This is a genomic window from Streptomyces sp. NPDC001204, from assembly GCF_053598035.1.
The window spans coordinates 158,100-214,084 of record NZ_JBSFJL010000012.1; the positions used below are offsets into that span (position 1 = coordinate 158,100).

The window sequence follows — 55,985 nt, forward strand, 5'->3', positions numbered from 1 at the left end:
GCCTCCTGGCTGACCCCGCACAGCGGCAGCATCCAGCACCAGGAACAGTGGTACTGGATGGTCAACGCCGGGATGCTGATGGTGTGCGCGGCCGTCATCGCCGTCTGCGTGGCCCGCACACACGCCCGGCGACCGTGGGACGGAATGCTGGTCGCCCTCGCGCCGGCCTTCGCGTTGACCGCCACCATCAACTGGGACCTGCTGGCGGTCGCCCTGACGGCCGCCGCGATGCTGATGTGGTCCCGCGGGCGCTCGGTCGCGTTCGGCGTCCTGCTGGGCCTCGCCACGGCCGCCAAGCTGTATCCCGTCTTCCTGCTCGGCCCGCTGTTCGTACTGTGCTGGCGGGCGGGCAAGTGGCGGGACTTCGGCAAGGCCCTGGCGGGCGCCGTCGTCGCCTGGCTGGTGGTGAACCTGCCGGTGATGGCCTTCGCCTCGGAGGGCTGGTGGCAGTTCTACAAGTTCAGCCATGACCGGGGCGTCGACTTCGGCTCCTTCTGGCTCATCTGGGCCCAGAACTCGACCAGCCCGCCGAGCACCGACTTCGTCAACACCACGGCCACGCTGCTCGTGGTGCTGTGCGCCCTCGGTATCGCGGCGCTGACGCTGTACGCCCCGCGCCGTCCGCGCTTCGCCCAGCTCGCCTTCCTGATCGTGGCGGCCTTCATCGTCACCAACAAGGTCTACTCGCCGCAGTACGTCCTGTGGCTGGTCCCGCTGGCCGCGCTGGCCCGCCCCAAGTGGCGGGACTTCCTGATCTGGCAGGCCTGCGAGGTGGCGTACTTCCTCGGCATCTGGATGTACCTGGCGTACACGACCAGCGGAGACGCCCACAAGGGTCTGCCGACCGACGGCTACCACTGGGCGATCGCCGTGCACTTGCTGGGCACGCTGTACCTGTGCGCGGTCGTCGTGCGCGACATCCTCATGCCGGAACGGGACGTGGTGCGCCGCGCCGGCGACGACGACCCCTCGGGCGGTGTCCTCGATGGTGCCGAGGACGTCTTCGTCCTCGGCACCCGGGCTCGTCCGCAGCACCGGGAGGCGGACTTCGGCGGACCGCAGGTGGAGTGGGGCGGACAGGGCACGTCGGCACCCCAGAGCGGTTCGCTCTGAGCGAACAGGGATTTCAGGAGGTCATGCGAAAGGCCGTACCCGGCACCGCCGGGTACGGCCTTTCGTGTGAGAACGGCTGCTCGGGGGACCGCTCAGTGGTCCATGAGCCGGTCGAACTGCGTGGTGGTGTGGCGCAGATGGGCCACCAACTCGTCACCGACCTTGGGCTCTTGTGCGTCCGAGGGAACGAACAGGATCGACACCTGCATATGCGGCGGCTCCGCGAACCAGCGCTGCTTGCCGCTCCAGACGAACGGGGAGAGGTTGCGGTTCACCGTGGCCAGGCCGGCGCGGGCGACGCCCTTGGCGCGCGGCATGACGCCGTGCAGCGCCTTGGGTGCCTCCAGACCCACTCCGTGCGACGTACCGCCCGCCACGACCACCAGGAAGCCGTCCGAGGCCGCCTTCTGCTGGCGGTAGCCGAAACGGTCGCCCTTGGTGACCCGCGTGACGTCCAGGACCGCGCCTCGGTACTCGGTGGCCTCGTGGTCCCCCAGCCAGAGCCGCGTGCCGATACGGGCACGGAACTGCGTCTGCGGGAACTGCTGCTGCAACCGGGCGAGTTCCTCCGCCTTGAGGTGGCTGACGAACATCGTGTGCAGCGGCAGGCGGGCCGCGCGCAGCCGGTCCATCCAGCCGATGACCTCTTCCACGGCGTCCGAACCGTCCGTGCGGTCCAGCGGCAGATGGATGGCGAAGCCCTCCAGCCGGACGTTCTCGATGGCGGCGTGCAGCTGCGGCAGGTCCTGCTCGCTGATGCCGTGCCGCTTCATCGAGGACATCACCTCGATGACGACACGGGCCCCGACGAGGCCGTACACCCCGTCGACCGATGACACCGAGCGGATCACACGGTCGGGCAGCGGCACCGGCTCCTCGCCGCGGCGGTAGGGGGTCAGCACCAGCAGGTCACCGCTGAAGAAGTCCTTGATGCGGGCGGCCTCGTACGTCGTGCCGACGGCGAGGATGTCGGAGCCCAGCCGGGTGGCCTCCTCGGCCAGCCGCTCGTGCCCGAATCCGTAGCCGTTGCCCTTGCAGACCGGGACCAGCCCGGGGAACTGCTCCTGCACGTGCTTGTGGTGCGCCCGCCAGCGCGCGGTGTCGACGTAGAGCGTGAGCGCCATGGCCGGACCTGGAACCTTTCTCGGGGGTGCGGTGTATCAGAAGTATGGAAGGTGTCGACGGGGTCGAAGCGAAGAGCGTCAGGTCAGCGGCGCGACATGTAGATGTCGAGCGCCTTGTGGAGCAGCTTGTTCAGCGGGAAGTCCCACTCCCCGAGGTACTCGGCGGCCTGGCCGCCGGTGCCGACCTTGAACTGGATCAGTCCGAAGAGGTGGTCGGTCTCGTCCAGCGAGTCGGAGATGCCGCGCAGGTCGTAGACGGTGGCGCCGAGCGCGTAGGCGTCGCGCAGCATCCGCCACTGCATCGCGTTCGAGGGCCGGACCTCACGGCCGATGTTGTCGGAGGCACCGTAGGAGTACCAGACGTGCCCGCCCACGATCAGCATCGTCGCCGCTGCCAGGTTCACGCCGTTGTGCTGGGCGAAGTACAGCCGCATGCGGTTGGGGTCCTCGGTGTTGAGGGCCGTCCACATGCGCTGGAAGTACGACAGCGGGCGGGGCCGGAAGTGGTCGCGCACCGCGGTGATCTCGTACAGCCGCTGCCATTCCTCGAGGTCCTGGTAGCCGCCCTGGACGACCTCGACCCCGGCCTTCTCCGCCTTCTTGATGTTGCGGCGCCACAGCTGGTTGAAGTTCTTGTGCACCTCTTCCAGGGACCGGTTCGCGAGCGGCACCTGAAAGATGTAACGGGGCTGCACGTCACCGAAGCCGGCGCCGCCGTCCTCGCCCTGCTGCCAGCCCATACGGCGCAGCTTGTCGGCGACCTCGAAGGCGCGGGGCTCGATGAAGTCGGCCTCCAGGTCGCGCAGGCGCTTGACGTCCGAGTCCTGGATGCCCTTCTTGATGGACTCGGAGTTCCAGCGGCGGATGATCACCGGCGGGCCCATCTTCACCGAGAAGGCGCCCTGTTGCTTCAGATGCGCCAGCATCGGCTGGATCCAGTCGTCGAGATTCGGCGCGAACCAGTTGATGACCGGGCCCTCGGGCAGGTAGGCGAGATACCGCTTGATCTTGGGCAGTTGGCGGTACAGGACGAGCCCCGCGCCGACCAGTTCGCCGGTGCGGTCGTCGAACCAGCCCAGGTTCTCCGAGCGCCACTCCGCCTTGACCTCTGCCCAGGCCGGGACCTGCATGTGACTCGCCGCGGGCAGGTTCTGGATGTAGGCCAGATGCTGCTCTCGACTGATGGTCCTCAGGGTCAGGCTCATTCGGGGCGCTCCTCGGGCTGGCGTGTCCCCATGGGTACAGGGGCTCCGGCTCTCGCGCCGAAGCCTACTGCGCCCCAGGAGCGCGCAGACTGGCCGCACGCAACCTTCGCCCCGGCCTGTTCACCGCCGTGGCGCCGGGCGTGCGGTCATACGGGCGGCGTCCGCGGTGTCCGGCGGACGCCGTCCACAAGGAGCGGCCGGGCGTGCCCGTCGTCAGCTGAACAGGCCGCCGAAGAGGCCGCCGTGCGCCAGGCCGAGATAGAAGCCGACCGCGGAGGCGCCGAGGCCGAGGACCAGCCCGAAGCGCTCTCGCGTCGTCACGGAGATCCACTGTCCGTACGCCCCGGTGAGGATCCCCACCAGACCGGCCCAGGAGCTCAGCAGGTGCAGGCTGTGGGAGAGGAGCCCGGTGATGAACGCCAGCACGCCCAGCACCAGGGTCACCACGAGCAGGGTGTCCTGGACCGGGTGGGACTTGCCGTCGGTGGCGAAGAGGCCACCACCCGCGGCGGTGTTCGGTCGCATCGTCTGTGCCATGGGGCACCTCCAGCGAAAAGCGGCGCATCTTAGCGCCGTGCACACCCGAGGTGTCCAGGTTGACGGGTCCGGAGCCCCGATTTCAACCGGAAGCGGGTGTGCGGGTAGTCTGTACGTTCTGCACGGTGTCTGCCCAGGCTGAGCCACGGCCAACCTGGAGAGTCCGTCAGCGGCCCTCGTTGTCAGTGGCGGCTGATGTACTGCAAGCACTGTTGCGCACGCATAACAACCCTCCTGCCACGGAACGACCGTGGCCGTTGAGTCCAGAGGAGGTGGGTTCCACATGCGTCACTACGAGGTGATGGTCATCCTCGACCCCGATCTCGAGGAGCGTTCTGTCTCCCCGCTGATCGAGAACTTCCTTTCTGTCGTCCGTGACGGTGGCGGAAAGGTCGAGAAGGTCGACACCTGGGGCCGTCGTCGTCTCTCGTACGAGATCAAGAAGAAGCCCGAGGGCATCTACTCGGTCATCGACCTGCAGGCCGAGCCTGCGGTCGTCAAGGAGCTCGACCGCCAGATGAACCTGAACGAGTCGGTCCTCCGGACCAAGGTCCTCCGCCCCGAGACCCACTGAGCCCTTCGCTCAGCTGATCTCGGGATTCGAGTAGCAAGCAGCCAGAGCAAACCCGCCGAGAGGTTCCCCCATGGCAGGCGAGACCGTCATCACGGTCGTCGGCAATCTTGTCGACGACCCCGAGCTGCGCTTCACCCCGTCCGGTGCGGCGGTCGCGAAGTTCCGCGTCGCGTCCACTCCCCGCACCTTCGACCGCCAGACGAACGAGTGGAAGGACGGCGAGAGCCTCTTCCTCACCTGCTCGGTCTGGCGTCAGGCGGCGGAGAACGTCGCCGAGTCGCTCCAGCGAGGCATGCGCGTCATCGTGCAGGGCCGGCTGAAGCAGCGGTCCTACGAGGACCGTGAGGGCGTCAAGCGCACGGTCTACGAGCTGGACGTCGACGAAGTCGGTGCCAGCCTGCGCAACGCCACGGCCAAGGTCACCAAGACCTCGGGCCGCGGTGGTCAGGGTGGTTACAGCGGCGGCGGTGGCGGCCAGGGTGGCGGCGGCTGGGGCGGTGGCCCCGGTGGCGGCCAGCAGGGCGGCGGTGCTCCCGCCGACGACCCGTGGGCGACCGGTGCTCCCGCCGGTGGCAACCAGGGTGGCGGCGGCTGGGGCGGCGGCTCCGGCGGCGGTGGCGGCTACTCGGACGAGCCCCCCTTCTAGGCGGGCCGTACCCACACTTCTTGATCACACAGGAGAAACACCATGGCGAAGCCGCCTGTGCGCAAGCCTAAGAAGAAGGTCTGCGCTTTCTGCAAGGACAAGGTCACGTACGTGGACTACAAGGACACGAACATGCTGCGGAAGTTCATTTCCGACCGCGGCAAGATCCGTGCCCGTCGCGTGACCGGCAACTGCACGCAGCACCAGCGTGACGTCGCCACGGCTGTCAAGAACAGCCGTGAGATGGCGCTGCTGCCCTACACCTCCACCGCGCGCTAAGGGAAGGGTGAGCCACACATGAAGATCATCCTCACCCACGAGGTCTCCGGCCTCGGTGCCGCGGGCGACGTCGTGGACGTCAAGGACGGCTACGCTCGCAACTACCTGATCCCGCGGAAGTTCGCGATCCGCTGGACCAAGGGCGGCGAGAAGGACGTCGAGCAGATCCGTCGTGCTCGCAAGATCCACGAGATCCAGACCATCGAGCAGGCCAACCAGATCAAGGCCCAGCTCGAGGGCGTGAAGGTCCGCCTGGCCGTCCGCTCCGGCGACTCCGGCCGCCTGTTCGGTTCCGTCACCCCGGCCGACGTCGCCTCGGCGATCAAGGCTGCCGGCGGTCCCGAGGTCGACAAGCGCCGCATCGAGCTGGGCGCGCCGATCAAGACCCTGGGCGGTCACGAGACGTCCGTGCGTCTGCACCCCGAGGTTGCCGCCAAGGTCAGCATCGAGGTCGTCGCCGCGTAAGGCACTCTGCTCGGCTTGAGTAGTCGGGAAGGGGCCGCATCCGTCGAGGATGCGGCCCCTTCCGCGTGACATGGGTCATGGCGCTGAGGTCAGGGGCGCGGGAAACGGCGTTTCATGTGAAACGTGGCAGCCCGCGGTGTTTCACGTGAAACGGTCAGCGTGTCGCTCCCGTGACGATCCAGCGGCCCGAGCGGGAACGCAGCCACAGCGTCAGCATCCGCACGGTCATCATCAACGTCATGGCCGCCCAGAGCGCGGTGAGCCCGCCGCCCAGAAGGGGAACGAGCAACGCCACAGGCGTGAAGACCGCCAAGGTCACCAGCATGGCGCCGGCAAGATACGGTCCGTCCCCCGCGCCCATCAGCACACCATCCAGGACGAAGACCACGCCGCAGATCGGCTGGGAGAACGCCACCAGGAGCAGTGCGGCCAGTGCCGTGTCCTTGACGAGGGCGTCACTGGTGAACAGCGACAGGAAGAGCGGTCGGCTCAGGATCACCAGGAGCCCGAGGGCGAATCCGGCGGCTATCCCCCACTGCACCATGCGCCGACAGGCCTCGCGAGCGCCCTCCGGATCGTCGGCGCCGAGATAACGGCCGATGATGGCCTGTCCGGCGATCGCGATGGCGTCGAGGGCGAACGCGAGCAGGCTCCACAGGGACAGGACGATCTGGTGAGCGGCGATGTCCGCGTCACCGAGGCGGGCCGCCACGGCCGTGGCGATCATCAGGATCGCCCGTAGGGAGAGCGTACGGACGAGCAGCGGGGCACCGGCCTGTGCGGATGCCCTGATGCCGGCCCGATCGGGCCGCAGGGAGGCGTGGTGCCGGCGGGCCCCACGGACGACCACACCGAGGTAGACCGCCGCCATGCCGCACTGGGCGATGACGGTGCCCCAGGCCGAGCCCGCGATGCCGAGTCCGGCGCCATAGACGAGCCCGACATTGAGGGCGGCGTTGGCGACGAACCCGGCGACGGCGACATACAGCGGCGTCCGGGTGTCCTGGAGCCCGCGAAGGACTCCGGTCGCGGCGAGCACGATGAGCATGGCCGGAATGCCGAGTGAGGAGATGCGCAGATAGGTCGTCGCATACGGTGCCGCCGTGTGCGATGCGCCGAAAAGGTCCACCAGGGCGGGTGCGGTGGGCAGGACGACCGCGATGACGGCGGCCCCGAGCAGCAGTGCCAGCCAGATGCCGTCCATACCCTGGCGGATGGCTGCTGGGATATCGTCCGCGCCGACGCGGCGGGCGACGGCCGCCGTGGTGGCGTAGGCGAGGAAGACGAAGACGCTGACGGCGGTGGTCAGAAGGGCCGAAGCGATACCGAGTCCGGCGAGCTGCGCTGTGCCGAGATGGCCGACGATCGCGCTGTCGGCCATCACGAACAGGGGCTCGGCGACGAGTGCGCCGAAGGCCGGTACGGCCAGCGCGACGATCTCTCGGTCGTGCCGGCGCCGGGTGGCCGGGCGGCGTGCGGGGGCCTGTGTCATGAGCACCAATGTAATCGTCCACAGGTAAGAGATGCAAAGCCCCTGCAGTCCTTACTTGAGGTTTGGCGGCGTTCGCTTGTGCGTACCGTTCGAGGCGATCTTGGTCCGACCGGGAAAGTTTTTCTTCTGCACAGCCGGTGGACGGGAAAGCGGCAGGTCAGCGGGGTCCTGTGGGTGGTGCCGAGGGCTTTTTCACAGGGCTGTCCACCGGCTCGTGCACAGGTTTCGCCGAGTTCTCCACAGCATCGGGGCGCTCGTCCACATGGCCTGTGGATAACCAGATTGGCTGACGCTGTTCTGGGCCCTACCGTGGTCCGGCGCCCGCTCCGTCCGCCGGCTTCCAAAGCGTCATAAACCTGACGCGCCTGAAGCGGAGTTGGGCCTCTCATTTGTCAGTGCCGTCCCGTACAACAGAGGGGCACGGCGAGGTCCGCTCGGCGGACGGGAGGAGGCTGCTCGGTGAGCATTTCCGAGCCCTTGGACGACCCGTGGGCCGACAGCGGTCCAAGTGATCGTCTGCCCGCCTCCCGCCGCCGCCCCGACGGGGAGCGTGGCCGGGACGAGCAGCACGACCGCGGCCGGGAGAACCGCGCGTGGGACGAGGGAGGCTCCGCCTTCGAACGCGTTCCTCCACAGGACCTCGACGCCGAACAGTCGGTCCTCGGCGGCATGCTCCTGTCGAAGGACGCCATCGCCGACGTGGTGGAGATCCTCAAGGGCCATGACTTCTACAAGCCGGCCCACGAGACGATCTACCAGGCGATCCTCGACGTCTATGCCAAGGGCGAGCCGGCCGACCCCATCACCATCGCCGCCGAGCTCACCAGACGTGGCGAGATCAACAAGGTCGGTGGTGCCTCGTATCTGCACTCGCTCGTGCAGACCGTGCCGACGGCGGCGAACGCCGCGTACTACGCCGAGATCGTCCACGAGCGGGCGATCCTGCGCCGCCTGGTCGAGGCGGGTACGCGTATCACCCAGATGGGATACGCGGCCGACGACGACGTCGACGAGATCGTCAACCGCGCCCAGGCCGAGGTCTACGCGGTCACCGAGCAGCGCACCAGTGAGGACTACCTACCGCTGGGCGACATCATGGAGGGCGCGCTCGACGAGATCGAGGCGATCGGTTCGCGCAGCGGGGAGATGACCGGTGTGCCCACCGGGTTCACGGACTTCGACTCGCTGACGAACGGTCTGCACCCGGGCCAGATGATCGTCATCGCCGCGCGCCCCGCGATGGGCAAGTCGACGCTCGCGCTGGACTTCGCGCGGGCGGCGTCGATCAAGAACAACCTGCCCAGCGTCATCTTCTCGCTGGAAATGGGGCGCAACGAGATCGCGATGCGTCTGCTGTCCGCCGAGGCCCGGGTCGCCCTGCACCACATGCGTTCGGGCACGATGACCGACGAGGACTGGACGCGGCTGGCCCGCCGGATGCCGGACGTCTCGGCCGCCCCGCTCTACATCGACGACTCCCCGAACCTGTCGATGATGGAGATCCGTGCCAAGTGCCGGCGCCTGAAGCAGCGCAACGACCTCAAGCTGGTCGTGATCGACTATCTCCAGCTGATGCAGTCCGGCGGTTCCAAGCGAGCCGAGAGCCGGCAGCAGGAGGTCTCGGACATGTCCCGAAACCTCAAGCTGCTGGCCAAGGAACTGGAGATCCCGGTCATCGCGCTCTCCCAGCTCAACCGTGGCCCCGAGCAGCGCACCGACAAGAAACCGATGGTCTCCGACCTGCGTGAGTCGGGATCCATCGAGCAGGACGCCGACATGGTCATCCTGCTGCACCGCGAGGACGCCTACGAGAAGGAGTCGCCGCGCGCCGGCGAGGCCGACCTGATCGTCGCCAAGCACCGAAACGGTCCGACCGCGACGATCACGGTCGCCTTCCAGGGCCACTACTCACGGTTCGTGGACATGGCACAGACCTGATCCGGCGACCCCCGAGTAGGGTCTCGCGGCTGATGTCGTAATCTCACGGGCCGCGTCGTACCGATGTCGTACACGACATCACCGTGAGACTAGCGCGTGGGTGCTGCTGCTCGGCGCCTCGTCTCGTACCTGGTCAGGACCACGCCACCGGGAAACGTCCGCGTCTCCACCAGGTTCAGGTTCACCCAGCTGTCCAGCGCGGTGAAGAACGGCGTGCCGCCGCCCACCAGGACCGGATGGGCGGCGATCACGTACTCGTCGATCAGTCCGGCGCGCATGGCCGCCCCGGCGAGCGTTGCGCCGCCGATGTTCATTGGGCCGCCGTCCTCGGCCTTGAGCCGGGTGATCTCGGCGATCGCGTCGCCGGTGACCAGGCGGGTGTTCCAGTCGACCTTGTCGATCGTCGAGGAGAACACCACCTTCGGCGTGTCCCGCCAGTTCCGCGCGAACTCGATCTCCGCCGGGGTGGCGTTGGGCCGCTGGTCGCCGGTCGGCCAGTAGGAGCTCATCGTCTCCCACAGCTTGCGCCCGTACAGCGACAGGCCACTCGCCTGCTCGTGGTCGAGCCACTGCTGGAACAGCTCGTCGCTCGGCGGTCCGCTCCAGCCGATGTCGTCGCCGGCCGCGGCGATGTAGCCGTCCAGGGTCAGGTTCATGGCGTAGATCAGTTTCCGCATGGCCCAGCCTTCCGTCCGTGGGTGTCCGGCGTATAGACCAGCGCGGCGCGGGAAACTCATCGGTGCGCGATCTGGGCTCGCCGGTAGCCCTCGTGCTCGGGGCTCAGCCTGGTGTACTCGGCCGACTCGGACAAGCCATCTGATCTCGACCTCGCCCTCGCGAGGAAATGCCACGGATTTGAGACTGATCAAGGGTGACAAGGCCGTGAGACAGCCAAGAACGCCCAGGTCACGCAAGATCGACATGTCACGAGCGGCGAGACCCTGCACGACCGCGGACCGCCCGAGCACGGTTCTCCGCGGTCCTTCGGAGAAATCTGCTCGACGGGTGCCGGACACTCCGGGTGGACTGGAGGCATGACGACATCTCAGGATGACCTGCTTGCCGGTACTCGCCGGGCGCTGCTGCACCGGATCGCCGTGGCCCAGACCGAGGGGCGGGCGCCGTCGCTCGTGGCCGCGGTCGTGCGGGACGGGCGGACGGTCTGGCACGGTGCGCGGACGTCGGTGGACGGACACGCACCGGACCAGAACACGCAGTACCGCATCGGCTCCATCACCAAGACCTTCACCGCCGTGCTCGTTCTGCGGCTGCGCGACGAAGGCGTGCTCGACCTCGGGGACCCGCTGGAGAAGCATCTGCCGGGCACCGGCGTGGGGGAGGCGACCGTAGCCGATCTGCTGGCGCACACAGGTGGGCTGGCCGCCGAGTCGCCGGCGCCCTGGTGGGAGAGATCGCCGGGGTCGCTGCGTCCCGAACTGGCCGATGTACTGGGCGAGGAACCGCTGCGGCATCCGGTCGGCCGACGGTTCCACTACTCGAATCCCGGCTACACCCTGCTGGGCGCGCTCGTCGCGGAGTTGCGGGGCGCTCCCTGGGAGGAGGTTCTGCGGCGGGAAGTGCTCGAACCCCTGGGTCTGCACCGCACGAATGCCCGCCCCGAGGCACCGCACGCGCGGGGCTGGGCGGTGCATCCCTGGGCCGATGCGCTTCTGCCGGAGCCCGCCGAGGACCTCGGGCGGATGGCTCCGGCCGGGCAACTGTGGTCCACGGCGGGTGATTTGGCCCGCTTCGCCGCCTTCCTGGTCCAGGGGGACGACGGGGTGCTGAGCGCCGAGTCGCTGCGGGAGATGAGGACTCCGGCGGCTCCGCCCGAGGCGGCGGATGTGGCCTCCGGGTACGCGTACGGCCTGGGGCTCGAGGTGCGGCGGTGGGGCGAGCGCCTCCTCGTCGGGCACAGCGGGTCACTTCCGGGCTTCCTGGCCTCGCTCACCATCGGTGTGGAGGACGACGTGGCAGCGGTGGTGCTGGCGAACTGCACGTCCGGGCCGGCGGTCGCCGCGGTGGGGGCCGACCTCGTGCGGATCGTCGCCGACGCCGAGCCGCGGATCCCGGAGCCCTGGCGGCCGTTGCGGAAGGTCGAGCCGTCGGTGCTGGAACTGACGGGGCAGTGGTACTGGGGGACCTACGGGTTCGGCCTGCGGCTGACGGCCGACGGACTCGCCTCGTTGGAGCCGCTGTCCGGCAACGGCCGGCGTTCGCGGTTCCGGTCGAACGGTGACGGGACCTGGACGGGACTGGAGGGCTACTACGCCGGAGAGGTGCTGCGGGTGGTGCGACGGCCGGACGGGTCCGTGGACCATCTGGACCTCGGGTCGTTCGTGTTCACGCGTCAGCCGTACGACGTAGACGCTTCCGTGCCCGGTGGCGTGGACCCGGAGGGGTGGCGCGGCATCGGGTAGCGCCCTGGAAGCTCTGAAGGGCGGGCGTTTCACGTGAAACGCCCGCCCTTCGGTGTGTTCGAGGTGCTCACAGTTGGAGCTTGAAGCCCAGGTGCGAGGCTTCGAAACCCAGCCGCTCGTAGAAGCGGTGGGCGTCGGTGCGTGTCCTGTCCGAGGTCAGCTGGACCAACTGGCAGCCTTCGCGCCGTGATGTGTCTACGGCCCATTCGATGAGCCGCGTGCCCAGACCGCTGCCGCGCTCGTCCGCGTGGATGCGGACGCCTTCGATGATCGACCGGGTGGAGCCGCGCCGGGACAGGCCCGGAATGATCGTGAGCTGGAGCGTGCCGACGACGCGGTCGTCGCGAACGGCGACCACCAGGTGCTGGTGCGGATCGGCGCGGAGCCGCTCCAGCGCGGTCAGATAGGGCGCGAGGTCGTCCGGGGACTCACGCTGCGCCCCGAGCGGGTCGTCCGCGAGCATGGCCACGATGGCGGGGACGTCGGCGGCGACAGCGGCTCGTATGGCGAGATCTTCCATGTCCCGCACCCTATGGGCTGGTCCGGCCCGCACCGGGACCATGCCGGGGCGGGTCTATGCCGGGGCGGTCGCGTGCAAGGACTCGACGGCCCGGACCAGCGGTGCCAGATCGGGGTTCTTCGCGGCTTCGTCGAGTGCCTCGCGCAGGGCGCCGTCGTTGGTCGGCCGGGCCTGGGTCAGGAGCTTGAGACCGGTTTCGGTGACGTTGGTGTAGATGCCGCGGCGGTCCGTGGGGCACAGATAGCGCTCGAGCAGACCGCGGTCCTCGAGCCGGGTGACCAGCCGGGTGGTGGCGCTCTGGCTGAGGACGACCGCGTCCGCGACCTGCTTCATCTGCAGATGGCCGCCCTCACCGTCGTGCTGCCGGCTGAGCACGTCGAGCAGCGAGTACTCGCGCACGCTGAGATCGTGCCCGGCCTGAAGGGCGCGCTCGACGTGCGTCTCGATCCTGCCGTGCAGCAGGGCGAGCGCGGACCAGCCCTGGGCTAGGGCGGTCAGCGCGGGGTCCCTCGCTGTCATGGGCGTTTCCTCCGTCCCGGAGCGGCTGAATCCAGGATAGGGCAGCACAACGATAGACAGCCGTTGAAGATATAGCGCGTACGCAACTATTGCGCCCTTCCGGCTTGGCGGAAGTCGGGGCTCCGGGAAGACGTGAGCCCGGAGCGGCTGTCTCAGCCCGCCGCCACGGTGAGCGGTGCGAACCGACGGGTCCAGTCCCCGGGCGGCTCCGCGACGCCGTACATCATGACGTCATTGCGCATCACCGGCGCCAGCCCGCGTTCCGTCACCCAGGCCAGCAGCTCTTCGTGGCGTACGTCGATGTCCGTGCGCAGCCGGCGGTCGGTCCGGGCGGCGAGGGAGGCGATCAGAGCCTTGGCCGTCTCCGTGTCCCGGGCGATCAGGGGACCCACGACATGGGTGTCCATGTTGGGCCAGGCCGCCGCGTACCCGATGATCCGGCCGTGCTCCTCGGCGACGCGCAACTGGTCGGCGAACGCGGGCAGTCGCGTGATGGCCGGGGTTCGATCAATGCCGAACACCTCTTCGTCGAGCCGCAGGATGCCCGGGAGGTCCGCCGCGACGGCCGCGCGCGTGGCGACAGGAGTCCGCGACGCGTCCGCTGTGAAGTGCCCGACCACCATCTCCGCCCTGCCGGTGACCTTGAAGCCCAGCTCCTCGTAGAGCGGGCGGCCGAGCGGGGTCGCATGGAGGGTCAGAGGGGTGCTGCCCATCGTCGAGACCACGTGGCGCATCAGGCGCCGTCCGATGCCCTGGCGGGCATGTCGTTCAGCGACCAGGACCATGCCGATGGCGCCGAGATCCGGGCGGCCCTGCGGTCCGTACTCGCTCACGACACACGCGGCGACGAGTCCTCCGTCCGGGTCGTCGATGCCGTAGCCCGTCCCGGCCGTCAGAAGAAAGCTCCACTTGTGCTCCTCCCGCGGCCACCCCCGGTCCTCGGACAAGTCGGCGCAGGCGGTGAGATCGCGAAGCGTCAGGCGGCGGATGGGGGAATGGCGGATGGGGGAATGAGCGGGAGAAGGAGTCGACACGCAGGTCAGGCTGTCCGAAGGACCCCCTCGGCGTCCACCCGTTTCGGACCGGACGTACGTGCTTTTGGCCACGCCTGGGTGACCCGTTCCTCAGCCCAGGTCGGGAGCGTGCATGGCCCGCACGCCCTCGATGTTTCCGTCCAGGTAGTGGCGCAGGGACAGCGGAACCAGATGGACGGAGGCGATGCCGACCCGTGTGAACGGCACCCGTACGATCTCGTACTCGCCGGCGGGCTGGTCCACTTCGGGACCATGCCGCTGGGAGGGGTTCATGGACTCCAGCCGGCAGACGAAGAAGTGCTGCACCTTCACACCGGTCGCGCCGCCGTCCTCGCCGATGTGCTCCACGGTGTCCACGAAGCAGGGCACCACGTCGGTGATCTTGGCGCCGAGTTCCTCGTGCACCTCGCGGTGCAGGGCGTCGACGACGGTCGCGTCCCCGGGCTCGACCCCGCCGCCGGGAGTGACCCAGTAGGGATCGACACCGGGCTTGGTGCGCTTGATCAGGATCAGGTCGTCACCATCGAGGAGAACGGCACGGGCGGTGCGCTTGACCACGGGTCGGACGGTCATGGGAGAAATGTGGCCCGGCTGGTTCCACGTGAAACATCGCACGCCGCCCCGGTCTCATGCCGCGCCCTTCTCCTGCGCCGTGTTTCCTTGTCCTCCCTTCTTCTCCGCTCAGCACCAGGCGGTGGCCGCCCGCAACAGCCACTCATGGGCCCGCGCGATGTGCGGCATCGCCAGCGTCCCGGTACGGACCGCGAGGAAGTAGGTGCGCAACGGTGGCACCGCCGGCTCGTGCAGGGGCACGATCTCCCCCCGTCCCAGGGCGGCCGTGCACAGATACCGGGGCAGCACCGCGAGCCCCGCGCCCGCCACCACGCAGGCGAGGACCGCACGCAGATCGGGGACGATCACCGTGCCGGAGGCCGCGGGCCGGGCCTCGAAGACCGACCCCCAGTAGCGGGAGGCGAAGGGCAGCGACTCGTGGACCTCGATCACGGGGACGGTGTCCAGGGCGGGCACGGCCGTGCGGCGCGGTGTCGCCTGATCGATCCGCTCGGCCCAGCGCGGAGCGGCGACCAGGACGTGCTCCTCGTCGCACAGCGGAGCCGCCGTGAGCAGTCCGCCGCGGGGCCGGGCCGTGCTGATGGCCAGATCGTGATGTCCGGCGGACAAGCCGTCCAGGGCCTCCTCGGCGGTCCCGAAGGAGGTGCGCAGCGCGAAGCCCTGCCCGTCGTCGCCGGTCAGCCCGGTCAGCGCGGGCAGGGCCCGCTCAGCGATGAACTCCGGCGGCCCGGCCAGATGCAGCGTGCGCAGGGAGGACTCGTCGTCGAGGCCGGTCTCGGTGATCTCCACGAGCGCGTCCAGATGCGGCGCGGCCTTGTGCGCGAGCTCGTCGCCGATGGTCGTGGGCGTCACACCGCGGGCCTGGCGCAGGAACAGGGGACGTCCCAGCTGCCGTTCCAGCGTGCGGATCTGGGAGGTGACGGCCGGCTGGGAGAGACCGAGGAGCGCCGCGGCGCGGGTGAAGGAGCCCGCTCGGTGCACGGTCACGAACGTGCGCAGCAATGCCAGATCCATGGCACGCCCACCCCTCTTGGTGCCCTTTGTGTGACCCCCTGGCCCCGCCCAACTATAAATATGTCGATAGGTCTCTGTCGCTACCGTGATTGGACACTGACACAGAGTCAACTAGCCTTGTTCGCGCGGTTCTTCGCGCGCGGAACCGAGGGCGGTCCGAGCCATGAGGGGGGAGGCTCGGACCGCCCGCTGTGCACGGCCGGAAGCGGACGGAGACCGCCGGGACTCACCGGAGACCCGTCAGGGACCTGCCGGGACCTGCCGGCGTCCGGGAAGCGGTCAGTGAGCCGGCTCGGCCGACTCGTCCAGCGCCCGCAGCACATCCGCCACCAGGTCCTCGGGGTCCTCCGCACCGACGGACATCCGGATGAAGCCCTCCGGCACCGCGTCGCCGCCCCAGCGTCCTCGCCGCTCGGCCGTGGAGCGCACCCCGCCGAAGCTCGTCGCGGGGTCCACCAGCCGCAGCGCGTCGAGAAAGCGCTCGGCACGCGCACGCGTGGGCAGCGTGAAGGACACCACGCACCCGTAGCGCCGCATCTGGCGTGAGGCGATCTTGTGCGAGGGGTCGTCGGGCAGCCCGGGGTAGCGCAGCCCGGTCACCTCGGGCCGACCGCGCAGCGCCTCGGCGAGAGCGAGGGCGGAGGCGTTCTGCCGGTCGACGCGCAGTTGCAGGGTGGCGATCGAACGATGGGCGAGCCAGGCCTCCATCGGTCCCGGGATGGCACCGACGATCTTGCGCCAGCGGCGTACGGCCGCCATGGCCTCACCGTCGCGGCCGACGACGTATCCCAGCAGGATGTCGCCGTGGCCGCTGAGCTGCTTGGTGCCGCTGGCCACGGAGAAGTCCGCGCCCAGCGCCAACGGCCGCTGCCCGAGCGGGGTCGCCAGGGTGTTGTCCACGGCGACCAGGGCGCCACGCGCGTGTGCCGCCTCGACCAGCCGCCGGATGTCGCACACGTCCAGCCCCGGGTTCGACGGTGACTCGATCCACAGCAGCCGTGCCCCGTCCAGCACGTCGAGCTGGGCGTCCCCGCCGGTCGGCGCCGTGCGTACCTCGATCCCGTACTCCTGAAGCTGCTCACGCACCAGGGGCAGCGCCTGGTAGCCGTCGCTGGGCAGCACCACCGCGTCCCCCGCGCGCAGCTGGGAGAAGAGCACCGACGAGATGGCGGCCATGCCGGAGGCGAACACGAGCGTCTCGACGCCGTCCTGCCCGGGTGCCTCCAGCTCGCCGATGGCGCGCTCCAGCAGCGTCCAGGTCGGGTTCTCGTCGCGGCCGTAGGTGTAGGGGCCCGTGGGGTCGCCCGGCAGATGGAAGTGGGCGGCGAACACCGGTCCCGGAAGTGTCGGTTCGTGCTTGACCGGCTCGGGCAGCCCGGCCCGCACCGCACGCGTGCCGTCACCGGTGCCGGTGGGGAAACGGGACTGCTCCCGGGTGCCGTTCGGGTCGTCCGCAGCGGAGTCGTTCATACCGCTCTGCCTTCCTTCGCTTGCTGTCGTCCTGCGGCGACCGCTGCGCGGCCCGCCGCCCACTTCCCTCTCGGGCCGCTCCCTCGGCCCCTCGGTTCAGTCCTCGTCAGGCAGAACCAGGTTCAGCGCCCAGGAGACGACCGAGACGATCAGGCCGCCCAGGACGGCCGTCCAGAAGCCCTCGACGTGGAAGCTCAGGTTGAGCTTGCCGCACACCCACGACGTCAGCAGCAGCATCAGAGCGTTGACCACCAGAGTGATCAGGCCCAGCGTCAGAATGAACAACGGGAAGGTCAGTACCTTCACGATCGGCTTGACCAGGAAGTTCACCAGCCCGAAGATCAGAGCGACGACGATCAGCGTGCCGGCCTTCTTGGCGGTGCTGTCGCCGGTCAGAGTGATCTTGTCGAGCAGCCACACGGCGACCGCCAGGGCGCCCGCGTTGGCGATCGTCTTGACTACGAAATTCTTCATGTGTCTGATCGTGGCAGACCAGATCGACTACGAGTACGGGCGAGGGCGATGAAGGCATTCCGGCTGGACGAACTGGAGGCGGAACGAGCCGCCAACGAGGGCGCCTACCTTCAGTTCCTGCGCGAGCGGAACATGTCGGTCGGTCTGTACGCGCTCAACGCGGGCGAGCACGACCCGCAGAAGCCGCACAGCCAGGACGAGGTGTACTTCGTCGTGAGCGGCCGCGCCTCGATCACCGTCGGTCTGGAGACGACCGAGGTGGCCCGCGGCAGCGTGGTGTACGTGCCGGCCGGAGTCGCCCACAAGTTCCACCACATCAGCGAGGATCTGAGGGTCCTGGTGGTGTTCTCTCCCCCGGAAGCCTGAGGCGGCGTCTCGGGGTTCCCTAGGGGACCGGTCAGGGCAGGACAAGGGGTGCGAGGGCTCCGCGCGGCGCCCTCCCGGCTCTAGCATCGAGTGGAGAACATCGACAGGGCCCGCACCGGGGAGTGCGGGATTCCGACAGGGCCCGGCACCGCGCCGGCGGAGAGATGAGGACGAGGGCAATGCGAGAGATCTTCGCGAGTCTGCCGTGGTGGGTGAAGTGGATCGCGGTGCCCGTCATCGCTCTGGTCGTCTTCGGCGGCGTGATAGCGAGCGTGATCGGCTTCGTGGTCTGGCTGCTGTTCAAGGTGCTGATCTTCGTCGCGCTGGTCGGCGGACTGATCTACATCGTGCGGAAGTTCATGGCGGGGTCCTCCTCACGCAGCGACTGGTGAGTGCCAGGGGGTACCGGTGAACCGGTAACGGGTGTCGCCGGTTCCCTCGCGGGAGGGAAGTTTCCCGGACAAGCCGTCCGTGTGCGGTGACAGGCGGATAAGGTCCGGAGATCGACGCCGGGGGCCGGCCCCCGCGGGCGGCGTACACCCCCATTCGTGTTCCCCGCACGGCTGCCCCCTCGCGCTACGGGAGTGACCCCTTGGCCACGGTTGACACCGCACCCGCAGAACGGCTCGCGCCGCCCGCACCCCGGGGGCCGTCCCGCTCGACGGCCCTCCCGGCGCAGCCGCGTTCGTCGGCCCCGTTGGAACGGCCGAGGGCCACGGTCCCGGAGCAGCCGAGGCCCCAGCAGCCTCCGACTCTCATCGGATCCGTGCAGCGCGCGATGCGCCTGCTGGAGACCGTCGCGCGGCACGAGTACGGAGCGCCCGCCAAGCAGCTCGCCCGTGAGACGGGTCTGGCCCTGCCCACCGCCTACCATCTGCTGCGCACCCTCGTCCACGAGGGCTATCTGCGCCGCGACCGGGGTCTGTTCTTCCTGGGTGAGGCCGCCGAGCGGCTGAGTAGCAGCGGAGCGGCGCAGAAACGTCGCACCACGATCGTCGAGGCGCTCGCCCAGTGGCGGGATGCCATCGGTGCGCCGCTGTACTACGCGATGTACCGCGAGGGCGAGATCGAGCTCATGTGCGTCTCCGCCACCGCGGCCATCCCGGCGGTCGAGGAATGGGCCGGCTTCCGCGAGACCGGGCACGCGCACGCGATCGGCCAGTGCCTCCTGTCCCAGCTGGACGACAGGGGTCGCCGCGACCACCTCGACCGCTACCCCGTGCAGTCCCTCACCCCGTACACGGTCCGTGACGAGCACACGGTGCTGCGGCGCCTGGAACGGGCCCGGCCGATGGAGCCGGTGACCGAGCGGCAGGAGTACGCGCTGGGGGCGGTGTGCGCGGCGATTCCCATCACGGTGGGCACCACGGCGGCCGCGATGGCCCTCTCCCTGCCGGCCCATCAGGCGGACCGGCTGCTGCCCGCCGCACGACGGCTGCAACACGAGGTGGGACGGCGTCTGGGCTCCCTGGCGCTCTCTATCAGTATCTGAAAACTCACTCCTTGTGATCTGATGTGTACGTTCAGCAAGATGCACCATTGTTACGGGATGGATTCCCGGCCAGTCGACGGCAAACAACGGGGTAGCGATGCGCGAGTCCGTACAGGCAGAGGTCATGATGAGCTTTCTCGTGTCCGAGGAGCTCTCCTTCCGCATTCCGGTGGAGTTGCGGTACGAGACCTGTGATCCCTATGCCGTGCGGCTTACCTTCCATCTGCCGGGAGACGCCCCGGTGACCTGGGCGTTCGGGCGGGAGCTGCTGATCGACGGGGTGGGGACGCCGTGCGGGGACGGTGACGTGCGCATCTCACCGGCCGGCCGCGACTCGCTGAGCGAGGTCCTGATCCGGCTTCAGGTCGGCGGCGACCGGGCGCTGTTCCGCTCCTCGACGGCGCCGCTGGTGGCGTTCCTGGACCGTACGGACAAGCTGGTGCCCCTGGGCCAGGAGGGTGCGCTGGCAGACTTCGACGCCCACCTCGACGAAGCCCTGGACCGCATCCTGGCGGAGGAACAGAGCGCGGGCTGAGGGGTACGGCAGCGGACGAGGGCGGTGGTGTAACGCTTCGCCACGGCCTCAGGAAGTGCAGGAACGCTTCGTCGGCCGCCCAGCAGCCCCCGCGTGCGCAGTCAGCGCCTGCGGCGCCTGCCCCTTCCACCGCGCGCCGGAGCGGGCAGGGTGGCCTGTGCCGCGGTCTGCGTCCGTCCCGTGCGGTCGGCCGAGACCACGAGTGCCGCCAGCGCCGTGGTGACCGGAACGGAGGCGACCAGACCGATCGAGCCCACCAGCGTGCGCACGATCTCCTCCGCGACGAGCTCACTGGTGGCGACGGTCGTCACGCTGCTCTGCGCGATGGAGAACAGCAGCAGCAGCGGGAGCGCGGCACCCGCGTACGCGAGGACGAGGGTGTTGACGACGGAGGCGATGTGGTCGCGTCCGATACGGATACCCGCGCGGTACAGCCCGCGCCAGCCCATCGCGGGGTTTGCCTCGTGCAGCTCCCAGACCGCCGAGGTCTGTGTCACCGTCACATCGTCCAGGACGCCGAGCGAGCCGATGATGACACCGGCGAGCAGCAGGCCGCTCATGTCTATCGACGGATACAGACCGTGGATCAGACCGGTGCTGTCGTCGGTGTTGCCGGTCAGCGCGGCCCAGCCGATGAACAGCGAGCCCAGGAAGCCGATCAGCATCAGAGAGATCAGCGTGCCGAGCACCGCGACCGAGGTACGCGCGGACAGGCCGTGACACATGTACAGCGCGATCAGCATGATGGCGCTGGCCCCCACCACCGCCACGACCAGCGGGTTCGAGCCCTGCAGGATCGCGGGCAGGATGAAGAGGTTCAGCACCAGGAAGCTGATGGCCAGCGCGACCAGCGCCATCACGCCCCGCATCCGCCCGACGACCACGACGGCGAGTGCGAAGAGACCGGCCAGCAGCGCCATCGGAAAGCGCCGGTCGACGTCGGTGACCGAATACTGCAAGTCCTTGGGTGCCGAGGGCTCGTAGGCGACCACGACCTTCTCGCCCTGGTGCAACTGCCGGGACTGGTCGGGCTGCACGATCTCGGTGAAGGTACGGCCCTTGTCCTTGCCGCCGTCCACCCGGATCGTGGCCTTCTTGCAGTTCCCGGACTGCTGCTGCTGTGCGGAGGAACCCTCGGCGGTGGAGGTGTCGCCGGTCGGTGTGCCCCCGGAGGCGTTGACCGCCTGGCAGCTGACTGGGAGCACCTCGACGACGGTGGCCTGCTGCGTCTGCCGGTCGAAGCCCACACCGGTGCGCTCGTGCGACGGGGCGCCGCCGGGCCACAGCACGGCGAGTCCGGCCACCACCAGTGCGGCGAACGGGATGAGGATCGCCGCGATCACCTTGCGGAGGTGCTTCGACACGGGTGCGGCCGGTCCGTGGCTGTGGCTGTGCCCGTGCCCGCCACCGCTTCCCGGGCCGTGCCCGGTGCCGTTCCCCGGGCTGTGCCCGGTACTGCTCCCCGGGCCGTGCCCGCCATCCGTCGCGGGGCCGTGTCCGTGGCCCGTGGCGGTGGCTTCCTGGCCATGCCGGAAGTCCTGTCCGCGCCGGGGTTCGGGCGGCGGATGGGGGAACTGCTCTGTCGTGGTCACCGCCCGATCATCGCAAGAACGGCACAGGCCCACTGTTCACCGCGCCACAAAGGACGCTAGCGTGGAGGCACCTTTGCACACGCGGGAGCTCGGAGCACCGGGCTGAGAGGGCGCTGACCTCCGTCTTTGCGATGTTTCACGTGGAACGTGCGATGTTTCACAGGAAACGCCGGCAGGCGGAATCCGCTGCGTCGACCGCCGAACCTGTTACCGGGTAATGCCGGCGTAGGGAGTAGGTCTCATGACCAACAAGGACGTACGCACGCCTGCCTCCAATCAGATCTCCAGCGACGCGGAGCGGACAGCTTCCGACGCTTCCGACGGGGAGGCCGGGAAGTCCATCGGCTGGCACAAGGGCTACGTGGAGGGCTCACGCCCCGATCTGCGAGTGCCGGTCCGTCAGGTGCACCTCACCAACAGGCAGTCCGTCACGCTGTACGACACCTCCGGCCCGTACACCGATCCACTCGTCGGTACCGATGTCCGGAGGGGCCTGCCGCCGTTGCGCGAGAACTGGATCGTGGCCCGCGGCGACACCGAGGAGTACGCGGGCCGTCCCGTCCGTCCCGAGGACGACGGGATCAAGCACACCTCGCCACGCGGCGGTCTGCGCAACCTCGACGCGGTGTTCCCGGGACGGCCGCGCCAGCCGCGCCGCGGCCGCGACGGAGGAGCGGTGACACAGCTCGCCTACGCGCGCCGCGGGGAGATCACGCCGGAGATGGAGTTCGTGGCCATCCGGGAGAACGTTGCTCCCGAGATCGTCCGCGAGGAGATCGCGGCGGGCCGCGCGGTGCTGCCGGCCAACGTCAACCATCCGGAGATCGAGCCGATGATCATCGGCAAGCGGTTCCTGGTGAAGGTCAACGCCAATATCGGAAACTCCGCGGTGTCCTCCTCCATCGAGGAGGAGGTGGAGAAGATGACCTGGGCGACCCGCTGGGGCGCCGACACGGTCATGGACCTCTCCACCGGCCGCAACATCTACACCACCCGTGAGTGGGTGCTGCGCAACTCCCCCGTGCCCATCGGCACGGTCCCGCTCTACCAGGCTCTGGAGAAGGTGGACGGCAAGGCCGAGGAGCTGACCTGGGAGATCTACAAGGACACCGTCATCGAGCAGGCCGAGCAGGGTGTGGACTACATGACCGTCCACGCCGGGGTACGCCTCGCCTACGTGCCGCTGACCGCGAACCGAAAGACCGGCATCGTCTCGCGCGGCGGCTCGATCATGGCCGCCTGGTGCCTGGCGCACCACAAGGAGTCGTTCCTCTATGAGAACTTCGAGGAGCTCTGCGAGATCCTCGCGGCCTACGACGTCACGTACTCGTTGGGCGACGGACTCCGGCCCGGCTCGATCGCGGACGCCAACGACGAGGCACAGTTCGCGGAACTGCGCACGCTCGGGGAACTCGGCCGGATCGCCAGGCGTTCGGACGTACAGACCATGATCGAGGGCCCGGGCCATGTCCCGATGCACAAGATCAAGGAGAACATCGACCTTCAGCAGGAGATCTGCGACGAGGCTCCGTTCTATACGCTCGGCCCGCTGACGACGGACGTCGCCCCGGCGTACGACCACATCACCTCCGGAATCGGCGCCGCGATGATCGCCTGGTGGGGCACGGCCATGCTCTGCTACGTCACGCCCAAGGAGCACCTGGGGCTGCCCAACCGTGACGACGTCAAGACCGGCGTCATCACCTACAAGATCGCCGCCCACGCGGCCGACCTCGCCAAGGGGCACCCGGGCGCGCAGGAGTGGGACGACGCACTGTCCGACGCCCGCTTCGAGTTCCGGTGGGAGGACCAGTTCAACCTCTCCCTCGACCCGGACACGGCACGGGAGTTCCACGACGAGACCCTGCCGGCGGAACCCGCCAAGACGGCCCACTTCTGCTCGATGTGCGGCCCGAAGTTCTGCTCGATGAAGATTAGCCAAAGCATCACAGAGCGGTTCGGTGGTGCAGCGGCTGAGGGTGCCACGGCGGAAGAGATCGCCGAGGGCATGCTGCAGAAGTCGAAGGAGTTCGCGGCGAGCGGGAACCGTGTGTATCTGCCACTGGCAGAATAGTTCGTAGCCCTACAGGATGGCCCACGCCTCATGGAGGAGCCGTGGGCCGTCCTGCTGCATGTAGCGCGCGATTCCTCGTAGTCGACTCGAGGGTTCAGTACTTCGGCTCCGTCTAGTCGCCGGCTCTGAGGTAAAGCCGTGCCAGATCGGGCAGTCGCCGATGCATCTCATCCGCGTCGTCGAAGTCGAAGTCTTCCCCCATGTCCACAGCGTCGCTGTCCTGCTCGTCAGCTGGCCGGTACTCAGCCCAAGCCTGGTAGAAGGCGTCCGGGTTGCCTGTAAGGCGTTCAAAGGCGCTACTGGCCGCGTAGTTCACGTCCTCGTAGAACAGCGTCTCATCGCCGTGGGCGTTCGCGGCTTCGATGACAGCGGGCCGATGCTCGGCAGAGCTGCATCGTCCCCACGGAGCCCGACGAACTGCGCGCATTCCATGCGGTTGAGGCTTACTCCGGACTGAAGTCGTCCTCGATGAAGATCTCGCAGGACATCCGCCGTGAACACGGTGCAAGCCGGGCCGAGATCGCCGAGGGGATGGCGCAGAAGTCGAAGGAGTTCGCGCAGGCGGGGAACCGGGTGTACCTGCCGATCGCCGACTGATGCGTGGCGGGGCGGTGCTCTTGGCGAGCAGGCAAGGGCACCGCCCTCTTTGCCGCTGTTCGGTCGGCCCAACGGCGCGGTCCTCTGTCAGAGACCGCGGTTACGGTCTCTCTCTGGCTTACCTACGAGAACTGTTCGAGCCGGGCACGCGTGTGGCGACGCGCTTCGAACCGGAGATGACCGTCACCGAAGTTCGAGAGATCGCGAAGCTGCGTCTTCCCAGCGGCCGGCTGGCAGTGGCAGACCCTCTTACCGGCGGGCGAACGGCCGGCCGCGAGTTGTCCGAAAGGAGATCCCGCCCGGTACGTACCCTGTGCAGGTTGCGGTCGTCGCCTACGAAGGGCAGTACGAGGACCAACGGTTCGCCGTGGAGGAAGGGGTGGCCATCCGACTCCTGCTGAGCGCCGAAACGCCGGTCTCCTGGGAACTGGGGCTCGCCGAAGTCGACGACGCCAGGTTGCCGCGCGACGGCGAGATCTTCGGCTTCGACATCGACGGCGCTGCTGGATCCTTCGCCGACGCCTCAGCCTGGGAGGCGCTCGCGGACAAGTACCGGCGCTGTCACGTGGACCGGGAGTACGGCGCCGCGGAGAGCATCAGCGACGGGTACATCCGCACGACGGACGAGGCAACCGGCAGCGACCTCGTCTCCTTCTGCACCAGCGGAGACGGCACGATTCCCGTGTGGCTGGGGCATTCGAACACCGGAAATCTCGTGTGTGTCGTAGTCGTGGTCGACTATCTGCCCGAACTCCGTCTGCTCTGAATGGCCTGCGTGGGCTCGCCGCGTGCGGGCGTCCCCGGCGCCCCGGCCCGGCGGGCGCGGGACGGGGTGGCGGGGTGCGCGCCGGGCCCTGAGGGCGAGGGTGCGGTCCTGGCCCTGAGGGCGAGGATGCGGTCCTGGCCGGGGTGAGGGCGCGGGGCGCTGGTTACTCCGGTTGGTTTTCCGGGCCTCCGAAGTCCGGGCTGCTGAAGTCGGGACTGGAGAAGCGCGGGCGGCGGCTCGGGGCTCCGTCGTCCGGGCTGCTGAAACCTGGTCGTCCATAGCCGAGTTGCGGCATCCGACCGGTCGGTGCCGCCGGGTCCGTATGCCCCGGTGCGGGGGAGCGGGGCTCGGCGAGCGCGTCGCGCAGGAACGGCAGGATGCCCCGTTCGAGCAGGGCCTCCTGCCAGGCTTCCCTGGCCTGGGCGACCTCCTCGCCCAGCTCGGCGTAGGCGCCGCTGTCGAGCGAGGGACGGTTGCGCAGCGCGGTGAGCAGCAGTCCGGCGGCGGCGGCGAGGATCGCGGCCGCGGTCAGGGCGCCGAACACCCAGCCCGCGGTGATCATGGACTGGGCGAACGCCTGGGTCGGGTCCAGCATCCTCAGGATGTAGCCGACGAGCAGGAAGAGGGCCGCGGCGGTCCCGGCGAGGACGGGGGCGAGCACCGCGACGACGGCGCCCGCGCCCGCGCCGTGAGTCTCGGCGACCTCGCCCATGGTGGCGGCTGGTCGGAGGGGCCCGCCCGGCTCGGCCGAGTCGGCTTCGATGAAGGAGGACGGGACGGCCGGCGCCGGCCGGCGCAGTTCCTCGCGGACCTTGACGTAGTGGTGGTACTCGGTCGCCGCGGCCGCCGTTATGACGGCGGTGGCGCTCAGCGCCATGGTGCGCAGTTGTTCCGAGTTGAGCCGCTGTCCGGCAGCGGCCAGTTCCGGGTGGTGTGGGGCGGAGCGCAGCGCCTCATCGAGGATCCGCTCGTATTCCTGGCGGTCCTCGCTCAGCAGGTGCTGCGGAACGCTGTTCATGTGCATCCCCCGATGCTCCGTAGGGCTTGGGGCTCGCATGGCGGCGAGCCGTCGGGCAGAAACGGAGGGGAGCCTGCTACGGATAAGCCGATGGTAGAGCCGTGACGGCGCGCGGTGACAGGGGGTTTCCACAAATTGGGTGCCGACCTGCGCGGTCGTCTCCACAGGCGGGCTGCCCGGTGAACGGTCAGTTGCCGAGGGGCAGTTGCTGGACCAGCAGTTTTCCGGCCATGGTCACGCCGCCGTCCATCGCGATGGCGAGTCCGTCGGCGTAGACGTGCGGCCCCTCCACGACCGGTCCCGCGGACTCCTCGCCGTCCTCGGAGCCGACTTCGCCCAGCAGATAGGGAATGGGGCTGTGGCCGTGAACGATGCGGGTGCCGCCGTACGTATCGAGCAGGGAGCGCACGGCGTCGGCGCCGCCTTCGTCGCGGAAGGAGAAGCGCTTGGTGAACTTGCGGAACAGATCCCAGACTTCGTTCGCGTCGTTGCGGGTGAGCGTCTCGCGGACGGTGTCGTTGACCTCTTCGATCGAGGCACCGTAGTCGAGGTAGGAGGTGGTGTCGGAGTGCACGAGCAGGTAGCCGTCGACCGCCTCGACGGCGTCGAGCCGGGCCATCCACTGCAGGTGGTGGTCCTGGAGGCGGTCCATGTCGGACTTCTGGCCGCCGTTGAGCAGCCAGGCCGCCTGGAAGGTCGCGGTGCCCGCGCCGGAGTTGACGGGGGTGTCGCCGAACCGCTTGGCGCCGAGCAGCAACAGCTCGTGGTTGCCCATGAGGGCCTTGCAGTAGCCGCCGGCCGCGGCCGCCTCCGCGGACAGCCGCATCACGAGGTCGATGACGCCGATGCCGTCCGGGCCGCGATCGGTGAAGTCGCCGAGGAACCACAGCCGCGCGGTGCCCGCGCACCACTGGCCGGCGGAGTCGACGAGCCCCTTCTCCTGGAGCGCGGCGACCAGCTGATCCAGGTAGCCGTGCACGTCACCGACGACGTAGAGGGGACCCGGACGGGTGGCGGACTGCCGGGTCGGCGCGGAGACCGGGTCGACCGCCGCCTGAAGCGTGTCACCGCGCTTGATGACCGGCAGGTCGCGCTCGGTGGGCGTGTACGCGGCCGGGTAGCCCTCCCTGGGAGCCGCGGGAGCCGCGGGAGCCGCGGGAGCCGCGGGAGCCGCTGGGACCGCGGGGGCCTCCTCGGGCGGCCGGACCGTTTCGGCGGGCTGCGTGCCGTGGGCGTACGGACCGGTCTCGTTCACGTACGCGGGAACCCGGAAGTCGCGCAGCGTAGCCGTCCGCTCCACCTCGGGTCCCTGACCGGCCCCCTGAGTCATCGACCCCTCCACCATCGCGCCGCCTGTGCACCGCTTCGGACTGCCTGGTCGCAGCGGCCCGCGGTGTCGTGGGCCCATCATAGGAACGCGGATCGCGCCATGTGATGACCCAGGGGTGGTGAATCGGGGCTGGACTCCGTTTCACCGTGGCTTTCGCCCCGATTGGGCAGTCTTCGGCAATCCCGCGGCCACCCGTGCCCCGGGTCATCCCGCGGCCACCCGTGCCCTAACGGTCCTCCGACGCGCGGGGCGGGCTGATCGTCCTGCGCCGGGTGCGCCGCTGGGACGAGGTCCGCACGATCAGCTCGGTCGGTATGACCTGCTCGACCGGTTGGTCCGACTCGACCCCTTCGATGGCGTCGATGAGGAGCTGGACGACCGCGGTGCCGATCCGGCGCGGCTTCAGGGAGAGCGTGGTGATGGGCGGCTCGGTGCTGGCGTACACCGTGGACTCGCTGCAGCACACCAGCAGCAGGTCGTCGGGGACGCGCAGGCCGTAGCGGCGGGCGGCGGCGAGCAGATCGGTGCCGTTGGGGTCGAACAGTCCGTAGACGGCGTCGGGCCGGTCGGGGCGGGCCAGCAGCCGGTCGGCGGCGACGGCGCCCGCGCACGGGTCGTGGGCGGGATAGGCCTCGTACACCGGGTCCTGGCCGACGCGCTTGCACCACTGGAGGTAGGCGGTCGTCGACAGGTGCGTGTAGGTGTCCGTCGTGGTGCCGGTGAGCAGGCCGATACGGCGGGCGCCGGCCTCGGCGAGGTGGTCGAGGATGCCGAGGACGGCGGCTTCGTGGTCGTTGTCGACCCAGGCGGTGACCGGGAGCGCGCCGGCCGGGCGGCCGTCGCTGACCACCGGTAAGCCCTGCCGCACCAGCTCGCCGACGACCGGGTCCTGGTCGGAGGGGTCGATGACGACCGTGCCGTCCAGGGCGACGTTCGACCACACGTCGTGGCGCGAGGTCGCGGGCAGGATGACCAGGGCGTAGCCGCGGGCGAGCGCGGCCGAGGTGGCGGCGCGGGCCATCTCGGCGAAGTACGCGAACTCGGTGAAGGTGAAAGGTTCATCCCCGTACGTCGTCACGGTCAGGCCGATGAGGCCCGACTTGCCGGTACGGAGAGTGCGGGCCGCGGCCGAGGGGCGGTACCCCAGCCGGTCGGCGACCTCGCGGACATGGCGCCGGGTGGCGTCGGGGAGGCGCCCCTTGCCGTTGAGGGCGTCGGAGACGGTCGTGATGGACACTCCGGCGGCGGCGGCCACGTCTCTGATGCCCGCCCGGCCCGGCCGGCTCCCTCGGCGTGAGGTTTCCGCGCGGCTCACCTGGTGCTTCCCTGCTGCTGTCATGGCGAGCCGATAGTAGGGCTCTTGCGGTGGGGTAGTGCGGACGCATATGCACGCGTTGACAGGCACGTTTCTGCATGGTCGTGGTGGCCCAAGTGCCTTTGAAACCATGGCAGTTACCCCGTGTCATGTTAGGATGTGACGTGGTGGCACGTATGGGCCTGCCGACCCCTCGATGTCTCGAAGAGGTCTCAACTCACCTTCACGAGGGATGCGCGCCACGGCGCAAGCCACCGGCGCATAGATATATGTGGCCGCGCCCCCCATTTCATACCCATTCATATGAAGACGCCCCGGATGTCGGTGTGGCGGACGAGGTCGGCCTCGCACACGAGTGATGGCTTCCGACCCATACGCAGCGGCGCCCAATCCTCATAAGGTGTGCAGTATTGGATGCCGGTGGTGGTCACGAGGAGGACTGCGGTGAGCGAGACAAGCCCGAAGCTGCGTGCCGAGCTGGAGGGTATCCCCACCTACAAGCCGGGGAAGCCGGCCGCGGCCGGCGGTCCGGTGGCGTACAAGCTGTCCTCGAACGAGAACCCCTACCCGCCGCTGCCGGGGGTCATGGAGAGGGTGACGGCGGCCGCCTCCTCCTTTAACCGCTACCCGGACATGGCGTGCACGGCCCTGACCGACGAGCTGGCCGAGCGCTTCGCCGTGCCGGCCTCGCACGTGGCCACGGGCACCGGTTCCGTCGGCGTCGCCCAGCAACTGATCCAGGCCACCAGCGGCCCCGGCGACGAGGTCATGTACGCCTGGCGGTCCTTCGAGGCATACCCGATCATCACGCAGATCAGCGGGGCGGCCTCCGTGCGGGTCCCGCTGACGCCGGGCGATGTGCACGACCTGGACGCGATGGCGGACGCGATCACCGAACGCACGCGTCTGATCTTCGTCTGCAACCCGAACAACCCGACCGGCACGGTGGTGCGGCGGGCCGAACTGGAGCGGTTCCTCGACCGTGTGCCCTCCGATGTGCTGGTGGTCCTGGACGAGGCCTACCGCGAGTTCATCCGCGATGCCGAGGTGCCGGACGGGGTGACGCTCTACCGCGACCGGCCGAACGTCTGCGTGCTGCGCACGTTCTCGAAGGCGTACGGCCTCGCCGGACTGCGCGTCGGCTTCGCCATCGCCCACGAGCCGGTGGCGGCGGCGCTGCGCAAGACGGCCGTGCCGTTCGGGGTGAGCCAGCTGGCGCAGGAGGCGGCGATCGCCTCGCTGCGCGCCGAGGACGAGCTGCTGGGCCGGGTCGGCTCCCTGGTGTGCGAGCGCACCCGTGTGGTCGACGCGCTGCGCTCCCAGGGCTGGACGGTGCCCGAGACGCACGCCAACTTCGTGTGGCTGCGGCTGGGGGAGCGGACGGTCTCCTTCGCCGAGGCCTGCGAGCGGGCCGGCGTGGTGGTCCGGCCGTTCGCGGGCGAGGGCGTGCGGGTCACCGTTGGGGAGACCGAGGCGAACGACATCTTTCTGAAGACGGCGGAGGCGTTCCGCAAGGAGGCCTGATCCGGTGCGGCCGGATCTGGTCCGGTAGGCCTGATGCGGTCAGGTCTGGTTCGGCAGGTCTGATGCGGTCAGGTCCTGGTTCGGCAGGTCTGGTCAGGTCTGATCCGCCTGAGCCGGCAGGCCTGACCCGGTCGGGCCCGAGCCGGCCCTCGGTCGGCCGAGGGCGTCGCGGCATTCGTGAGGAGGGGGGTCCCCCCAGAGCTTGGGGGGACCCCCCTTCGCTGTTCGAAAACAGGTGCGCCATAATTGCTTGTGAATGTGAACGCGTTCACAAGCGTGTCCGATTGTTGCCTGTTGTGCAGGGCACATCGGGATGAACCGCCACCGTGATCGCGGTGACGTAAGGAGAGTGACGACGTGAACCTGGCTTTGGCGCCGGAGACACTGGCGCGCTGGCAGTTCGGCATCACGACCGTCTACCACTTCCTGTTCGTTCCCCTGACGATCTCGCTGGCCGCCCTGACGGCCGGACTGCAGACCGCCTGGGTGCGCACGGAGAAGGAGAAGTACCTCAGGGCCACCAAGTTCTGGGGCAAGCTCTTCCTGATCAACATCGCCATGGGCGTGGTCACCGGCATCGTGCAGGAATTCCAGTTCGGCATGAACTGGTCGGACTACTCACGCTTCGTCGGTGACATCTTCGGTGCCCCGCTCGCCTTCGAGGCACTGATCGCGTTCTTCTTCGAGTCCACGTTCATCGGACTGTGGATCTTCGGCTGGGACAAGCTGCCCAAGAAGATCCACCTGGCCTGCATGTGGATGGTGTCGCTCGGCACGATTCTGTCGGCGTACTTCATCCTCGCGGCCAACTCGTGGATGCAGCACCCCGTCGGCTACCGGATCAACGAGGCCAAGGGGCGCGCCGAACTCACCGACTTCTGGGCGGTGCTGACCCAGAACACGGCGCTCAGCCAGGCCTTCCACACGCTCTCCGCCGCCTTCCTGACCGGTGGCGCCTTCATGGTCGGCATCGCCGCCTACCACCTCTCCCGCAAGAAGCACGTGCGCGAGATGAAGACCTCGCTGCGGCTCGGCCTGATCACGGTCGTCATCGCCGGCCTGCTCACCGCGGTCAGCGGTGACGTCCTCGGCAAGGTCATGTTCAAGCAGCAGCCGATGAAGATGGCCGCGGCCGAGGCGCTGTGGGACGGACAGGAACCGGCGCCGTTCTCGGTCTTCGCCTACGGCGATGTGGACAAGGGCCACAACACGGTGGCCATCGAGGTCCCCGGCCTGCTGTCCTTCCTGGCCAACGACGACTTCACCTCCTACGTCCCCGGCATCAACGACGTCAACAAGGCCGAGCAGGAGAAGTTCGGGCCCGGCGACTACCGGCCCAACATCCCCGTCGCCTACTGGGGATTCCGCTGGATGATCGGGTTCGGCATGGCGTCCTTCGCCATCGGCCTCGCGGGACTGTGGCTGACCCGCAAGAAGTTCCTGCTGCCGCAGCGTCTGCGGGTCGGTGACGACGAGGTGCCCCATCTGGTGCTGCTGCCGAACAAGGCACTCGGCCCGCGGCTGACCACCTGGTACTGGCGCATCGCGATCTGGACGCTGGCCTTCCCGCTGATCGCCAACTCCTGGGGCTGGATCTTCACCGAGATGGGCCGCCAGCCGTGGGTCGTCTACGGCGTGCTGCAGACCCGGCACGCGGTCTCCCCCGGTGTCTCCCAGGGCGAGGTCCTCACCTCGATGACCGTCTTCACGCTGCTCTACGCCGTTCTCGCCGTGATCGAGGTCAAGCTGCTGGTGAAGTACGTGAAGGGCGGCCCGCCCGAGCTCACGGAGGCCGACCTCAACCCGCCCACGAAGATCGGCGGCGACGAGCGTGACGCCGACAAGCCGATGGCCTTCTCGTACTAGGCCGAGGGAGCTGCACAGCCATGGAACTGCACGACGTCTGGTTCGTCCTCATCGCCGTCCTGTGGACCGGCTACTTCTTCCTGGAGGGCTTCGACTTCGGGGTCGGCATCCTCACCAAGCTGCTCGCCAGGAACCGGCCCGAGAAGCGGGTGCTGATCAACACCATCGGCCCGGTCTGGGACGGCAACGAGGTCTGGCTGCTCACGGCGGGCGGTGCCACCTTCGCCGCCTTCCCGGAGTGGTACGCCACGCTCTTCTCCGGCTTCTATCTGCCACTGCTCGTCATCCTGGTCTGCCTGATCGTGCGCGGAGTCGCCTTCGAGTACCGGGCCAAGCGGCCGGAGGAGAACTGGCAGCGCAACTGGGAGAACGCGATCTTCTGGAGCTCGCTGATCCCCGCCTTCCTGTGGGGTGTGGCCTTCGGCAACATCGTGCACGGGGTGAAGATCGACCGGAACCTCGAGTACGTCGGCGGTGTCGGAGACCTGCTCAACCCGTACGCACTCCTCGGCGGACTGGTCACCCTGACGCTGTTCACCTTCCACGGCACGGTGTTCACGGCCCTGAAGACCGTCGGTGACATCCGCGAGCGGGCGCGGAAGCTGGCTCTGCGCGTGGGGCTGGTGACGGCCGTGGCGGCGTTGGCGTTCCTGCTGTGGACCCAGGCCCACACGGGCAACGGCAGGAGCCTGGTAGCGCTTCTCGTGGCGGTGGTCACCCTGGTGTCCGCCCTCGTGGCGAACCAGGCGGGGCGTGAGGGCTGGGCGTTCGCGCTGTCGGGCGTCACCATCGTGGCCGCCGTGGCGATGATGTTCCTGTCGCTCTTCCCGAACGTCATGCCGTCCACGCTCAACGCGGACTGGAGCCTGACGGTCACCAATGCCTCGTCCAGCCCGTACACCCTGAAGATCATGACCTGGTGCGCCGGGATCGCCACGCCGATCATCCTGCTCTACCAGGGGTGGACCTACTGGGTGTTCCGCAAGCGGATCGGTACGCAGCACATCGCCGAACCCGCGCACTGAGTCCGGTGAGGGTGTGTTTCACGTGAAACACACCCTCGGGGCCGAAGGGCATGTTCTCCATGAAACCGATTGATCCGCGACTTCTGCGTCACGCCCGTGCCACCCGGCTCTTCCTGGGGGCCGTCGTCGGGCTGGGTGCCATCGGGGCATGCCTGGTCATCGCCCAGGCGATGCTCATCGCCGAGGTGGTGGTGGGCGCCTTCCAGCACCGGATGCCGGTCGCTGAACTCCGTACTCCCCTGCTGCTGTTGGCCGTCGTCGCCGGTGGGCGTGCGCTGGTCTCCTGGCTGACCGAGCTGGCTGCCCACCGGGCGAGCGCGGCGGTGAAGTCCGAGCTGCGCGGGCGGCTGCTGGAGCGCGCGGCGGCACTCGGCCCCGGCTGGCTGAGCGGGCAGCGCACGGGCTCGCTCGTGGCCCTGGCGACACGGGGTGTCGACGCCCTGGACGACTACTTCTCACGCTATCTGCCGCAGTTGGGGCTGGCCGTGGCCGTCCCGGTGGCGGTGCTCGCCCGGATCGTCACCGAGGACTGGGTCTCGGCGGCCATCATCGTCGCCACCCTGCCCCTCATCCCCGTCTTCATGATGCTGATCGGCTGGGCCACGCAGTCCCGCATGGACCGCCAGTGGCGGCTGCTGTCCCAGCTGTCGGGGCACTTCCTGGACGTCGTCGCGGGACTGCCGACCCTGAAGGTGTTCGGCAGGGCCAAGGCACAGGCGGAGTCGATCCGGCGCATCACCGGGGAGTACCGGCGGGCGACCATGCGCACGCTGCGGATCGCCTTCCTGTCCTCCTTCGCCCTGGAGCTGCTCGCCACGCTGTCGGTGGCGCTGGTCGCCGTGACGATCGGCATGCGGCTCGTGAGCGGCGACATGGACCTCTACATCGGGCTGGTCATCCTCGTGCTCGCGCCCGAGGCCTACCTCCCGCTGCGTCAGGTGGGCGCGCAGTACCACGCGGCGGCGGAGGGACTGGCGGCCGCCGAGGAGATCTTCGCCGTGCTGGAGACCCCGGTGCCGGAGTCCGGCACCGGGGCCGTGCCGGCCGGGGACCTGACCTTCGAGGACGTGAGCGTCCGCTTTCCCGGGCGGTCCGCGGACGCGGTGACGGACGTGTCCTTCTCGGTGCGGCCGGGGGAGACGGTCGCGCTTGTCGGGCCGAGCGGTGCGGGCAAGTCGACACTGCTGAACGTCCTGCTGGGGTTCGTGAAGCCCCGTGCGGGCCGGGTGCGCGTCGCGGAGGCCGATCTCGCCGACGTCGACCTGGAGCAGTGGCGCTCGCGCATCGCCTGGGTGCCGCAGCGGCCGCACCTGTACGCGGCAACGATCGCCGAGAACGTACGGCTCGCACGGCCCGACGCGGACGACGCCGCCGTACACGGGGCGCTGGCCGACGCCGGTGCGCTGGAGTTCGTGGACGCGCTGCCGGAGGGACTGGACACCCGGCTCGGAGAGGACGGGACCGGGCTCTCCGCCGGGCAGCGGCAGCGGCTCGCGCTCGCCCGGGCCTTCCTCGCCGACCGTCCCGTCCTGCTGCTCGACGAACCGACGGCCGCCCTGGACGGAGCGACCGAGGCGGAGGTCGTGGACGCGGTGCGGCGGCTGTCCGCGGGCCGGACGGTGCTCCTGGTGGTGCACCGGCCCGCGCTGCTGGACGTGGCGGACCGGGTCGTGCGTCTCGACGGGACGGAGGCCCCCGGGCCGGCGCCGGCCGTGGCCCGCACCGCCGAGGCACGCCCCGTGCGAACGGCGGAGCCCGGACCGGTCGCGGCTCCGGCCGAACCCGGGACCGAGGCCGCCACCGTCGCGCGCGGCGTCCTCGCCCGGGTGCGGGCGATGTCCGGCCCCCGGCGCGGCCGACTCGCCCTCGCCCTGCTGCTGGGCAGCCTGGCACTCGGCAGCGCGGTCGGGCTGATGGCGACCTCCGGGTGGCTCATCTCGCGGGCGTCCCAGCAGCCACCCGTGCTCTACCTGATGGTGGCCGTCACTGCGACCAGGGCCTTCGGTATCGGGCGTGCGGTCTTCCGGTACGCGGAGCGGCTGGTCTCGCACGACGCGGTGCTGCGGATGCTCGCCGACACCCGGGTGGCCGTCTACCGGAGGCTGGAGCGGCTGGCGCCCGCCGGGCTGCGCCGGATGCGCCGCGGCGACCTGCTGACACGGCTCGTCGCCGACGTGGACGCGCTCCAGGACTACTGGCTGCGCTGGCTGCTGCCCGCCGGCGCGGCGCTGACCGTGTCCGCCGCCTCCGTCGCCTTCACGGCCTGGCTGCTGCCGGAGGCCGGGGCGGTGCTCGCGGCCGGCCTGCTCGCGGCCGGGGCCGGCGTCCCGCTGGTCACCGTGGCCGTGGCCCGGCGCGCCGAGCGCCGACTCGCCCCGGCGCGCGGCGCCCTCGCCACCCGCGTGACCGAACTGCTCACCGGAACCGCCGAACTGACCGTCGCGGGCGCCCTGCCCGCCCGAATCACCGAGACCCGGCGGGCCGACCGGCTGCTCACCCGGATCGCCTCGCGCGCCGCCACCGCCACCGCGCTCGGCGACGGGCTCACCGCGCTGATCTCCGGACTGACCGTCGCGGCGACCGCCCTCGTCGGCGCTCAGGCGGTCGCCGACGGGCGGCTCGGCGGCGTGACCATGGCGGTCGTCGTCCTCACCCCGCTGGCCGCCTTCGAAGCCGTCCTCGGCATGCCGCTCGCCGTGCGCTACCGGCACCGGGTACACCGCAGCGCGGAGCGGGTGTACGAGGTCCTCGACGCCCCCGAGCCCGTCCGTGAACCGGAGCGGCCCCGGCCGGCGCCCGCCTCGCCGTTCCCGCTCGCCGTCAGGAACCTGACGGCGCGGTACGCGGGGCAGGAGCGGGCGGCGCTCGCCGGACTCGACCTGACGTTTCAGCAGGGCCGCAGGGTCGCCGTGGTCGGGCCGTCCGGCTCCGGCAAGACGACGCTCGCCCAGGTGCTGCTGCGCTTCCTCGACGCGGAGACGGGCACGTACACCCTCGGCGGCGTCGACGCCCACGCTATGGACGGCGACGACGTACGGCGGCTGGTCGGGCTGTGCGCCCAGGACGCGCATCTCTTCGACAGCTCGGTCCGCGAGAACCTGCTGCTCGCGAAGAAGGACGCGACCGAGGCCGAACTGCGGGACGCCCTCGCTCGGGCCCGGCTGCTCGGCTGGGTCGACGCCCTGCCCGACGGACTCGACACACTTGTCGGCGAGCACGGTGCCCGGCTGTCGGGCGGACAGCGTCAGCGGCTGGCCCTGGCCCGTGCCCTGCTCGCCGACTTCCCGGTGCTGGTGCTCGACGAACCCGCCGAACACCTCGACCTGGCGACCGCCGACGCGCTCACCGCCGATCTGCTGGCCGCCACCGAGGGCCGTACGACCCTGCTCATCACCCACCGCCTGGCCGGGCTGGCGGCCGTGGACGAGGTGATCGTCCTCGACGAGGGGCGCGTCGTCCAGCGGGGACCGTACGCGGAACTGGCCGCGCTGCCGGGACCGCTGCGGCGGATGGTCGAACGGGAGACGCAGACGGAGCTGCTGGTGGGCGCGCGGTAGCGGCCCGTTCACGGGCCGCCCCCGGGGGCGGCCCGCCCGCTACGGCAGCTCCCCCAGCAGTCGCTCGATGACGACCGCGACCCCGTCCTCTTGGTTGGCGACCGTCCGTCCGGACGCCGCGGCGATCGCGGCGGGGTGCGCGTTGCCCATGGCGTAGGACCGGCCGGCCCAGGTGAGCATCTCGACGTCGTTCGGCATGTCGCCGAAGGCGACGACCTCGTCCTGCGAGATGCCGCGCTCGGCACAGCACAGGGCCAGAGTGCTCGCCTTGGAGACGTCCGGACCGCTGATCTCCAGCAGGGCACTGGGGCTGGACCGGGTGATGCTGACGTGCTCGCCGGCGGCGAGGCGGGCGACGGTGAGGAAGGCGTCGGGGTGCAGCGTGGGGTGGTAGGCGAGGATCTTCAGGATCGGCTGACCGGCTCCGACTCCGTCCGGGGCCAGCAGTTCCTCGGCCGGCGCGAGGACGTCGGGTATCTCCATGTGCAGCTTCGGATATACGGGCTCCTGATGGAAACCGTAGGTCTGCTCGACCGCGTACACCGTGCCCGGTGCCGCCTCGCGCACCAGCCGTACGGCCTCCAGCGCGTTCTCCCGGGCCAGCTCCCGCACCTTCACGAAGCGGTGGGCGCCGGGACCGCCGTGCAGGTCGACCACGGCGGCGCCGTTGCCGCAGATCGCCAGACCGTGTCCGTGCACATGGTCGCTGACCACGTCCATCCAGCGGGCCGGGCGGCCGGTGACGAAGAAGACCTCGATGCCCGCCTCCTCGGCCGCCGCCAGGGCGGCGATCGTGCGCGGGGAGACCGACTTGTCGTCGCGCAGCAGGGTGCCGTCGAGATCGGTGGCGATCAGCCGAGGCGGAACGCCGGGGGTGCCCCCCGGCTCGAACGAGGTCGAGAGCTGGGATGAGGCCGGGGTCTCGGGCCGTCGAGTCGCTGAGGTCACCGCGTCATTGTCGTCTATATGTCCGCACGATCGTGCGAGAGTTCGCACATCTGAGGGGTTGCCTCGGTCACGTCAGCTGGGAGGGCGCTTCCATGGCGATCCGCTCGAAGACCTTCTGGTCCGCGGCGAAGTCCGAGCCGGGGATCGGCCAGTGGATCACGATCTCGGTGAAACCCAGCTCCTGGTGGCGGCCCGCGAAGTCGACGAACGCGTCGAGGGACTCGAGCGGGCGACCGCGGTCGGGGGTGAATCCGGTGAGCAGGACCTTGTCGAGCGCGGAGGCGTCACGGCCCGCCGCGGCACACGCGTCCGCGAGCTTCTCGGTCTGGGTGCGAATGGCTTGAACGGACTGCTCCGGCGTGCCGTTCTCGTACAGCTTCGGGTCGCCCGTGGTCACCCAGGCCTGCCCGTACCGAGCGGCGAGCCGCAGCCCGCGCGGCCCGGTCGCGGCCACGGCGAACGGCAGCCGGGGCCGCTGCACACACCCGGGGATGTTGCGCGCCTCGTGCGCCGAGTAGAAGTCGCCCTCGTACGACACCGCGTCCTCGGTCAGCAGCCGGTCGAGCAGCGGGACGAACTCGGCGAAGCGGTCGGCCCGCTCCCGCGGCGTCCATGACTCCTGCCCCAGCGCGGTGGCGTCGAAGCCGGTGCCGCCCGCGCCGATGCCGAGGGTGATCCGGCCCCCGGAGATGTCGTCGAGGGAGATCAGCTCCTTGGCGAGGGTGACCGGGTGCCGGAAGTTCGGCGAGGTCACCAGGGTTCCCAGCCGCATCCGGTCCGTCGCGGCCGCGGCGGCGGTCAGCGTCGGGACGGCCCCGAACCACGGGCCGTCCCGGAAGCTGCGCCAGGACAGGTGGTCGTAGGTGTAGGCGGCGTGGAAGCCGAGCTGTTCGGCACGCATCCATGCCGAACGGCCGCCCTCGTGCCAGCGGCGGTACGGAAGGATCACGGTGCTCAGGCGCAGACTCATGGACCCGAGCCTAAACACCCGTGGCTGTTTCACGTGAAACGGTCACCCCAGCAGGCCGCCGGCGATGGACTGAAGTGGATCAGTGGGACTCGGAAAACCGCAGGTACCGGGGTGGTACGGACTGTGTCAGCCACACACCGTTGGCACTGACATGGAAGACATGGCCGTCGCGGTGCATGGCGGCCGCGTCCACCACGAGGACGACCGGGCGACCGCGTCGGGCGCCGACCCGGGTCGCGGTCTCGCGGTCGGGCGAGAGATGCACGTCATGCCTGTTCATGGGCCGCAGCCCCTCGCTGCGGATGGCCTCAAGGTTGCGGGCCACGGTGCCGTGGTAGAGGTACGGCGGCGGTGTCGCGGCCGGCAGTCCGAGGTCGACCCCGATGCTGTGCCCCTGACTGGCGCGAATGCGGCTGCCCTCGATCGCGAAGCGCCGCTTGTCGTTGGTGGCGACCACGTGGTCCAGTTCCTCACGGCTGAACCGGAAGCCGTTCGCGGCCGCCGCCCTGATCAGCGCGTCGATCTCGACCCAGCCACCCTCGTCGAGCGTGAGCCCGATCCTCTCGGGCTGGTGGCGAAGGTGCTTGGCGAGGTACTTCGACACCTTCACGGTGCGTCTTTCGTCCATGCCATCAGCCTGCCGGGAGAGACGCGGATCACGCAGGTCAATTTCGCCCGGGAGGTTTGATCCACAGCCAAGTGATGTTGTCCACAGGCAAGAGGCGCGAAGCTGTGGACAACTGGTCTCCGATTCAGGGGTGTTGGCCCGGATCCGCGGCACCCAGCGGCGGTTTCGTCCGTGCGAGCCGGCGCCGCGTCCGCGGGGTGAAGCGGGACATCGCGCGGAGGAGACGGGCCTCCGGCGTCACCGGTACCACCGCCTCGTCGCGCACGACCGCGCGCAGGATCGCGTCGGCCACCTTCTCCGGCGGGTAGCCGCGCAGTCCGTACAGGCGGGCCGCGCGCCGCCGCCGGCGCTTCTCCTCCTCCGCGGGGACGCCCGCGAAGTGCGCCGTGGACGTGATGGCGGTGTCGACGAAACCGGGACAGACCGCGGTGACGCCGATCCCCTGCCCGGCCAGCTCCGCGCGCAGGCACTCGCTCAGCATCAGCACCGCCGCCTTGGAGGTGCTGTAGGCGGGCAGGGCCTTCGAGGGCTGGTACGCCGCCGCGGACGCAGTGTTGACGATGTGGCCGCCCTGCCCCCGCTCGGCCATCCGCTTCCCGAACAGCCGGCAGCCGTGGATCACTCCCCACAGATTGACGTCGAGGACCTTCCTCCAGTCCTCGGTGGTGTGGTCGAAGAACGAGCCGGACAGGCCGATGCCCGCGTTGTTCACCAGGACATCCACCACGCCGTACTCGGCGTCGGCCTTCTCGGCCAGCTTCTCCATGGCCTGCTCGTCGGAGACGTCCACCGCCTCGGCCCAGGCGGCCGGCGCCCCGAGCAGCCGCGACTGCTCGGCGGTGCGGGCCGCGGCCTCGGCGTTCCGGTCGACGGCCACCACCCGCGCGCCGGCCTGGGCGAAGGCGTACGCCGTGGCCCGTCCGATGCCGCTGCCCGCGCCGGTGACCAGCACGAGCTGCCCGGCGAAGCGGTCGGCGTGCTTCCCGGTGGCGGCCGGCCGTGGCTCCCCGTCCTCGGTGGCCGTGACGAACTGGGTGATCCAGGCCGCCAGCTGGTCGGGCCGGGTGCGCGGGATCCAGTGCCCGGCGGGGATCGTGCGGCGCACCAGGCCGGGTGCCCACCGCTCCAGGTCGTCGTACAGGCTCTCCGAGAGGAAGGCGTCGTCGAGGGGGGTGATGAGCTGCACCGGCGCGTGCGCGTGGGCGTCCGCCCGTGGTCTGCGGAGCCGGGCCCGCACGTTGTCCCGGTACAGCCAGGCGCCGTGTGCCGCGTCCCGAGGCAGCGACGAGGTCGGGTAGTCGTCGCCGGGGACCTTCTCGACACGCCTCAGAATGCCCGGCCAGCGCCTGCCGAGCGGGCCGCGCCAGGCCAGCTCGGGAAGCCTGGGCGTGTGCAGCAGGTACACGTACCAGGACCTGGCGCCCTGGCCGAGGAGCTGGTCCACCCGGCGCGGGGTGGGGTGCTTGACGCGCTCGGCGATCCAGTGGCCGAAGTGGTCGAGGGACGGCCCGGACACCGATGTGAAGGAGGCGATCCGGCCCTCGGTGCGCCGGACGCTGACGAACTCCCAGGACTGCACCGAGCCCCAGTCGTGCCCCACCAGGTGCACCGGCCTCCCGGGGCTCACCGCGTCCGCGACCGCCAGGAAGTCGTCGGTCAGCTTGTCGAGGGTGAAGCCCCCGCGCAGGGGCCGCGGCGCGGTGGAGCGGCCGTGGCCGCGGACGTCGTAGAGCACGACGTGGAAGCGGTCGGCGAGGCGCTCGGCGACCTCCGACCAGACCTCCTTGCTGTCCGGGTAGCCGTGCACCAGGACGACCGTGGGCCGCTGCGCGTCGCCCAGTTCGGCCACGCACAGTTCGACTCCGCCCGTGCGCACCCGGCGTTCCCGCGCGCCCTTCAGCATCGTCACTTCTCCTCCGCTCTCCTCCACCGAGGCCGGTTACGGCTGCCGAACGTGCCTGTACCGTGACGCCGGCGACTGTGGCAGTTGTTAGACCGATCGTCAACAGTGCGGTCCGGATGCCGGAACTCCGCATGCCGCCCGGCCCGCAGGGGTCCGACCCCTAAGGTCCCCGTAATACTCGAGGCGGACTCCAAGACGGCTCTGGGGTCTGACGACCGGCGTGGTCCGGATCACTACCGTCGAAGACGTGACTGTGATCGCGACCGAAAGCCTGAGCAAGCGGTTCCCACGGGTAACCGCGCTTGACCGGCTCTCCGTGGACGTCGGACCGGGTGTGACCGGACTCGTCGGCGCCAACGGAGCCGGCAAGTCCACACTCATCAAGATCCTGCTGGGTCTGTCCCCCGCCACCGAGGGCCGCGCCGAGGTGCTCGGCCTCGACGTCGCCACCGAGGGCGCCGCCATCCGTGAGCGCGTCGGCTACATGCCGGAGCACGACTGCCTGCCGCCCGACGTCTCGGCCACCGAGTTCGTCGTCCACATGGCGCGCATGTCCGGCCTGCCCCCGACCGCCGCCCGCGAGCGCACCGCTGACACCCTGCGCCACGTCGGCCTGTACGAGGAGCGCTACCGCCCCATCGGCGGCTACTCCACCGGTATGAAGCAGCGCGTGAAGCTCGCCCAGGCCCTGGTGCACGATCCGCAGCTGGTCTTCCTCGACGAGCCGACCAACGGCCTCGACCCGGTCGGCCGTGACGACATGCTCGGCCTGATCCGGCGCAGCCACACCGACTTCGGCATCTCCGTCCTGGTCACCTCCCACCTGCTGGGTGAACTGGAGCGCACCTGCGACCACGTCGTCGTCATCGACGGCGGCAAGCTCCTGCGCTCCAGCTCCACCACCGACTTCACCCAGACCACGACCACCCTCGCCATCGAGGTCACCGACAGCGACGAGTACCCGGACGGCACCCGCGCCGTGCGCGACGCGCTCCACGCGCGCGGGGTGGAGACCCAGGACGGCACCGGCCTGCCGGGCGCGGGACACGTCCTGCTGCTCACCGCCCAGGGCGAGGAGACGTACGACCTGGTGCGGGACGTGATCGCGGACCTCGGCCTGGGCCTCGTGCGCATGGAGCAGCGACGGCACCACATCTCGGAGGTCTTCCGGGACAGCGACGAACAGCGCGACGCACAGGGGAAGGAGGCGGTCGGCCATGGCGGTTGAACCCACCGCGGCAGTGCCCACGGGTGACCAGACCCGCATCCACAACATCGGTTACCGCAGCTACGACGGCCCCCGACTCGGCCGCGCCTACGCCCGCCGGTCGCTGTACTCGCAGTCCCTGCGCGGCGCCTACGGCCTCGGCCGCTCGGTGAAGTCCAAGGTGCTGCCGATGCTGCTGTTCGTGGTGATGTGCGTGCCCGCGGCCATCATGGTCGCCGTCGCGGTCGCCACCAAGGCCAAGGGCCTGCCCATCGAGTACACGCGCTACGCCATCATCATGCAGGGCGTCATCAGCCTGTACGTCGCCTCGCAGGCACCCCAGTCCGTCTCGCGCGACCTGCGCTTCAAGACCGTGCCGCTGTACTTCTCACGGCCCATCGAGACCGCCGACTACGTGCGCGCCAAGTACGCGGCACTGGCCTCCGCGCTGTTCATCCTGACCGCTGCCCCGCTGCTCGTGCTCTACGTGGGCGCGCTGCTGGCCAAGATGGACTTCGCCGACCAGACCAAGGGATTCGCCCAGGGGGTCGTCTCCGTGGCACTGCTCTCACTGCTCTTCGCCGGCATCGGCCTCGTCATCGCCGCCGTCACCCCGCGCCGCGGCTTCGGCATCGCCGCCGTGATCGCCGTACTGGTCATCTCCTACGGCGCCGTCTCCACCCTTCAGGCCATCGCGGAGGCCCGGAACAACTCCGGCGCCATCCCCTGGATCGGCCTGTTCTCACCGGTCACCCTCGTCGACGGCGTGCAGACCGCCTTCCTCGGCGCGACCTCCTCGGCACCCGGCGCCGCCGGCCCGGGCAGCGGACAGGGCGTCGTCTACGTCCTCGTCGTCCTCGGCCTCATCGCCGCCGCATACGGCCTCCTGGTGCGCCGCTACAAGAAGGTGGGACTGTGACGACCCTCAGCATCGACCACGTCTCCCGCTGGTTCGGCAACGTGGTCGCCGTCAACGACATCACCATGACGATCGGCCCCGGCGTCACCGGCCTGCTCGGCCCCAACGGCGCCGGAAAGTCCACGCTGATCAACATGATGGCCGGCTTCCTCGCCCCCTCCACCGGCACGGTCACCCTCGACGGGCAGCCGGTGTGGCGCAACGAGAAGATCTACCGGCACATCGGCATCGTCCCCGAGCGGGAGGCGATGTACGACTTCCTCACCGGCCGCGAGTTCGTCGTCGCCAACGCCGAACTGCACGGTCTGGGCGACAAGGCCGCCCAGAAGGCCCTCGCCACCGTCGAGATGGAGTACGCGCAGGACCGGAAGATCTCCACCTACTCCAAGGGCATGCGCCAGCGCGTCAAGATGGCCTCCGCGCTGGTCCACGGCCCCTCGCTGCTCCTGCTCGACGAGCCGTTCAACGGCATGGACCCGCGCCAGCGCATGCAGCTGATGGACCTGCTGCGGCGCATGGGCGACGAGGGCCGCACCGTGCTGTTCTCCTCCCACATCCTGGAGGAGGTCGAACAGCTCGCCTGGCACATCGAGGTCGTCGTCGCCGGACGGCACGCCGCCAGCGGCGACTTCCGAAGGATCCGCCGCCTGATGACCGACCGGCCGCACCGCTACCTGGTGCGCTCCAGCGACGACCGTGCCCTGGCGGCCGCGCTGATCGCCGATCCGTCGACGTCCGGCATCGAGGTCGACCTCGCCGAGGGCGCGCTGCGCGTCCAGGCCGTCGACTTCGGCCGGTTCACGACCCTGCTGCCGCGGGTGGCCCGGGACCACGGCATCCGGCTGCACACGGTCTCGCCCTCCGACGAGTCCCTCGAGTCCGTCTTCTCGTATCTGGTCGCGGCGTAGGAGGCCGAAGATGTACGACCCCACAGTCGCCCGGCTCACCTACCGGGCCCTGCTCGGCCGCCGTCGGGCCCTCATCCTCGGCGCGCTGCCGCTGCTGCTCATCGTGATCGCCGCGGCCGTCCGCGCTCTCGCCGGAGCCGACGACCAGACCGCGGTGAACGTCCTGGGCGGGTTCGCGCTCGCCACCATGGTGCCGATCATCGGCGTCATCGCCGGCACCGGAGCGATCGGGCCGGAGATCGACGACGGCTCGGTGGTGTACCTGCTGTCCAAGCCGCTCAAGCGGTCGACGATCATCTTCACCAAGCTGATCGTGGCGATCGCGGTGACCATGGTCTTCTCCGCGGTGCCGACGCTGGTCGCCGGACTGATCCTCAACGGCAACGGGCAGCAGATCGCCGTCGCCTACACCGTGGCCGCGCTGGTCGCCTCCATCGCCTACGCGGCCCTCTTCCTCCTGCTGGGCACGGTCTCCCGGCACGCGGTGGTCTTCGGGCTCGTCTACGCGCTGGTCTGGGAGGCGCTGTTCGGCTCCCTGGTGCCCGGGGCGCGCACGCTGAGCATCCAGCAGTGGGCGCTGGCCGTGGCGCACAAGGTCGCCGGCGGCGACATGGTCACCTCCGACGTCGGGCTCCCGACGGCGACGGTGCTGCTGGTGGTGGTGACCGTCCTGGCCACCTGGTACGCCGGGCAGAAACTGCGGTCGCTGACCCTCGCCGGCGAGGAGTGAGGCATCCGTTCGGGGCCGGGCGGTCCCGCCCGGCCTTGACGGAGGCTTCACCTTCACCCGGGCACACTGGGCAAAGCGGATGAAGCGGCAGGAGGGCGTGATGACGGGCGAAGTGCCGGAGAGCGAGGGCCGGGGGACGACCGGGGACACGTGGGACGACGTCGTCCTGGACGCCGACTTCATACGCGCCGCCGGGACCGCCGAGCCGTCCGGCCGGGCACGGATGCTCGCCGCGCGCTGGCGGCGCGAGGAGCCCGAGCCCCAGCCGTGGCGCTCCGACGAGCCGCCCGCCGGATGGTTCTTCAGCAAGGCCCGCCGGCGTCGGTGGCGGCGGCGGTGAAGAGCCCCGGGACGTCCGGTAATTCGGTGGCGTCGAAGTCGTCGTAGCGGCACAGTGGTGGTGTTCACCGCGCCGGACCGCATCGGCGCCACGTTCTGGGAGAGGAGCTGGGCGATGTCGATGCACGGCAGTACGCCGAGCTCCCGACAGGGCAGCCCGCGGCGGGCTCCGGAGTAACTACCGGCTCCGTCGAGCCCGCCTCGCACGGGGAGCTGCCCGGGGCGGCCGCTTCGAGCACGCGAATCCCTTCGCGTGGGCCGCCCACCCGGAGGATTGGCCGAGTGGCAAGGCACCGGCTTGGTTCAAGCCGCGGTCGGGGTCACCCCCGCGCACGTTCGATCCGTGCATCCTCCGCAGAGACCGAGGGCTCAGCCCGCCAGCTTCTCCAACAGCACCGCGATGCCGTCCTCGTCGTTCGAGGCCGTCACCTCGTCGGCGACCGCCTTCAGCTCCTCGTGGGCGTTGGCCATCGCCACGCCGCGGGACGCCCAGGAGAACATCGGGACGTCGTTGGGCATGTCGCCGAAGGCGATGGCGTCCGCCGCCTTCAGGCCCAGCCGCCGCGCGGCCAGCGAGAGCCCCGTGGCCTTCGACAGCCCCAGCGGCAGCAGCTCGACGATGCCCTCGCCGGCCATGGTCACCGAGACGAAACCACCGGCGGTCCGGCGGGCCACGTCGGCCAGTTCGTCGTCCGAGAGGTCCGGGTGCTGGACGTAGATCTTGTTGAGTGGCGCGCTCCACAGGTCCGCGACGTCCGTGAACGGCGTCGCCGGAAGCGGGCCGGCGACCGCGTAGCCGGGACCGACCAGCACCTCGCCGTCCAGACCGTCGCGGCTGGCCGCCAGGTACAGCGGACCGACCTCCGCCTCGATCTTCGCCAGGGCCACCGCCGCCAGTTGCCGGTCCAGGGTCACCGAGGTCAGCAGGCGGTGCTCCCCGGCGTCGTACACCTGGGCGCCCTGGCCGCAGACCGCGAGGCCCCGGTAGCCGAGGTCGTCGAGGACGTGCCGGGTCCAGGGCACCGCGCGGCCGGTGACGACCAGGTGCGCGGCACCCGCCGCGGTGGCGGCGGCGAGCGCCTCACGGGTGCGCTCCGAGACCGACCCGTCGGAGCGCAGGAGCGTCCCGTCGAGGTCGGTCGCGATCAGCTTGTAGGGGAACGGCCCGGCGGCGGGTCTCACTTGGCCACCGGCTCCAGGACCTCTCGGCCGCCGAGGTAGGGACGCAGCACTTCCGGCACCCGCACGGAGCCGTCGGCCTGCTGGTGGTTCTCCAGGATCGCGACGATCGTGCGCGGGACGGCGCACAGCGTGCCGTTGAGCGTCGCCAGCGGGCGGACCGCCTTGCCGTCACGGAAGCGGATCTGGAGCCGGCGGGACTGGAACTCGGTGCAGTCCGAGGTCGAGGTCAGCTCGCGGTACTTGTCCTGGGTCGGGACCCACGCCTCGCAGTCGAACTTGCGCGAGGCCGAGGCGCCCAGGTCGCCCGAGGCTACGTCGATCACGCGGAACGGCAGCTCCAGCGAGGTCAGCCACTGCTTCTCCCACTCCAGCAGCCGGCGGTGCTCCTCCTGCGACTCCTCGGGGGTGACGTAGGAGAACATCTCGACCTTGTCGAACTGGTGGACGCGGAAGATGCCCTTGGTGTCCTTGCCGTGCGAGCCGGCCTCGCGGCGGAAGCACGGCGAGAACCCGGCGTACCGCAGCGGCAGGCGGTCGGCGTCGATGATCTCGTCCATGTGGTACGCCGCCAGCGGCACCTCGGAGGTGCCGACCAGGTACAGGTCGTCCTTGTCGAGGTGGTAGACGTCCTGGGCCGCCTGGCCGAGGAAGCCCGTGCCCGCCATCGACTGGGGGCGGACCAGCGCGGGGGTCAGCATCGGCGTGAAGCCGGCCGCGGTGGCCTGGGCGATCGCCGCGTTCACCAGCGCCAGCTCCAGCAGGGCGCCGACACCGGTGAGGAAGTAGAAGCGCGAGCCGGAGACCTTCGCGCCGCGCTCCACGTCGATCGCGCCGAGGAGCTGGCCGAGCTCCAGGTGGTCCTTGGGCTCGAAGCCCTCGGCGGCGAAGTCGCGGATCGTGCCGTGCGTCTCCAGCGTGACGAAGTCCTCCTCGCCGCCGACGGGCACGTCGGGGTGGATGAGGTTGCCGAGCCGGAGGAGGAGCTCCTGGGTCTCGGCGTCGGCCGCGTCGCGCTCGGCGTCGGCGGTCTTGACGTCGGCGGCGAGCCCGCTCGCACGCTTCAGCAGCTCGGCCTTCTCGTCACCGGAGGCCTTGGGGATGAGCTTGCCCAGCGCCTTCTGCTCGGCGCGCAGCTCGTCGAAGCGGACGCCGGACGACCTGCGCCGCTCGTCGGCAGACAGGAGGGCGTCGACGAGCGCGACGTCCTCTCCACGGGCACGCTGCGAGGCGCGCACACGGTCGGGGTCCTCACGGAGCAGACGAAGGTCAATCACGCGGTCAAGGCTACCGGTGCGACGTTCCACCCCACGACCCAGTATTCCGAACCATGCCTTACGTACCGTTATGGAGGAATTGCTTCCGGTGTCAATGGGGCAGACCCCGCCTCCCTGGAACGAGGCAGCCCGTGGGTGCCGGGTTGACCTGATTCCCTTGTGCGGAAGGGGACTTGAAGTCGGGTTGTCCACAGGAATCCACACCCCCTGGAGAGTTATCCACAGGCTGTGTGGAAGATCTGTGGATTTCGGAATTGATCACTCCGGAAGCGTCGTGCGGAGGGAGGAATTCCTGTCTCGAAGCGCCCGGACGCCCACTTTCGGCGGAAAGGGGTCGCCCCAAAAGATGAACCAAAGGAGACGAGTGGACGAAGGGTGACCTGTGGGGCCTTGACCGATCTTGAGGGCTGGAGGGCGATTTGTCGACTGAGTCCCCGTTGGGTGTCGACTTGTCCCCAGGTCGAGAGAGGGGGGTGTGGATAACTTCTGTGGACAACCAACATCCGTGGCCGGCACCGGCCGGAAGCGGCACAACCGGCTAGAAACGGCCGTCCTGGCAGCGTGCCACCCAGTCCGCCGCCGCCACGAACTCCTGGTCCGAGGTCCCGGCCAGCGGAGGCCGTACGTCCGCCGTGTCGCCGTCCGCCCGCGGGTACGAGCCCAGGAAGCGCACCTGGAGGCAGATCCGCTTGAGGCCCATCAGGGCCTCCGCCATCCGGCGGTCGTTGATGTGGCCCTCGGCGTCGATGCAGAAGCAGTAGTTGCCGATGCCGGCGCCCGTCGGGCGGGACTGCAGCAGCATCAGGTTGATACCGCGGGTGCTGAACTCGCCCAGCAGGTCGCGCAGCCCGCCGGGATGGTCGTCGCGCTGCCACAGCACCACGGACGTCTTGTCCGTGCCGCTCGGCGCGGCGGGCCGAGCGGGCCGGCCGACCAGCACGAACCGTGTCTGCGCGTTCTCCGCGTCGTGGATGCCCGTCTCCAGGGGCACGAGCCCGTACCGCGCGGCCGCGAACTCACCGGCGAACGCGGCGTCGTAGCGGCCCTCCTGGACCAGGCGTGCGCCGTCCGCGTTCGAGGCGGCCGACTCCCAGACGGCGTCCGGGAGGTTCGCCGAGAGCCAGTTGCGCACCTGCGGCTGGGCGGCCGGGTGGGCGGTGACCGTCTTGATGTCCGACAGCGTCGTACCGGGCCTGACCAGCAGCGCGAAGGTGATCGACAGCAGCACCTCGCGGTAGATCATCAGCGGCTGGCCCGCGACCAGCTCGTCGAGCGTGGTGGTGATGCCGCCCTCGACGGAGTTCTCGATCGGCACGAAAGCGGCCTCGGCAGCGCCGGCCCGGACGGCGTCCAGCGCCGACTGCACGGACACGTACGGGACCAGTTCCCGCGTGGCCGTCTCGGGAAGGGTGCGCAGGGCGACTTCGGTGAAAGTGCCCTCGGGGCCGAGATACGCATAGCTCGCTGGCATGACCTCACCCTAATGGCCTGGGCCGGACCCGGCTCGCGTGTCTCACGGAAGCCCCTCCCCCGGGTGAACCGGGTGTGACGGGTGTGATCGCACCGGTTCCGCCGTGCTCACCCCTCCAGCAGCCGCTGCCCCACGTACTCGCCCTTCGCCGCCCCGCCCGGGACCGCGAACAGACCGCTCGCCTCGTGCCGGATGTACGCCGACAGCGCGTCGCCGCGGTCCAGCTTGCGCTGCACCGGTACGAAGCCGCGCAGCGGGTCCGCCTGCCAGCAGATGAACAGCAGGCCCGCGTCCGGGGTGCCGTCGGCGTCGAAGCCGTCGTGATAGGAGAAGGGGCGCCGGAGCATGGCCGCGCCCCCGTTCTGGTCGGGCCGGGTGATCCGGGCGTGGGCGTTGACCGGGACCACGTAGGTGCCGTCCTTGCCGGTCTTCTCCAGGTCCATCGCGGTCGTCTCGGTGCCCCCGCCGAGCGGCGCCCCGTCGGACTTGCGGCGCCCGATGACGTCCTCCTGCTGGGTGAGCGGCAGCTTCTCCCAGTCGTCGAGGAGCATCCGGATGCGGCGTACGACGACGTAGGAGCCGTTCGCCATCCAGGCCGGCTCGCCGTTCGCGGGCACGAAGAGGCGCTGGCCGAAGTCCGGGTCGGCCGGCTTCGGGTTGCGGGTGCCGTCGATCTGCCCCATCAGGTTGCGGGCCGTCATGGGATGCGCGGTGGCTCCGGGGGAGCGGTTGAAGCCGTTCATCTGCCAGCGGACGCGGGCGGCACCGCCCGCGTCCTTCTGGAGGGCGCGCAGGGCGTGGAAGGCGACCAGCGCGTCGTTCGCGCCGATCTGCACCCAGAGATCGCCGTTGCTGCGGGACTTGTCGAGCCGGTCGGAGGAGAAGTCGGGCAGCGGGTCGAGAGCGCCGGGCCGCTGCCGGCGCAGATCCGTCCGGTCGAAGAAGGAGTGGCCGAAGCCGAAGGTGACCGTCAGCGCCGAGGGGCCCGCGTCCCGTGCCACGTCGGTGTCGTCGTGTGCGGCCGGTTCACCCGCCATCAGCCGCTCGGCCGTCGCCGACCAGCGGCGCAGCAGCGCGGCGGCCTCCTTGCGGCCCGCTCCGGGCGCGAGGTCGAAGGCGACGACATGGCCGCGGGCCTGGAGGGCGTCGGTGATGCCGGGCTGATGTTTCCCGTGAAACATCGCCCGGTCGGCGCCGAGCGAGGTGAGCGGGGTGGCACCGGCGGGCGCCGCCGTATAGCCGAGGCCCGTGCCGGCCGCGCCGAGGACGAGCCCGGTGGCACCGGCCGTGCCGAGCAGTCGCCGGCGCGACACGCCCGCTCCCGCGGCGGTGCCCGCCCGAGCGGACGCGGTCGCCGCGGGCGAGGGGTTCGGGGAGGTGGCCTCCGGGGTGGCCTGGTCGGTCATGGTGCGGTTCAGCCGATCTGCGTGTTCTTGGTGACGGTCACCTGGTCGATGTCGGAGGTCCGCACGGTCACGGCGACCTGCCAGTCGCCCGCCATGGGGATCTGCACCCCGCTCGCCACCCAGTGTCCGGTGGTGACGTGGTCGGGGTTCACCGGGAGCGGTCCGAGGTCCTTCGCGGCCAGCGTGAAGGCGATCTTGAGCTCGGTGATGTCGCGGAGGCGCCCGTTCGGCCCGAGGGAAAAGATGTGCAGCTCGTTGCCGCCCACGCGCGCGGGGTCGATGTCGATCCGTACGACGCCCTTGCCGTCCTTGCCGCCGGTGTCGAACGGCATGTCGAGGGTGACCGCGCCCACCCCGGAGGACGAGGACGAGGACGCGGGCGACGACGTGGCGGTCCTGGCCTCCGTCTCCGTGCGCCCCGGTTCGGTCTGCGTCAGCACGGTGGTGACGGCGAGCAGCACGACGGCGACACCCGCTTCCATCAGTACGGACCGGCGCAGCCCGAAGCGGTGGGGGTCGGCGTCCCGCAGCCGCTTCCGCCGTGCGGTGTCCACGGCGGCCTGCTGCCGGGCGAGCTGGGCGGCCCGCCGGGCGGCCTCCCCCTTCGCCGTCTTTCCACCAGGCTTGGCCTTGCCGCCGCCGGCTTTCCCGGTTTCGGTCTTCCCGGTCCCGGGCTTCCCGGCCCCGGCCTTCGCGTCCGGGCCGGGATTCCTGCCCGCGGTCGCCGCGACCTTCGTGCGTGCCTTGGCCGGTGCCTTCGCGGCGGCCGTCTGCGCCAGTCGGCCCGTCCAGCGGCGGGAGGTCCAGGCGACGCCGACCATCAGCGCCACCAGACCGACCTTGACGAGGAGCAGCTGTCCGTAGCGGGTGTCGGTGAGCGCCGACCAGGAGCCGACCTGGCGCCAGGACTGATAGGTGCCGGTGGCGACCAGCGCCAGGACGGAACCGAAGGCGACCTGGGAGAAGCGGCGTACGGCCGCGGTCTCGACCGGGGTCTCGGCGGGCGCCCGGTACAGCGCGACCAGGAGGGCGACGAGACCGCCGAGCCAGGCGGCCACGGCGAGCAGATGGACGACGTCGACCGGCATCGCGATGCCCGGCTGGAGCCCGGTCGAGGCGTGCTCGGACATGGCCCAGCTGGCCGCGAGTCCGACGGCGACCACGGTGCCGCCGATCGCGAGCCCGAAGGTCAGGTCGCGCTTCTCGTCGTCCGCGCGCTTCTGGTACTCCCCGAAGAGCACCGCGACGAACAGCGCCGCCGCGGCGAGCAGCAGCAGCCGGGAGACGAGGGCCGCCCCGGTCTTGGTCTGGAGCACCTGCCCGAGGAGCGTCAGGTCGACGACGTCCCCGATCTTTCCGGAGGTGGTGTAGGAGCCGCGCAGGAGCAGCAGCGCGAGCGTGGACGCGGTGAGCGCGACCCAGCCGGAGACGACGAGCCGTTGCACCGCCCGCACTCCCGAGCCGCGCTGCCAGCAGGCCAGTACGAAGGCGGCACCGCCGGCCAGGACGACGAAGCCGGCGTACGACACGTACCGCCCGATCCCGTAGAGCCCGCCGACGATCCCGCCGCCCGGCGTCTGGTCGCCGACCGCGGCGGAAGTCTTGGAGGGGGCGCCGATGGAGAAGGTGTAGGCACCGCCGACGGGGTGACTGTCGGCCGAGACCACCTGGTAGGCGACGGTGTAGGTGCCGTCCGGCAGTCCGCTGCGCAGCCGCACGGCATACGTCGTCCCGCTGACGTTGGCGGGCTTCCCGGCGTCGACGCGGTTGCCCTTGGGATCCAGGACGCGCAGCGAGTCGTCGCTCATGGCGACCTGTTCGGAGAAGGTCAGCGACACCTGGGCGGGCGCCTTGTCGACCACCGCCCCCTGCTGCGGATCGCTGCCGGTCAGCGCGGCGTGCGCGGAGGCCGGGGCGGCTCCGGCGAGGAGCACGCCGACGACGGCCATGAGCAGCAGCATCAGGGTCCGGAAGCGTGGGGCGATGGTCTGCGACAAGGTGGTCCCTCCCTCAGTGTCCGGTCGTGGGGTTGTACGTGGCCGATTTCACCGGCATCTCGACCTTGACGGTGCCGGACTCGGCGAAGTGCAGTTCGACGAGGACCGTCTGGCCCTGCCGGGGCGCGCGCTTCAGCTGGTCGAACATCAGGTGGCTGCCGCCGCTCTCGAACACGAGCCGCCCGTGGGCGGGGACGGTGAGGGGGCCCGCCTCCTTCATGACCCCGCCGGCGGTCTGGTGCACGGTGACGTCCTCGGCTTCGGCGCTGGTGACCGAGGTGAGTTCGTCCTTGGCGCCGCCCTTGTTCTCGATGGTCAGGAAGCCGGCCGCCATCGCGGCCGAGAGCGGCTGGGGCATGTAGGCGGAGTGGACGGACAGTTCGGCCTTCGCGTCACCGGTCCCGGAGAACGCGGCGCAGCCGGTCAGCAGGGCGGTACCGGTCAGGGCCGCGGCCAGGAGCGCCGCCGTCGGTGCCGGCCGCCTCACGGGTTCTCCCCCTTGACGATCCTGGGGAGGTCCTTGGTGTAGTCGTCGACGGTGGCGTCCTCGCCGTAGAGGACGTATCCGGCGTCGGTCTTCGGGGAGAACGCGATCACCTGGGTGCCGTGCATCGAGACGAGCTTGCCGTTCTTGTCCTTCGTGGTCGGCTCGATGGAGATGCCCAGGGTGCGCGCGCCGGCCTGGATGGTGGAGAAGGCGCCGGTGAGCCCTATGAACTGCGGGTCGATCATCTTGAGCCACTTGCCGAGTTCGGCCGGGGTGTCGCGGTCCGGGTCGGTCGTGACGAACACCACGCGCAGGTCGTCCTGCTCGGCCTTGGACAGTGCCTTCTTGGCGACCGCGATGTTGTTCATGGTCAGCGGGCAGGCGTCGGGGCAGTGGGTGTAGCCGAAGTAGACCAGCGTCGGGTGGCCGGCGGTCTCCTTGCGGAGGTCGTACTGCTTTCCCTGGGTGTCGGTGAGGACCAGGTCCGGCTTCTCGAACGGCTTGTCGAGGACGGTCGCGGCCTTCTGCGAGGTGTCCTCGGAGACGACGGCGACGGGCTTCCCGCCGTCGTTGCCGCTGCCGCAGGCGGAGAGGGTCAGGGTGGCCGCGGCCAGCAGGGCGGCCGCGACGAAGGTCTTGTTGCGCATAGAGAAATGTCCCAGATGTGAGAACTCCGGCGCGCTCCGGGGGCCGTACGCGAGAGTGGCACGACCCCCGGAGCGCGTGACGGACGAGCCGGATCAGGCGGTGGTGCGCCTGCGGCCGGCGAGTACGCCGTAGGCCACGCCGGCCGCGCCGACGAGGATGCCGACGATGCCGAGGACGCGGGCGGTGGTGTCGCTGCCGCTCTTGGAGGTGTCGGCGGCGGTGGTCTGGGCGGCGGGCTTGGTGTCGGTGGCGGCGTCCTTGGCCGACGCGTCGTGTCCGTCACCCTCCGAGGCCGCGGTCAGCTGAAGCACCGGCGCCGGGTTGTCCGGTTCCGCCTGACCCTCCTGCGGCACCTCGATCCAGCGCACGACCTCCTTGTTGGAGTACGTCTGGATCGCCTTGAAGACCAGCTGGTCGGCGTCCTCGGGCAGGGTGCCGATGGAGACCGGGAACTTCTGGAAGAAGCCGGGCTTGATGCCGTCGCCGTCGGCGGTCCAGGTGACCTTGGTGACCGCTTCGGAGATCTTCTTGCCGTGCATCTCCAGCGGCTTGTCCAGCTGGGACTTGGTGACGTCGATCTTCCAGCCGGTCATCGGCTGCGGCATCACGGAGGCCAGCGGGTGGTCGGTCGGGAAGTTGACCTCGACCTTGGTGGTGGAGGCGTTGTCGCGCTCGTTGGGGACCTTGAAGTCGACGACGGCGTAGCCGCCCTTGGCGGCGGAGCCCTCCGGCTGGACGCTGACGTGCGCGAATGCCGGGGCGGACAGGGCGAGGACGGCCGAGCCGGCGACGACGGCGGTGGCGACGAGTCGAGAAGCCTTCATAGGGGGTGCACTCCACTTCGAGTGAGTTCCGGTGTCTGAGGGGTGCGCGTGCGGGGTGGGACCGGTGTCCCGGTGTTCCCGCCGGGCGGGCACGCGCGCGCGTGCCGCACGACGGCGGCCGCTCCCCCGGCGGAGACCCGCTCGGTGGGGTGGTGGTCGCGTCGCGTCAGGCAGCGAGGACGAGTGCGGCGGCGGCCGGCGGGCCGCGGCGGATCACCGTGTGCTGGAGTGCGGTGGTGTGGGGGACGAGGGGCGCGGAGTCGGCGGTGCGCCGGAAGCGCAGGCCGGTGCCGGCCGCCGTGGGCAGCCCGGCGCACAGGGCGCGCACCAGGGCGAGCGCCCCGCGCAGGGACCGAACGAGCGCGGCCTCGGCGACTCCGTGCGCCGACAGCTCGATCAGCCGCAGCAGGGCGAGGTCGCCGCGCCGCAGCACCCAGCCCGTGGCGACGGCGGCCAGGACGTGGACGATCAGCATCGGCAGGGACGGCAGCAGCGCGGCGGCCGCGCCGATGGAGAACGGGGAGCCCGCGGGGTGGTGCGGGGCGCTCGGGCCCGTGCCGGCGCCGACGTAGGCGTGCGCGTCGACGAGTATCCGGTAGGCCTGGGCCGGGCTGATCACGGCGGCGGTGGCCCCGCACACGTACCGGGCGGCCTGCTGGACGAGCTCGGCGTCGGACAGGACGGGCAGCGAACCCGTCGGTGCCGTCGATCCCGTGGAGCCCATGGTCGTGGCACCGGAGGCCATGGCGCCCATGCCGCTCTGCCCCATGCCGAACAGGCTGTGCAGCACGGTCTGACCGACCACGAGCAGCGTCGCGATCCCCGGCAGGGAACGCGCGCGCCCGGCGAGGGGCGCCACCACGACCAGCGCCCCCAGGAACCCCGCGCCCAGCGTCCACAGCGGCACCGCGGCGCAGGAGGCCAGCGTGTGCCCGGCCGCGGCCAGCACGACGCAGACCGCGGCGAACACCGCGGCCCGAAGGATCCTGAGACCGCGTCCGGCGGGTGCCGTGCGCGGGCGGGGGGCAGACATGGCGGCCTCATCATCCCACTGGACCCGGGCCCTTCGTACGGCAGGTCCACAAGATGCGGTAGATCCGGAAGGTCACGTTCTGATGTCGTCGGCCCGCACATACACCGATTCCGCGCCCCGCCGCGTCCGCCGATCGGACCGTGTCGTGTCAACGCCGTGCTTACGGCAGGGCACTCGGGGCAATACGTAACGGTATGTCGAGCCGCGCCGGGAGGCTGGAGCATGAGCATCTGGTGGTCACTCCATCTGCGGCGTGACGCCGCGAGCGTGCCGCTCGCGCGGCGACTGCTGCTCGGCACGATGGAGACCGCGGGCGTCGACCCCGACATCTCCTACGACCTGTCCGTGGCCCTGAGCGAGGCCTGCGCGAACGCGGTGGAGTACGGCGGGGACACCGAATCCTCCGGTGGGTACCGCGTCACGGCCTTTCTCGACGGGGAGAAGTGCCGCATCGAGGTGGCCGACGCGGGCCCCGGCTTTCCGCCGGCGGGCCGCCGCCGCCCGGTCCGCGCCGCGCGCGCCGACGCCGAGCACGGCCGCGGCCTGTACCTCATCCAGCAACTCGCCGACCATGTCCACATCCGCAACAGGCCGGGCCGGGGCGGCGCGGTGGTGAGCTTCGACAAGATCCTCAAGTGGCGCGAGGACGCGCCGCTG

The 55,985-nt window shown here is 70.1% G+C and carries 53 protein-coding genes, 1 tRNA gene and 1 pseudogene (2 of these 55 cut by a window edge); 25 read left to right on the forward strand and 30 right to left on the reverse strand.

Features of this window, described 5'->3' with window-relative positions:
• Positions 1–1,113, forward strand: partial view of a glycosyltransferase family 87 protein gene (locus ACWC91_RS18940; RefSeq protein ID WP_450642427.1) — the 3' portion only. 396 nt of this gene lie to the left of the window's left edge; the window shows 1,113 of its 1,509 coding nt (coding positions 397–1,509); its start codon lies beyond the left edge, outside the window; its stop codon occupies positions 1,111–1,113.
• Positions 1,114–1,205: 92 nt separating this feature from the next.
• On the opposite strand, the gene ACWC91_RS18945 is transcribed toward ACWC91_RS18940, so the two are convergent.
• The 3 genes from ACWC91_RS18945 to ACWC91_RS18955 all read right to left on the reverse strand — a co-directional run bounded on the left by ACWC91_RS18945 (position 1,206) and on the right by ACWC91_RS18955 (position 3,979).
• Complete coding sequence (locus ACWC91_RS18945; RefSeq protein WP_376501247.1) at positions 1,206–2,237, reverse strand: alanine racemase; 1,032 nt, start codon at positions 2,235–2,237, stop codon at positions 1,206–1,208.
• Between the two features lie 83 nt (positions 2,238–2,320).
• Positions 2,321–3,442: a peptidoglycan bridge formation glycyltransferase FemX gene (femX, locus tag ACWC91_RS18950; RefSeq protein ID WP_225076428.1), complete on the reverse strand. Its 1,122-nt coding sequence runs from the start codon at positions 3,440–3,442 to the stop codon at positions 2,321–2,323.
• A 213-nt stretch (positions 3,443–3,655) separates the two neighbouring features.
• Positions 3,656–3,979 (reverse strand): hypothetical protein, encoded by a 324-nt coding sequence (locus tag ACWC91_RS18955; protein ID WP_225076427.1) that lies wholly within the window; start codon positions 3,977–3,979, stop codon positions 3,656–3,658.
• Between the two features lie 283 nt (positions 3,980–4,262).
• On the opposite strand from ACWC91_RS18955, the gene rpsF reads away from it, so the two are divergent.
• The 4 genes from rpsF to rplI all read left to right on the forward strand — a co-directional run bounded on the left by rpsF (position 4,263) and on the right by rplI (position 5,943).
• Entirely contained in the window at positions 4,263–4,553 is a 291-nt protein-coding gene (gene rpsF, locus ACWC91_RS18960) for a 30S ribosomal protein S6 (protein ID WP_019324683.1), read from the forward strand.
• A 70-nt stretch (positions 4,554–4,623) separates the two neighbouring features.
• Entirely contained in the window at positions 4,624–5,199 is a 576-nt protein-coding gene (locus ACWC91_RS18965; RefSeq protein WP_141359878.1) for a single-stranded DNA-binding protein, read from the forward strand.
• A gap of 42 nt (positions 5,200–5,241) precedes the next feature.
• Positions 5,242–5,478 (forward strand): 30S ribosomal protein S18, encoded by a 237-nt coding sequence (rpsR, locus tag ACWC91_RS18970; protein ID WP_003949403.1) that lies wholly within the window; start codon positions 5,242–5,244, stop codon positions 5,476–5,478.
• A gap of 18 nt (positions 5,479–5,496) precedes the next feature.
• The gene (gene rplI / locus ACWC91_RS18975; RefSeq protein ID WP_225076426.1) at positions 5,497–5,943 is read left to right on the forward strand and encodes a 50S ribosomal protein L9; all 447 of its coding nucleotides are present in this window, start codon (positions 5,497–5,499) and stop codon (positions 5,941–5,943) included.
• 154 nt (positions 5,944–6,097) lie between these two features.
• On the opposite strand, the gene ACWC91_RS18980 is transcribed toward rplI, so the two are convergent.
• A complete protein-coding gene (locus ACWC91_RS18980) occupies positions 6,098–7,435 on the reverse strand; it encodes an MATE family efflux transporter (protein ID WP_450642425.1) in 1,338 nt (445 codons plus the stop codon).
• Between the two features lie 459 nt (positions 7,436–7,894).
• Here ACWC91_RS18980 and dnaB point away from each other — a divergent pair, with 459 nt between their 5' ends.
• On the forward strand, positions 7,895–9,373 hold the full coding sequence (gene dnaB / locus ACWC91_RS18985; RefSeq protein WP_225076424.1) for a replicative DNA helicase: 1,479 nt from the start codon (positions 7,895–7,897) through the stop codon (positions 9,371–9,373).
• 89 nt (positions 9,374–9,462) lie between these two features.
• Here the strand turns inward: dnaB and ACWC91_RS18990 are convergent, their stop codons facing one another.
• Positions 9,463–10,050 carry a dihydrofolate reductase family protein gene (locus ACWC91_RS18990; protein ID WP_450642423.1) on the reverse strand — a complete coding sequence of 196 codons (588 nt, stop codon included), beginning with the start codon at positions 10,048–10,050 and terminating at the stop codon, positions 9,463–9,465.
• 357 nt (positions 10,051–10,407) lie between these two features.
• Between ACWC91_RS18990 and ACWC91_RS18995 the strand changes: the two genes are divergently transcribed.
• Positions 10,408–11,793, forward strand: coding sequence for a serine hydrolase domain-containing protein (locus ACWC91_RS18995; RefSeq protein ID WP_450642422.1), 1,386 nt, complete (start codon positions 10,408–10,410; stop codon positions 11,791–11,793).
• A gap of 67 nt (positions 11,794–11,860) precedes the next feature.
• Here the strand turns inward: ACWC91_RS18995 and ACWC91_RS19000 are convergent, their stop codons facing one another.
• The 7 genes from ACWC91_RS19000 to ACWC91_RS19030 form a co-directional block, all read right to left on the reverse strand.
• A complete protein-coding gene (locus ACWC91_RS19000; RefSeq protein ID WP_281154632.1) occupies positions 11,861–12,313 on the reverse strand; it encodes a GNAT family N-acetyltransferase in 453 nt (150 codons plus the stop codon).
• A gap of 54 nt (positions 12,314–12,367) precedes the next feature.
• Entirely contained in the window at positions 12,368–12,832 is a 465-nt protein-coding gene (locus ACWC91_RS19005) for a MarR family winged helix-turn-helix transcriptional regulator (protein WP_225076420.1), read from the reverse strand.
• Positions 12,833–12,984: 152 nt separating this feature from the next.
• Positions 12,985–13,866, reverse strand: a complete 882-nt coding sequence (locus ACWC91_RS19010) for a GNAT family N-acetyltransferase (RefSeq protein ID WP_450642421.1) — start codon at positions 13,864–13,866, stop codon at positions 12,985–12,987.
• A 90-nt stretch (positions 13,867–13,956) separates the two neighbouring features.
• Positions 13,957–14,439, reverse strand: a complete 483-nt coding sequence (locus ACWC91_RS19015; RefSeq protein ID WP_225076418.1) for an NUDIX domain-containing protein — start codon at positions 14,437–14,439, stop codon at positions 13,957–13,959.
• Between the two features lie 108 nt (positions 14,440–14,547).
• On the reverse strand, positions 14,548–15,453 hold the full coding sequence (locus tag ACWC91_RS19020) for a LysR family transcriptional regulator (RefSeq protein ID WP_281154633.1): 906 nt from the start codon (positions 15,451–15,453) through the stop codon (positions 14,548–14,550).
• A 279-nt stretch (positions 15,454–15,732) separates the two neighbouring features.
• Positions 15,733–16,923: a cystathionine gamma-lyase gene (locus tag ACWC91_RS19025; RefSeq protein WP_450642419.1), complete on the reverse strand. Its 1,191-nt coding sequence runs from the start codon at positions 16,921–16,923 to the stop codon at positions 15,733–15,735.
• Between the two features lie 96 nt (positions 16,924–17,019).
• Positions 17,020–17,397, reverse strand: a complete 378-nt coding sequence (locus tag ACWC91_RS19030) for a phage holin family protein (protein WP_141359890.1) — start codon at positions 17,395–17,397, stop codon at positions 17,020–17,022.
• A 48-nt stretch (positions 17,398–17,445) separates the two neighbouring features.
• Between ACWC91_RS19030 and ACWC91_RS19035 the strand changes: the two genes are divergently transcribed.
• From ACWC91_RS19035 to ACWC91_RS19050, 4 genes are all read left to right on the forward strand, one after another.
• Complete coding sequence (locus ACWC91_RS19035) at positions 17,446–17,763, forward strand: cupin domain-containing protein (RefSeq protein ID WP_031164408.1); 318 nt, start codon at positions 17,446–17,448, stop codon at positions 17,761–17,763.
• A gap of 179 nt (positions 17,764–17,942) precedes the next feature.
• Entirely contained in the window at positions 17,943–18,155 is a 213-nt protein-coding gene (locus ACWC91_RS19040; RefSeq protein ID WP_141359891.1) for a DUF5326 family protein, read from the forward strand.
• 200 nt (positions 18,156–18,355) lie between these two features.
• Entirely contained in the window at positions 18,356–19,255 is a 900-nt protein-coding gene (locus ACWC91_RS19045) for an IclR family transcriptional regulator (RefSeq protein WP_263637897.1), read from the forward strand.
• A gap of 97 nt (positions 19,256–19,352) precedes the next feature.
• Complete coding sequence (locus ACWC91_RS19050; RefSeq protein WP_141359892.1) at positions 19,353–19,790, forward strand: SsgA family sporulation/cell division regulator; 438 nt, start codon at positions 19,353–19,355, stop codon at positions 19,788–19,790.
• Positions 19,791–19,891: 101 nt separating this feature from the next.
• On the opposite strand, the gene ACWC91_RS19055 is transcribed toward ACWC91_RS19050, so the two are convergent.
• On the reverse strand, positions 19,892–21,382 hold the full coding sequence (locus ACWC91_RS19055; RefSeq protein WP_225076415.1) for a YibE/F family protein: 1,491 nt from the start codon (positions 21,380–21,382) through the stop codon (positions 19,892–19,894).
• 241 nt (positions 21,383–21,623) lie between these two features.
• Here ACWC91_RS19055 and thiC point away from each other — a divergent pair, with 241 nt between their 5' ends.
• Positions 21,624–23,456 carry a phosphomethylpyrimidine synthase ThiC gene (thiC, locus tag ACWC91_RS19060; RefSeq protein ID WP_450642417.1) on the forward strand — a complete coding sequence of 611 codons (1,833 nt, stop codon included), beginning with the start codon at positions 21,624–21,626 and terminating at the stop codon, positions 23,454–23,456.
• Between the two features lie 112 nt (positions 23,457–23,568).
• Here the strand turns inward: thiC and ACWC91_RS19065 are convergent, their stop codons facing one another.
• Positions 23,569–23,883 (reverse strand): hypothetical protein, encoded by a 315-nt coding sequence (locus tag ACWC91_RS19065; protein ID WP_450642415.1) that lies wholly within the window; start codon positions 23,881–23,883, stop codon positions 23,569–23,571.
• Between the two features lie 29 nt (positions 23,884–23,912).
• Between ACWC91_RS19065 and ACWC91_RS19070 the strand changes: the two are divergent.
• Both ACWC91_RS19070 and ACWC91_RS19075 read left to right on the forward strand, forming a co-directional pair.
• A pseudogene (locus tag ACWC91_RS19070) lies at positions 23,913–24,053 on the forward strand (thiamine biosynthesis protein ThiC); the annotation flags it as partial.
• Between the two features lie 49 nt (positions 24,054–24,102).
• The gene (locus ACWC91_RS19075) at positions 24,103–24,819 is read left to right on the forward strand and encodes a DUF4241 domain-containing protein (protein WP_450642414.1); all 717 of its coding nucleotides are present in this window, start codon (positions 24,103–24,105) and stop codon (positions 24,817–24,819) included.
• Positions 24,820–24,982: 163 nt separating this feature from the next.
• Here ACWC91_RS19075 and ACWC91_RS19080 read toward each other — a convergent pair whose 3' ends face one another.
• From ACWC91_RS19080 to ACWC91_RS19090, 3 genes are all read right to left on the reverse strand, one after another.
• Complete coding sequence (locus ACWC91_RS19080; protein WP_225076413.1) at positions 24,983–25,843, reverse strand: hypothetical protein; 861 nt, start codon at positions 25,841–25,843, stop codon at positions 24,983–24,985.
• A gap of 181 nt (positions 25,844–26,024) precedes the next feature.
• Positions 26,025–27,182 carry a metallophosphoesterase gene (locus tag ACWC91_RS19085; protein WP_450642413.1) on the reverse strand — a complete coding sequence of 386 codons (1,158 nt, stop codon included), beginning with the start codon at positions 27,180–27,182 and terminating at the stop codon, positions 26,025–26,027.
• A gap of 211 nt (positions 27,183–27,393) precedes the next feature.
• Positions 27,394–28,506, reverse strand: coding sequence for a LacI family DNA-binding transcriptional regulator (locus ACWC91_RS19090; RefSeq protein WP_281154641.1), 1,113 nt, complete (start codon positions 28,504–28,506; stop codon positions 27,394–27,396).
• 420 nt (positions 28,507–28,926) lie between these two features.
• On the opposite strand from ACWC91_RS19090, the gene hisC reads away from it, so the two are divergent.
• The 4 genes from hisC to cydD all read left to right on the forward strand — a co-directional run bounded on the left by hisC (position 28,927) and on the right by cydD (position 36,454).
• Positions 28,927–30,006 carry a histidinol-phosphate transaminase gene (gene hisC / locus ACWC91_RS19095; RefSeq protein WP_225076410.1) on the forward strand — a complete coding sequence of 360 codons (1,080 nt, stop codon included), beginning with the start codon at positions 28,927–28,929 and terminating at the stop codon, positions 30,004–30,006.
• Positions 30,007–30,363: 357 nt separating this feature from the next.
• Complete coding sequence (locus tag ACWC91_RS19100; RefSeq protein ID WP_225076409.1) at positions 30,364–31,872, forward strand: cytochrome ubiquinol oxidase subunit I; 1,509 nt, start codon at positions 30,364–30,366, stop codon at positions 31,870–31,872.
• A 20-nt stretch (positions 31,873–31,892) separates the two neighbouring features.
• Complete coding sequence (gene cydB, locus ACWC91_RS19105) at positions 31,893–32,897, forward strand: cytochrome d ubiquinol oxidase subunit II (RefSeq protein WP_225076408.1); 1,005 nt, start codon at positions 31,893–31,895, stop codon at positions 32,895–32,897.
• 59 nt (positions 32,898–32,956) lie between these two features.
• Positions 32,957–36,454, forward strand: coding sequence for a thiol reductant ABC exporter subunit CydD (cydD, locus tag ACWC91_RS19110; RefSeq protein WP_450725981.1), 3,498 nt, complete (start codon positions 32,957–32,959; stop codon positions 36,452–36,454).
• Between the two features lie 39 nt (positions 36,455–36,493).
• Here the strand turns inward: cydD and ACWC91_RS19115 are convergent, their stop codons facing one another.
• From ACWC91_RS19115 to ACWC91_RS19130, 4 genes are all read right to left on the reverse strand, one after another.
• A complete protein-coding gene (locus ACWC91_RS19115) occupies positions 36,494–37,402 on the reverse strand; it encodes a Cof-type HAD-IIB family hydrolase (RefSeq protein ID WP_450642645.1) in 909 nt (302 codons plus the stop codon).
• Between the two features lie 67 nt (positions 37,403–37,469).
• Positions 37,470–38,372, reverse strand: coding sequence for an LLM class flavin-dependent oxidoreductase (locus ACWC91_RS19120; RefSeq protein WP_225076405.1), 903 nt, complete (start codon positions 38,370–38,372; stop codon positions 37,470–37,472).
• Positions 38,373–38,451: 79 nt separating this feature from the next.
• Positions 38,452–39,000 carry an RNA 2'-phosphotransferase gene (locus ACWC91_RS19125; RefSeq protein ID WP_225076404.1) on the reverse strand — a complete coding sequence of 183 codons (549 nt, stop codon included), beginning with the start codon at positions 38,998–39,000 and terminating at the stop codon, positions 38,452–38,454.
• 124 nt (positions 39,001–39,124) lie between these two features.
• Positions 39,125–40,903 carry an SDR family oxidoreductase gene (locus ACWC91_RS19130; protein ID WP_450642648.1) on the reverse strand — a complete coding sequence of 593 codons (1,779 nt, stop codon included), beginning with the start codon at positions 40,901–40,903 and terminating at the stop codon, positions 39,125–39,127.
• Between the two features lie 253 nt (positions 40,904–41,156).
• Here ACWC91_RS19130 and ACWC91_RS19135 point away from each other — a divergent pair, with 253 nt between their 5' ends.
• The 6 genes from ACWC91_RS19135 (at position 41,157) to ACWC91_RS19160 (ending at position 45,361) form a co-directional block, all read left to right on the forward strand.
• Entirely contained in the window at positions 41,157–42,131 is a 975-nt protein-coding gene (locus ACWC91_RS19135; protein WP_450642647.1) for an ABC transporter ATP-binding protein, read from the forward strand.
• Positions 42,121–43,029, forward strand: coding sequence for an ABC transporter permease (locus ACWC91_RS19140; protein WP_225076403.1), 909 nt, complete (start codon positions 42,121–42,123; stop codon positions 43,027–43,029). The genes ACWC91_RS19135 and ACWC91_RS19140 overlap by 11 nt, the downstream gene beginning before the upstream one ends.
• On the forward strand, positions 43,026–43,937 hold the full coding sequence (locus ACWC91_RS19145; protein ID WP_225076402.1) for an ABC transporter ATP-binding protein: 912 nt from the start codon (positions 43,026–43,028) through the stop codon (positions 43,935–43,937). Before ACWC91_RS19140 ends, ACWC91_RS19145 begins: the two co-directional genes overlap by 4 nt.
• A gap of 10 nt (positions 43,938–43,947) precedes the next feature.
• A complete protein-coding gene (locus ACWC91_RS19150) occupies positions 43,948–44,667 on the forward strand; it encodes an ABC transporter permease subunit (RefSeq protein ID WP_225076401.1) in 720 nt (239 codons plus the stop codon).
• A 100-nt stretch (positions 44,668–44,767) separates the two neighbouring features.
• Positions 44,768–45,007 (forward strand): SGM_3592 family protein, encoded by a 240-nt coding sequence (locus ACWC91_RS19155; RefSeq protein WP_225076400.1) that lies wholly within the window; start codon positions 44,768–44,770, stop codon positions 45,005–45,007.
• 267 nt (positions 45,008–45,274) lie between these two features.
• Positions 45,275–45,361, forward strand: a tRNA-OTHER gene (locus tag ACWC91_RS19160).
• 14 nt (positions 45,362–45,375) lie between these two features.
• Here ACWC91_RS19160 and ACWC91_RS19165 read toward each other — a convergent pair.
• The 9 genes from ACWC91_RS19165 to ACWC91_RS19205 all read right to left on the reverse strand — a co-directional run bounded on the left by ACWC91_RS19165 (position 45,376) and on the right by ACWC91_RS19205 (position 55,328).
• Positions 45,376–46,188: an HAD family hydrolase gene (locus ACWC91_RS19165; protein ID WP_376501280.1), complete on the reverse strand. Its 813-nt coding sequence runs from the start codon at positions 46,186–46,188 to the stop codon at positions 45,376–45,378.
• Entirely contained in the window at positions 46,185–47,462 is a 1,278-nt protein-coding gene (gene serS, locus ACWC91_RS19170) for a serine--tRNA ligase (RefSeq protein WP_141359911.1), read from the reverse strand. The genes ACWC91_RS19165 and serS overlap by 4 nt, the downstream gene beginning before the upstream one ends.
• Positions 47,463–48,000: 538 nt before the next feature.
• Positions 48,001–48,933, reverse strand: a complete 933-nt coding sequence (gene pheA, locus ACWC91_RS19175) for a prephenate dehydratase (RefSeq protein WP_225076398.1) — start codon at positions 48,931–48,933, stop codon at positions 48,001–48,003.
• Positions 48,934–49,040: 107 nt separating this feature from the next.
• Complete coding sequence (efeB, locus tag ACWC91_RS19180) at positions 49,041–50,339, reverse strand: iron uptake transporter deferrochelatase/peroxidase subunit (RefSeq protein WP_281155652.1); 1,299 nt, start codon at positions 50,337–50,339, stop codon at positions 49,041–49,043.
• A gap of 8 nt (positions 50,340–50,347) precedes the next feature.
• Positions 50,348–52,336 carry a copper resistance CopC/CopD family protein gene (locus ACWC91_RS19185; protein ID WP_450642641.1) on the reverse strand — a complete coding sequence of 663 codons (1,989 nt, stop codon included), beginning with the start codon at positions 52,334–52,336 and terminating at the stop codon, positions 50,348–50,350.
• A gap of 13 nt (positions 52,337–52,349) precedes the next feature.
• Positions 52,350–52,823 carry a copper chaperone PCu(A)C gene (locus ACWC91_RS19190; RefSeq protein WP_281155654.1) on the reverse strand — a complete coding sequence of 158 codons (474 nt, stop codon included), beginning with the start codon at positions 52,821–52,823 and terminating at the stop codon, positions 52,350–52,352.
• Entirely contained in the window at positions 52,820–53,470 is a 651-nt protein-coding gene (locus ACWC91_RS19195) for an SCO family protein (protein ID WP_450642639.1), read from the reverse strand. Before ACWC91_RS19195 ends, ACWC91_RS19190 begins: the two co-directional genes overlap by 4 nt.
• Before the next feature lie 93 nt (positions 53,471–53,563).
• Positions 53,564–54,295, reverse strand: a complete 732-nt coding sequence (locus tag ACWC91_RS19200; protein WP_376501285.1) for a YcnI family copper-binding membrane protein — start codon at positions 54,293–54,295, stop codon at positions 53,564–53,566.
• 166 nt (positions 54,296–54,461) lie between these two features.
• Positions 54,462–55,328: a hypothetical protein gene (locus ACWC91_RS19205; protein WP_450642637.1), complete on the reverse strand. Its 867-nt coding sequence runs from the start codon at positions 55,326–55,328 to the stop codon at positions 54,462–54,464.
• Between the two features lie 222 nt (positions 55,329–55,550).
• Between ACWC91_RS19205 and ACWC91_RS19210 the strand changes: the two genes are divergently transcribed.
• Positions 55,551–55,985 carry the 5' portion of an ATP-binding protein gene (locus tag ACWC91_RS19210; RefSeq protein WP_225076391.1) on the forward strand. Its footprint extends 12 nt past the window's final position, so 435 of the gene's 447 nt are visible here — the first part of the coding sequence; it begins with the start codon at positions 55,551–55,553; its stop codon lies beyond the right edge, outside the window.

Coding starts and splice junctions, on each gene's coding strand:
- ACWC91_RS19140 (WP_225076403.1), top strand. CDS start 42,121: ATGGCGGTTGAACCCACCGCGGCAGTGCCCACGGGTGACCAGACCCGC.
- efeB (WP_281155652.1), bottom strand. CDS start 50,339: ATGACCGACCAGGCCACCCCGGAGGCCACCTCCCCGAACCCCTCGCCC.
- ACWC91_RS19050 (WP_141359892.1), top strand. CDS start 19,353: ATGCGCGAGTCCGTACAGGCAGAGGTCATGATGAGCTTTCTCGTGTCC.
- ACWC91_RS19065 (WP_450642415.1), bottom strand. CDS start 23,883: ATGCGCGCAGTTCGTCGGGCTCCGTGGGGACGATGCAGCTCTGCCGAG.
- cydD (WP_450725981.1), top strand. CDS start 32,957: ATGAAACCGATTGATCCGCGACTTCTGCGTCACGCCCGTGCCACCCGG.
- pheA (WP_225076398.1), bottom strand. CDS start 48,933: ATGCCAGCGAGCTATGCGTATCTCGGCCCCGAGGGCACTTTCACCGAA.
- ACWC91_RS18945 (WP_376501247.1), bottom strand. CDS start 2,237: ATGGCGCTCACGCTCTACGTCGACACCGCGCGCTGGCGGGCGCACCAC.
- ACWC91_RS18965 (WP_141359878.1), top strand. CDS start 4,624: ATGGCAGGCGAGACCGTCATCACGGTCGTCGGCAATCTTGTCGACGAC.
- ACWC91_RS19035 (WP_031164408.1), top strand. CDS start 17,446: ATGAAGGCATTCCGGCTGGACGAACTGGAGGCGGAACGAGCCGCCAAC.
- ACWC91_RS19040 (WP_141359891.1), top strand. CDS start 17,943: ATGCGAGAGATCTTCGCGAGTCTGCCGTGGTGGGTGAAGTGGATCGCG.
- ACWC91_RS18990 (WP_450642423.1), bottom strand. CDS start 10,050: ATGCGGAAACTGATCTACGCCATGAACCTGACCCTGGACGGCTACATC.
- ACWC91_RS19120 (WP_225076405.1), bottom strand. CDS start 38,372: ATGAGTCTGCGCCTGAGCACCGTGATCCTTCCGTACCGCCGCTGGCAC.
- ACWC91_RS19155 (WP_225076400.1), top strand. CDS start 44,768: ATGACGGGCGAAGTGCCGGAGAGCGAGGGCCGGGGGACGACCGGGGAC.
- ACWC91_RS19150 (WP_225076401.1), top strand. CDS start 43,948: ATGTACGACCCCACAGTCGCCCGGCTCACCTACCGGGCCCTGCTCGGC.
- ACWC91_RS19195 (WP_450642639.1), bottom strand. CDS start 53,470: ATGCGCAACAAGACCTTCGTCGCGGCCGCCCTGCTGGCCGCGGCCACC.
- ACWC91_RS19130 (WP_450642648.1), bottom strand. CDS start 40,903: ATGCTGAAGGGCGCGCGGGAACGCCGGGTGCGCACGGGCGGAGTCGAA.
- ACWC91_RS19080 (WP_225076413.1), bottom strand. CDS start 25,843: ATGCACATGAACAGCGTTCCGCAGCACCTGCTGAGCGAGGACCGCCAG.
- cydB (WP_225076408.1), top strand. CDS start 31,893: ATGGAACTGCACGACGTCTGGTTCGTCCTCATCGCCGTCCTGTGGACC.
- rpsR (WP_003949403.1), top strand. CDS start 5,242: ATGGCGAAGCCGCCTGTGCGCAAGCCTAAGAAGAAGGTCTGCGCTTTC.
- ACWC91_RS19085 (WP_450642413.1), bottom strand. CDS start 27,182: ATGGTGGAGGGGTCGATGACTCAGGGGGCCGGTCAGGGACCCGAGGTG.
- ACWC91_RS19000 (WP_281154632.1), bottom strand. CDS start 12,313: ATGGAAGATCTCGCCATACGAGCCGCTGTCGCCGCCGACGTCCCCGCC.
- ACWC91_RS19030 (WP_141359890.1), bottom strand. CDS start 17,397: ATGAAGAATTTCGTAGTCAAGACGATCGCCAACGCGGGCGCCCTGGCG.
- rplI (WP_225076426.1), top strand. CDS start 5,497: ATGAAGATCATCCTCACCCACGAGGTCTCCGGCCTCGGTGCCGCGGGC.
- ACWC91_RS19090 (WP_281154641.1), bottom strand. CDS start 28,506: ATGACAGCAGCAGGGAAGCACCAGGTGAGCCGCGCGGAAACCTCACGC.
- rpsF (WP_019324683.1), top strand. CDS start 4,263: ATGCGTCACTACGAGGTGATGGTCATCCTCGACCCCGATCTCGAGGAG.
- ACWC91_RS19125 (WP_225076404.1), bottom strand. CDS start 39,000: ATGGACGAAAGACGCACCGTGAAGGTGTCGAAGTACCTCGCCAAGCAC.
- ACWC91_RS19005 (WP_225076420.1), bottom strand. CDS start 12,832: ATGACAGCGAGGGACCCCGCGCTGACCGCCCTAGCCCAGGGCTGGTCC.
- ACWC91_RS18980 (WP_450642425.1), bottom strand. CDS start 7,435: ATGACACAGGCCCCCGCACGCCGCCCGGCCACCCGGCGCCGGCACGAC.
- ACWC91_RS19020 (WP_281154633.1), bottom strand. CDS start 15,453: ATGGATCTGGCATTGCTGCGCACGTTCGTGACCGTGCACCGAGCGGGC.
- thiC (WP_450642417.1), top strand. CDS start 21,624: ATGACCAACAAGGACGTACGCACGCCTGCCTCCAATCAGATCTCCAGC.
- ACWC91_RS19205 (WP_450642637.1), bottom strand. CDS start 55,328: ATGTCTGCCCCCCGCCCGCGCACGGCACCCGCCGGACGCGGTCTCAGG.
- ACWC91_RS18995 (WP_450642422.1), top strand. CDS start 10,408: ATGACGACATCTCAGGATGACCTGCTTGCCGGTACTCGCCGGGCGCTG.
- ACWC91_RS19015 (WP_225076418.1), bottom strand. CDS start 14,439: ATGACCGTCCGACCCGTGGTCAAGCGCACCGCCCGTGCCGTTCTCCTC.
- femX (WP_225076428.1), bottom strand. CDS start 3,442: ATGAGCCTGACCCTGAGGACCATCAGTCGAGAGCAGCATCTGGCCTAC.
- ACWC91_RS19200 (WP_376501285.1), bottom strand. CDS start 54,295: ATGAAGGCTTCTCGACTCGTCGCCACCGCCGTCGTCGCCGGCTCGGCC.
- ACWC91_RS19025 (WP_450642419.1), bottom strand. CDS start 16,923: ATGAACGACTCCGCTGCGGACGACCCGAACGGCACCCGGGAGCAGTCC.
- ACWC91_RS18955 (WP_225076427.1), bottom strand. CDS start 3,979: ATGGCACAGACGATGCGACCGAACACCGCCGCGGGTGGTGGCCTCTTC.